Below are 55,273 nucleotides of genomic sequence, written 5' to 3' on the forward strand. Positions count from 1 at the left end.
AGAGCGATAGACTCGCATAAGCGGAACAGTCGTCCGCAACTATACGGAACTGTGTTCCGTTTGTCACGCGAGAGGGAACTGACGATGAGCACATCGGCACAGGACAGCGCGGCACCCAGACGCAAGCGCGCGGATGCTGTGCGCAATACGGAGTCGGTGCTCGAGGCTGCCAAGACCGCGTTCGCCGAATCGGGTGTCGATGCACCGATGCGCGACATCGCTGCTCGTGCGGGTGTCGGCGTCGGCACGATCTACCGAAATTACCCCAAGCGCTCTGACCTGATCATCGCCGTGTTCCGTCGCGAGGTCGACGCGACAGCAGCCGAGGCGGAGCGACTCGCCGGGGAGTATCCGCCACCGGAGGCGCTGCGTCTGTGGATCGCGAGGTTCGCGAACTTCGTCGCCACCAAGCGCGGTTTCGCGAGCGCGCTGCATTCCGGCGACCCCGCATACCAACCGCTGCCAGGCTATTTCGTCGGGACGCTCGCTCCGAAGGTGCAAGGCATCCTGGATGCCGGTGCTGAAGAGGGCAGCATCCGCTCCGATGTGCTGGCGGGCGATCTCATCAACGCGCTCAGTCGGCTCGCTTCGGATTCTCCTGGCAGCGCCGGAGATCGAACAACGCGGATGACCGATGTGCTGCTCGACGGGCTGCTCGTGCAACGCTGACACCGCTGCCAAGAGCGTGTCGTCTCCTCGTCACGACCGCAGCGTCATCTCCCTCAACTGCCTGTTGCGCAGCGGGAACGCCATCATGAGCATGAGCGCGCCTCCGAAGAGGACGAACGGCACCCACGTCGCGGTCACGGATGCGAGGGCGCCGAAGCCCGCCATCGCCAGCGGCATGAGCACGTCGTCACCAAGCCTCGTGATCGAGCTCATCCGTCCGAGGTACGCAGTGTCGATCGTCGCCGCGAACGTGGCGCTGAGCAGCACAGAGGCGAAGCCGGCAGTCAGACCGATGACGAAGCACCCGATCGCGGCCGCCCACGCGGGACCCACACCGATCAGGATGATTCCTGCGCCCTGCACGACAAGCGCCCAGAATCCGCCGCGCGCCTCGTGGAGCGGACGCCATCTGGCCACCGAGATCGCGCCGAGCGCCGCACCGAGGCCGATCAGCGCCTCGAAGAGTCCCACAGCCTGCGCGCCCCAGCCTTCGTCGTGCGCGCGCAGCGCGATTCCGATGCCCGTCGCGGGCCCGACGGCGAGATTCAGTCCGGACAGGGCGATCACCAGCGTGCGCGTGGTCGGTGCGTCGCGCAGATGCGCGAAGCCGTGCTGGATGCCACGCAGTATGGACTCGCGTGCGGAGCGAGCCAGGGCGAAGCGGGGTCGCAGGAAGATCGCGATGAAGGCGATCACCAGCGTGAATGTCAGCGCGTTCAGTGACGCGCTCCCGCTCAGCCCCGCGTAGGCGACGAGGAACCCGCCGATCGCGGAGCCGCCCATGGTTCCGAGTCGGGTCGCGGTCTGCATGACCGCGCTGTACGACGGCAGGTCCGTCGTGCGCACCAGCTGCCGACCGATGGTGGCTGCCGAAGGCTCGTAGAATGCGTCGCAGACACCGAACGCGATGGCTGCGAGCAGCAGCACGAGCACCGACGGCGGATGAGCGAGCACCCACAGTGCCACGAACACCAGGAGCCCGACCCTCAGCGCGTTGAACAGGATCATGATCGTGCGTGCGTCCGCACGATCGGCCAGCGCCCCGCCGAACAGCAGGATGACGGCGCGGGGTATCGTTCCTGCTGCGACGATGACGCCTGCGATCGCCGGAGACGTGGTCTGCACCGCCGTCCATGCGAGCGCGATCGTCCAGATCGCATCACCGGCATCCGACAGCGCTTTGACGGCGATCCAGGCGTGGACGGTGAAGTCACGTGAGAAACGTGGTGGTTCTCGAAGCTGTTTGGGCTCTGCGATGCTCATGGCGTCGTCGGGAACCCGTGTGCGAAGACGAAGACCGGACGGCGTGCTGCACCGTCGTCGGTGTCGATACCCGCCCGCCAGGCATCGACTGTCGTGCGAAGAGCCTCCGAGAGCGTCGCGAGTTCCTCCGCCGTCGCCCAGGTGAACGTGTCGATGCTGAATGCGGCGCGTGACCACTCCGGAGCTCGCCGCTGTGGCTTGCTGCTGTGCCACCCTTTCAGCCGTTGCAGCTGCGTGGAGATGTTCGTGCGCTCGGCCTCGCGCGCCAGCAGGGCGTCCGAGGGCGAGTCCCCGAAGTCATCGACGGACCAGGTGAAGCCACGACGCGCCGGCTTCCACCAGCTCGTTCGCTTGTCCTCGTTCGGGTCGTCGGCGCGCTCCACGATGCCTGCGCGCTCCAGCATCCGCAGATGATGACTGATGCTGCCGACCTGCTGGTCCAAGGCGCGAGCCAGGGTGGTCACCTGGCTCGCGCCGTAGAGGCCGAGGTAGTCGACGATCCGTCGGCGTACGGGGTGGTGCACAGCGGTGATGGCCTGGATCTCTTCCATGCCACCAACGCTATGAGCGGTCAGCGATCTTCACAAGAGTTCTTGTATACCCCGGAAAATCAGGGAGTTTGGCGTTCCTTACGACCGCGGCGCTGACGCCGGATCAACCAGATCACGAGTACGACGGAGCCAGCGACGACAAGCCAGGGGAGGAGGAAGCCGATAGTGATCACGAGAGCGTTCAGCGAGACGATCAGGCCGTTCCATCCCGCGAGGAGCCCATCCCCGAAACCGTCCGGCTCGGGCGTGGTCGCCGATGCCTCGGGGGTGAGCTGCACTTGCAGCGACGACATGGCGACCTGATCCTCGAGCGCGGCGAGCTGCTGCTCGTAGGACTCGAGCTGGGCCTGCCGATCCGTCAACGCGATCTCCGCTTCGATCAGCTCGGACACACTGCCCGACTGCGACATCAGCTCCGTGAGCCGGGCGACCGACGCGCGCGTCGCCTCCACTCGGGCACGCAGGTCGATCGCTGTCGATGTGACGTCCTGCTTGGACAGCGACGACGAGTCGACCACTCCGATGTCAGCGAGATCATCGATGACGCCGGTGAGATCGGCGGAAGGCACACGGATGCTGATCCAGCCGTAGCCGGCTTCTGGTTGGTCCGGCAGGCTCATGTCGGCGGCCATCGGCTCTGCGGAGACATCTGTGCTCTCGACATAACCGCCACGCGCCTCTGCGAGTGCGGCGATTTCGTCGACGGCACCGGCGATATCGCCGACGCGCACTGTGGCCTGGGCACTCGCGATGATCTCGCGGTCGGCGCTGTCGACGTCGGCACCCACCACCGAAGAGGATGCGTCGTCGACGCTCTCCGGCACCGCCATGTCGCCGCCGGTCCGGTCAGCGAGGCCCACGACGCTGCCACCACCATCGACGGTGGAGACGCCGACGGTGTTGAGCAGGGGAGGAGTGATGAGTATGCCGGCGACGAAGGCTGCGGCGATCCCGACGCCCGTCAGCCATCCGCGCCGCCGGCTCTTCCTCTGAACCGGATGCTGCTCGGGCGAACGCTCGCGCGCGATGTCCTCGAACACGGCATGTTCGATGCGCTCGATGCTCGTCTGGGACAGTTCGGGCAGCGCTGCCGCAGAACCCGTGGATGTCTGGTCGTTCATGCGTCTCTCGCTTCTTCCTCGACAGCGCCCCGCAACTGCGTGCGCACCCGTGAGAGACGGTTCCGAACGACGCCATGGCTGATTCCGAGTTCGTCAGCCGCGGCCTGGTAGGCGTAGCCCTCCGTGGCACACAATCGGAAGACCTCCCGATCCAGCGCACTGAGCGCGCCGATCTCGGCCGTGATCCGCTCCGCCAGCGCTGCGGAGATGACCTGCTCCTCGACGCTGACGGTGTCGGCGAGGTCATCGTCTGCGGCTTCCGTCGTATGCGCCTGCTCGCGACGCCGCTGGCGAAGACGGTTCGCCGCCTGGAAGCGGCAGATCGTCGCCAGCCACGGCAGAGCCGATGCTCCGACGAGCTGCAGTCCAGGCAGTTTGCGCCAGGCGACGACGAACGTCTCCTGCGTCACGTCTTCGGCGTCGGCTGCTGACCCAAGGATGCCGTGGGCGATCCAGTACACAGGGCGAACATGCACACGGTAGAGCGCGCGGAACGCGCCCTCATCACCGGACGCGGCGCGCGCCACCCAGTCCTGGTCCTCGGACCGCTCTTGGTCTTCGACAAGCTCAGACATCCTGCTCCGTTCGGTGTCTCTCACCAGAGAAGTGTCAGGAGATGCCCCATCGTCTCAGATCGATGTCGAATCTGCTCAGCGACGACTCACCTCGACTGTTTCGCCCTGCCTCGGAAGCTCCGGTAACATCGGTTCAGCGAGAGGGAGTATCCCGAGTTCACGCGATCGTCATCACGAGCACCGACAATGCTGCTCCGGGCGCGTGACGCACTCAGTGCGGGGAGAGACTTTCGATCTATTCCCGACCTCTCTCGAAAGGTGCTGAGCGCCCTTGAACATCCCTGTCTGGTTCGAGATCACCGCCCTGGTGGTGCTCGTCCTCATCCTCATCGGCGACCTGCTGCTCGTCCGGTTGCGTCCCCACATCCCGTCGACGAAGGAATCCAGCCTCTGGGTGGCGTTCTACGTCGGCCTCGCGCTGATCTTCGCCGTACTGCTGTACTTCGTCGCCGGCGGCCAGTTCGCGGGCGAGTTCCTCACCGGTTGGGCGCTCGAATACAGCCTGTCGATCGACAACCTCTTCGTTTTCGTGCTGATCATGGCGCAGTTCTCCGTCCCGCGTCGCCTGCAGCAGCAGGTGCTCATGGTGGGCATCATCATTGCGCTCGTCCTGCGCGGGCTGTTCATCCTCGCCGGGGTCGCGATCATCGAGAACTTCTCGCCGATCTTCTACATCTTCGGCGCGTTCCTGATCTGGACCGCGGTCCGTCAGGCCATGCCAGAGGGTGATCACGAGGGCGAAGCGAAACGAGAGAACTTCATCGTTCGCCTCCTGCGTCGTCGGATCGACATAAGCGAGGAGTACGACGAGGGCAAGCTCCGCACCGTCGTCGAGGGCAGGCGCATGTGGACGCCGATGATCATCGTCTTCGTCGCGATCGGCGTGACCGACCTCATGTTCGCGATCGACTCGATCCCCGCGATCTTCAGCATCACCCACAACAGCTTCCTGGTCTTCACCGCGAACATCTTCGCGCTGATGGGCCTGCGCCAGCTGTACTTCCTGCTCGGCGATCTGTTGGACCGCCTCCGCTACCTCCACTACGGCATCGCCGTCATCCTCGGCTTCATCGGCGTGAAGCTGATCCTGCACGCCATGCATGTCAATGAACTGCCCTTCATCAACGGCGGACAGCACATCGAGTGGGCACCGGACATCCCGATCTGGCTGTCATTGACGGTCATCGTGGCGTCGATGGGCGTCGCGACGATCGCGAGCCTCGTCGCCTCCTCGAACGAGAGGCGTCGCGCACCGGAGGAACTGCATCCGGAGCCTCCCACGCACTGATCGCCCTCGACACGACCACCCGCCGCTGCGGTGTAAACTGACCGGCATGCGGCGGGTGTTCCTTCTCCTTAGTGGCCGCGACGAGACCTCGAACTAGGCCTTCCTCGTCGCGGAGTCCAGTGTGGCCGACCACCGACTTCTGGAGATAAAGACATGACCTCAGCTGCCCCCACTGGCTCTTCGAGTCCTCGCACGCTCGCCGAGAAGGTCTGGGATGACCATCTCGTCGTGAAGGGCGAGAACGGCGAACCGGATCTCATCTACATCGACCTGCACCTCGTGCACGAGGTGACGAGTCCGCAAGCGTTCGACGGACTGCGTGCAGAGGGTCGGCCGCTGCGCAGAGTCGATCTGACGATCGCGACCGAAGACCACAACACTCCGACGCTTGACATCGACAAACCGATCGCCGACCTCACCAGCCGCACACAGATCGAGACGCTGCGTCGCAACGCCGCGGATTTCGGCGTGCGCATCCACTCTCTGGGCGACGCGGAACAGGGCATCGTGCACGTGGTCGGGCCGCAGCTGGGTCTGACCATGCCCGGTATCACCGTCGTCTGCGGCGACTCGCACACCTCGACGCACGGCGCCTTCGGCGCTATGGCGTTCGGTATCGGCACCAGTGAGGTCGAGCACGTCATGGCGACACAGACGCTGCCGCTCAAGCCGTTCAAGACGATGGCGATCACGGTCGAGGGCGAGATCAAGCCCGGCGTGAGCGCGAAGGACATCATCCTCGCCGTGATCTCGAAGATCGGAACAGGCGGCGGTCAGGGCTACGTGCTCGAGTTCCGCGGCAGCGCCATCCGCGCCCTCTCGATGGAGGGACGCATGACGATCTGCAACATGTCGATCGAGGCAGGTGCTCGTGCAGGCATGGTCGCGCCGGATGAGATCACCTTCGAGTACCTGAAGGGACGTGCGCACGCGCCGGAAGGACAGGACTGGGACGATGCCGTCGACTACTGGCGCACGCTCCCCACCGACGACGGAGCCGTCTTTGACGCCGAGGTGCTGATCGATGCGAACCAGCTTGAGCCGTTCGTGACCTGGGGCACCAACCCGGGGCAGGGGAGCTCGCTCTCGTCGTCTGTGCCTGACCCGGCCGACATCTCAGATCCCAACGAGCGCGTCGCCGCCGAGCGTGCGCTGGAGTACATGGATCTCACGCCGGGCACCCCGCTGAAGGACGTGCCGGTGGATGCCGTGTTCATGGGGTCCTGCACGAACAGCCGCATAGAAGACCTGCGCGCGTTCGCATCCGTCATCAAGGGTCGCAAGAAGGCCGACGGCGTCCGCGTCATGGTGGTTCCAGGCTCCGCACGGGTGCGTCTGGAGGCCGAGGCGGAGGGCATCGACCAGATCGTCAAGGACTTCGGTGCGGAGTGGCGCTTCGCCGGCTGCTCGATGTGCCTCGGCATGAATCCGGATCAGCTGGCACCGGGGGAGCGCTGCGCATCCACGTCGAACCGCAACTTCGAAGGGCGCCAGGGCAAGGGCGGCCGAACCCACCTCGTCTCACCGCTCGTCGCGGCGGCGACCGCGGTGCGCGGCACGCTGTCGAGCCCGAGCGACCTGGAATCCGCACGTGAGCTGGTAGGAGCCTGATCATGGAGAAATTCATCACACACACCGGCATCGCCGCTCCGCTGAAGCGATCGAATGTCGACACGGACCAGATCATCCCTGCCGTGTTCCTGAAACGCGTCACGAAGACCGGATTCGAGGACGCACTGTTCCACGCGTGGCGTCAGGACCCGGATTTCGTCCTGAACCAGCCGGCTTTCCAAGGCGCGTCCGTGCTGGTCACAGGGCCTGACTTCGGCACTGGATCCAGCCGTGAGCACGCCGTCTGGGCGCTCCGCGACTTCGGTTTCAAGGTCGTCCTGAGCACGCGTTTCGGTGACATCTTCCGCGGCAACTCCGGCAAGCAGGGCCTGCTGGCAGCGACCATCTCCGAGGCTGATCTCGACAGTATCTGGGCAGAGATCGATGTGAATCCCGGTGCTGAGATCACCGTCGATCTCGAGGCGCGCACCGCCACTATCGGCGATCTCCGAGCCGCCATCGAGATCGACGATTACACTAGATGGCGGCTCCTCGAAGGGCTCGATGACATCGGGCTCACACTGCGCAACGAGGACAAGATCGCGCAGTTCGAGGCCCGCCGCGAGTCGTGGCGGCCACGTACGCTCCCTGTCCGCTGACACCGAGCGCAACGTGAGCCTGGGGCATCCGCTCCAGCGGCTGACGCCGCGTCCATGACCATGAAGTGAGGCTCCTCGAATGACGACAACCGTGCGCGCTGACCTTCCGGAGGGAGTTCCCGCTTTGACCGGAGACGTGCTGGCTATCCGAGGCGGAAGGCCGCTGCGCGGCCGCGTCGATGTGAAGGGCGCGAAGAACCTCGCCACCAAGGCGATGGTCGCATCGCTCCTCGGCGAGGACGCCAGCATGCTGCGCGACGTGCCGGGCATCAGCGATGTCGCCGTCGTGCGCTCGCTGCTCGAAGTGCACGGCGTTCGCGTCAGTGAGGGAGACGAGGCCGGCTCGCTGGTCTTCGACCCGAGCGACGTCGAGTCCGCGCACATGGAGGAGATCGACGCGCACGCAGGCGCCTCTCGCATCCCGATCCTGTTCTGCGGTCCGCTGCTGCATCGTCTCGGTCAGGCGTTCATCCCCGATCTCGGTGGCTGCCGCATCGGCGACCGCCCGATCGATTTCCATCTCGATGCCCTCCGCAAGTTCGGCGCGATCGTGGAGAAGCTGCCCAGCGGCATCCGGCTTTCGACCCAGGGCGGGCGCCTGCACGGCGCGAACATCCACCTGCCGTACCCGAGCGTGGGTGCCACCGAGCAGGTTCTCCTGACCGCTGTGCGCGCCGAAGGCACCACAGAACTGCGCAACGCAGCCATCGAGCCCGAGATCATGGATCTCATCGCCGTGCTGCAGAAGATGGGCGCGATCATCTCGTACGAGCCCAACCGCGTGATCCTCATCGAGGGCGTGGAGAAGCTGCGCGGGTACGACCACCGTTCGATCTTCGATCGCAACGAGGCCGCATCCTGGGCGTCTGCCGCGCTCGCGACCGACGGCGAGATCTTCGTCGGCGGAGCCAAGCAGCAGGAGATGCTCACGTTCCTCAACGTCTTCCGCAAGGCCGGCGGCTGGTTCGATGTGAAGGAAGACGGCATCCTGTTCCGTCGCGGCAGCGAACTGCAGCCGGTGGTCGTGGAGACCGACGTGCACCCCGGATTCATGACGGACTGGCAGCAGCCGCTGGTCGTCGCCCTGACGCAGGCGAAGGGCCGTTCCGTCGTGCACGAGACGGTCTACGAGAACCGGATGGGCTTCACCGACGCGCTCGTGAAGATGGGCGCCGACATCGTGGTGCACCCGCACGGTCTGCAGGACGGTCCGCGCCGCGTGCCGCGTCGTGAACTGGAACAGGCCGCGGTCATCACCGGGTCGACTCCGCTGCACGCTGCTGACATCGTGGTTCCGGATCTGCGCGGCGGCTACAGCCACGTGATCGCAGCGCTCACGGCAGAGGGTGAGTCGAAGGTCTCCGGCGTCGACATCCTCAGCCGTGGGTACGAGAAGTTCCTTGCGAAGCTCGACGCTCTCGGCGCCGACTTCGACGTCGTACGGTGACAGCCATGGGCTCCCGGTCACCCGAGAAGTCCCGCCCGAGTCCGTTCTGGCCGCTCGCGGCGATCGTCGTGCCTGCAGTCGGCTACCTGGCGAAGATCGAGATCCGCAACAAGGAGAAACTCCCGGCTAAGGGCGCGTTCGTGCTCGCCCCCAACCACTATTCGGAGTTCGATCCGCTCATCGTGGCTGCAGCAGTGTGGCGGCTCGGCCGCGCGCCGCGGTTCATGGCGAAGGAGAGCCTGTTCCGCGTCCCTGTTCTGGGCTGGCTGATGCACAAAACCGGGATGGTGCCGGTCACGCGGGCGACCTCGGCGGCTGCAGCGAAGCAGACCATCGAGCAGTCGCAGGCACTCGTGAAGAACGAGCGCGGCGTGATCGTCTACCCGGAAGGCACGCTCACGCGCGATCCCGATCTGTGGCCCATGCGCGGAAAGTCCGGCGCGGTGCGTCTCGCGCTGGCCGGTGACATCCCCCTCATTCCGATGGCGCAGTGGGGGACGCAGCATGTCATGGGCAGATACCAGAAGGGGTTAAGTCTCTGGCCACCGCGCAAGCGTGTGCAGGTGCTCATCGGCGATCCTGTCGACGTCTCCGACTTGAGCGGTCGCGCAGGGGAGCAGGCAGCGCTGAACGAGGCCACCAATCGGTTGATGAACGCGATCACGGCCCTGCTCGAGGAGCTGCGTGGCGAGAAGGCGCCTGCGACACGCTGGAATCCCACCGAGCACGGTCAGAGGGAGACAGGACGCCTTGACTCGTAAGAATCCCGCGCCGACGGGACCGCGGGTCACCGTGGTCGGATCCGGAAGCTGGGGAACCACCTTCGGCAAGATCCTCGCTGATGGCGGCGCGCAGGTGACGATGTGGGCGCGCAGGCCGGAGCAGGCGCTCGAGATCGCAGAGGGAAAGCGCAACTCGAAGTATCTTCCCGGCATCAACCTGCCACGCACGATCGCTGCGACACACGACCTCTCGACCGCGCTCGACGGCGCTGACCAGGTCTATCTGTCGGTTCCGAGCCAGTCGCTGCGAGAGAACCTCAAGGCGCTGCGTCCGTTGCTGTCCGATCGCGAGCTGCCCATCATCTCCCTGATGAAGGGCGTCGAACGATCCAGCGGCTTGCGCATGAGCCAGGTGATCGAACAGGAGCTCCAGTGCGACCCGATGCACATCGCGGTGGCGTCAGGTCCGAACCTCGCGCTCGAGATCGCGCGGGAGCAGCCCACGGCTGCGGTGATCGCCTCTCGCAGCCAGGAGACGGCAGAGACGGTCGCCCGCGCGGCCCGCAACTCCTACTTCCGAACGTTCGTGAACACCGATGTGATCGGTACCGAGTTCGGTGGGGTGCTGAAGAACCTGATCGCAGTCGCGATCGGCATCGTCGACGGCGTCGGCTACGGCGAGAACACGAAGGCCTCGATCATCACGCGCGGTCTGGTCGAGATGACCGACTTCGCGGTGGCGAACGGTGCGCAGTCGGAGACGCTGCAGGGCCTTGCGGGACTCGGCGACCTCATCGCCACCTGCCAGTCGCCCCTCAGCCGCAACAACACGGCGGGGCGGCTGCTGGGTCAGGGTTACAGCTACCAGGACGTCGTGAAGCAGATGAACCAGACCGCGGAAGGACTGGCGTCGGTGGCGCCGATCCTGCAGCTGGCCCGAGAATCCGATGTGCACATGCCCATCGTCGAGCAGGTGAAGATGGTGCTGGACGGAACGATGAATCCGCGTGACATCGCCCCCCACCTGACGACGGACGACGACACTCCCCAGGAGGAGAGAACCAATCATGGACAAGCAGACGGTGGTGGTGCTCTTCGGCGGGCGTTCCAGCGAGCATTCCATCAGTTCCGCGACGGCGGGCGGAGTGCTGCACGCGATTGATCGCGAGCGCTACGAGGTGATCCCGGTCGGGATCACTCGTGAGGGTGCCTTCGTCCTCGAAGAGGATCGTCCTGACAAATTCGCACTGGATGCCGCGCGCCTTCCCGAGGTCGCCGACAACGGCACGCGAGTTCTGTGGCCCGAACCCGGCGGTGACCGCACGTTGCGGGTGACTCAGCCGAGCGGAGACGTCATCAGTCACGGCGAGATCGACGTCGTGCTGCCGCTGCTGCACGGGCTGCACGGAGAAGACGGAGCGATCCAGGGCTTCTTCGATGTTCTCGATGTGCCATACGCCGGATGCGGGATCCTCGACTCCGCGGTGTGCCTGGACAAGCACTTCACGAAGCTCGCGCTCTCCGCCGCCGGTATCGCGGTGTCACCAGGCATCACGGTCCGCCGGTCGCAATGGGACAGCGACACCGATCGACTTCGCGCGGACATCGCAGCTCTGGGCTCCGTCGTGTTCGTCAAGCCCGCCAGTGCCGGTTCGAGCGTCGGAGTCTCTCGCGTCGTCGACGGTGAAGGGCTGGATGAGGCGATGCGCATCGCCTTCGCCGAGGACGAGAAGGTGCTCATCGAGTCGAAGATCGACGGTCGCGAGATCGAGGTCGGTGTGCTCGCCGGTCGCGACGGCGGGCCGGCACGCGCGTCGCTTCCCGGCGAGGTCGTGCTCACATCCCGCAGCTTCTATGATTTCGAGGGCAAGTACCTCGGCGGAGACGGCGTCGACATCGTCTGTCCGGCAGATGTCGACGATGAACTGATCGAACGACTGCGCGAGGCCGCGCTTCGCGCATTCGAAGCGGTTGACGGCAAGGGCCTGGCGAGGGTCGACTTCTTCGTCACGCCTGACGGCTCGCTCGTCATCAACGAGCTGAACACGATGCCAGGATTCACGCCGATCTCGATGTTCCCGAAGTGCTGGGTCGCATCCGGCCTGAGCTACAGCGACCTCATCACCGAGCTCGTCGAAATCGGTCTGCAGCGCTGAGGCTCAGCCCAGTTCCAACAGCTCCTGCGCGTCCTCGTCGAGTTCATCCGGTGCGGTGCATTTGCCGTCTGCGGGAATCGCGGTGATCGCCCCGACCAACGTTCGGGTGCTGATCACATCGTTGGAGCTGACCGCCCCTGTGTCGATGTACAGCTGCACCGCCGGGTCACGACCGTAGGTCGTCAGCCGCAGGAACGGTGTGTCGGATGCATCGACGAGCCAGTCGACGCCTTCGAGCGTCACGCACTGCAGCTCGCTCGTCGGAGCGGGCACGGCGACACCGCAGCGAAGAATGATCGCTGAGGGTCCGCCCGGGTCGCCCCACGCGCCGGTCGCCTGCGCGTCGGTCCATCGGCGATCCTTGTCCGCGATGTTCGCGACGTTCTGCAGTCCGACGGAGACCTCCGCGCACAACGGGTTGTCGGCGTCCTCAGCGGGCTCAAGGTGCACGGTGTTCGAGCATCCGCCGAGCAGGGCCGTTCCGAGCAGGATGACGGCGGTGAGGGCAAGACGACGCGACATGATTCCAGGCTACCTTTGACACCATGCCCTCCCGTTCAGCCGACGACGACCCGCGCCTGGCAGATGTGTCGGAAGGCACGATCCTGCAGGCGATCCTCGCCCGTACCGCTCCCGCCTCGCACACGATCCTCGGACCTGGTGACGACGCGGCGGTCATCGCCACGCCGTCGGGCTCGGTCGTCGCGACGACCGACACACTCGTGCACGGGCCCGACTTCAGGCTCGCATGGTCGACCGGATACGACCTCGGGTGGAAGTCCGCGGCGGTGAACCTGGCCGACATCGCGGCGATGGGCGCGCGCCCGACCGCGCTGCTCGTGGCGCTGGCGGTGCCGCGCGATCTGCGGCTGTCGTTCGTCGAGCAGCTCGCCGACGGTTTCCGCGACGCCTGCGACGCTCTGGCACCCGGATGCGCGGTGGTCGGGGGAGACCTGACGGTGTCCGACGTGCTGACGATCGCCGTCACGGCACTCGGCGATCTTGAGGGTCGGAATGCCGTCACCAGGGCTGGTGCGCGCCCCGGCGACGTCGTCGCCGTCGCCGGTGAACTCGGACATGCCGCGCGCGGACTCGCCGTCCTGTTCGGCCGCTTCAGAGGCGGTGACACACCGGTTCCGATCGACGCCGCTCTTCTGGAGACCGGCGAACGGGCGGCGCTGGCGGCGCAGCTGCGACCTTCACCGCCGATCGGACTGGGCGTGATGGCTTCTGTCGCCGGTGCGACGGCGATGATGGACATCTCCGACGGTCTTGCCCTGGACGCCGGGCGTCTCGCGAAGGCATCCGATGTCACATTGGAGCTGTCGCGTGGATCCCTCGGTGAGAATCCGGAGCGCGCTCTTGCCGGCGGCGAGGATCACGCGCTGCTCGCCACATTCCCCGCCGATGTCCTCCCGCCCGGCTTCCGGATCATCGGCACCGTGATCGAGCGTGGTCCGGAGGGAGTTCTCTGCGACGGCGTTCCGGTGTCGTCAGACGGCTGGGACCCTTATCGCGACTGGGATTCGACAGCCGGCTGAGCCCACCAGATCGCGGTGTCGCCGTAGGACTTCTCACGGAACACCTCGAGTCCGGCAGCGGCGACATCGGGCGGCGTCGACCTGCGGGCGCGTTCGATCACGACCACGGCGTCGTCGGACAGCAGCGGTGCGAGCGCGATCAGATCAGCGTCCATCGACCGGTCTTCGAGATCATATGGCGGATCGGTGAAGACGAGGTCATACGGGACCGTCGCGCGTCTGAGGAAGGCGAGTACGGCGCTCTCATGCACGCGGGCGGGGGCGTCGTCCAACGTCCGTGCGACCGTTGCGATGTTGCGGCGCATTACTACGGCGGCGGAGCGGGAACGCTCGACGAGGTCGACGCTCGCGGCTCCCCGGCTCAGAGCTTCGAGTCCGAGCGCACCCGATCCGGCGTACAGATCGAGGACGCGGGCGTCGGCGATGGCATCCAGCGATTCCAACGCCCCGAAGAGCGACTCCCGCACGCGGTCACTCGTCGGACGGGTGCCGCTGCCCGGCACGTCAAGGCGCAACCCGCGTGCACTCCCGGCGATGATCCTCGTCACCCGAACAGCCTATGGCTGTCTGCGGCGTTCTCTAGACTTCAGGCATGGTCTTCTCCCTCGACACGAGTCTCGCCGAGGCGATCGGCCCGGCTTCGGCGAAGAAGGTCGAGCGAGCGTTCGGCATGAAGACGGTCGGAGAGATGCTCGGGCACTATCCGCGCCGTTACGCGGATCCCGCCGAGCTCACACCGATCCGCGATCTTCCCGTCGGTGAGACGGTGACCATCGTCGCCGAAGTTCTGTCCTCGTCTGCCCGTGAGATGCGCAATCGCAACGGAGCGATGACCGACGTGATCATCGGAGACGAGCACGGTCGCGTGTCGCTGACCTTCTTCGCGAAGAACCTCCAGCAGGCGCGCTGGCGGGCGAACGAGATGCGCCCCGGCCGGCGAGGTGTGTTCTCCGGCAAGGTCGGCATGTACAACGACACGACCCAGTTCGCTCATCCGCAGGTCGAGCTCTTCGACGATGAGGAGAGCGCACAGGCCCGTGCCGACGACCGTGCGCACCGGCCGATCCCGATCTACCCGGCGACCTCGGCCGTCTCCAGCCAGCAGTTCCGCGAACTGGTCGAAAAGGTCCTGCCGGACGTCGGCGACGTGCCGGATCCGCTGCCCGATGAGATCCGGGTGCGTGAGGGTCTGCTCGACGCGCGAACGGCACTGGTGCATTTGCACCGTCCGCAGGCGCGCAACGATGTGGATCCAGCGGTTCGCACGCTTCGCATGCACGAGGCACTCGTGCTGCAGACCGCGCTGCTGCAGCAGCGCGCCGCCGTGCGTGCGCTGAACGCCACACCCCGCCAGACGAAGCCGGGCGGACTTCTCGAGCGCTTCGACGCGACCTTGCCGTACACCCTCACCGTCGACCAGCAGACGGTCGGACATCAGATCGCGGCAGACCTCACCGGCGCATGGCCGATGAACCGGCTGGTGCAGGGCGAGGTCGGCTCCGGAAAGACCCTCGTCGCTCTGCGCGCCATGCTGCAGGTCGCAGAATCAGGTGGGCAGGCCGCACTGATCGCGCCGACCGAGGTGCTCGCATCCCAGCATCTGCGATCGATCACGAAGATGCTCGGGCCCGATCTCGCGCCCCTGCTCATGCCCACGCTCCTCACCGGGCAGATGTCCGCTCCCGCGCGTCGTAAGGCCGCGCTGAGGGTGGCGGCCGGTCAGGCGCTCATCGTCGTCGGCACGCATGCTCTGCTGGGCGAGAAGACGACCTTCGCCGACCTCGGCCTCGTCGTCGTCGACGAGCAGCATCGCTTCGGCGTCGAGCAGCGGGAGGCGCTGCGCGCGAAGGGCTCGAGCCCGCACGCGCTCGTGCTCACTGCTACTCCCATCCCCCGCACGGTGGCGATGACGGTCTTCGGCGATCTGGACACGTCAGTCATTCGCACCATGCCTGCCGGTCGAGCGGGGATCGAGTCGTTCGTCGCGCCGCTGGCGGAGCATCCGGACTGGTTCCGCCGCGTGTGGGAGCGTGTGGCGGAGGAGATCGCGCAGAAGCGTCAGGTGTTCGCCGTGTGCGCGGCGATCGACACGACGAAGAAGGCTGCCGGTGAGGAAGACCAGACCGCACTCGTCCCCAGCGAGGAGGGCGCGTCCGGTCCGCGTTGGGGCGTCGTGCAGCTGGATGCTGCTCTGGAGACGCATCCGACCGTCGGCAAGCTCCGTCGGGCTGTTCTGCATGGGAAGATGCCGTCAGAGACGAAGGATGCCGTGATGCAGGCCTTCGCGCGCGGAGAGATCGACCTGCTGATCGCGACGACGGTGATCGAGGTCGGCGTCGATGTGCCGAACGCGTCCACGATGATCGTGCTCGATGCCGACCGTTTCGGCGTCTCGCAGCTACACCAGCTGCGAGGGCGAGTCGGCCGCGGTGATGTGCCTGGACTGTGCCTGCTCGTCACAGAGGCGGAAGCGGGCTCCCTGGCACGTGATCGCGTCGAGGCCGTGGCAGCGACTCTCGACGGTTTCGCCCTCGCGGAGGTCGATCTGGAGCTGCGCGGCGAAGGCGACGTGCTCGGGTCGACGCAGTCAGGTGTGCGGTCGTCCTTGAAACTGCTGCGGGTGGTGAAGGACTCGAAGCTGATCGCACGGGCGCGCGAGCTTGCGGAGGGCATCCTCGAAGCCGACCCGCAGCTCGAGGCGCATCGAGGTCTCCGAGAGGTCATCGCCCGTCGCGTCACAGAGGACGACAGGGCCGCCCTCGCGAAGAACTGACATAGCGGTGTGTCATAGGCTGGTGGCATGAGCAGCCGGATCGCCGTCGTCCCTGGTTCATTCGACCCGCCGACCCTCGGCCATCTGGATGTGATCCGTCGGGCCGCGAAGCTGTACGACGAACTGCATGTTCTCGTGGTGCACAATCCGGGCAAAGAGGCGATGCTCCCGATCGCTCAGCGACTCTCGCTGCTGGAGCAGTCCATCGCCGAGGACGGCATCAGCGGCAACGTCGTCATCGGATCATGGAGCATGGGACTTCTGGTCGACTACGCTCGCGACGTCGGCGCTGGCGTGCTCGTGAAGGGCATCCGCTCGCAGATAGATGTGGCTTACGAGTCGCCGATGGCAATCGTGAACCGCCACCTCGCCGACATCGAGACGGTGTTCCTGCTGCCGGATCCCTCGCACGCGATGGTCTCGAGTTCGCTCGTGCGCCAGGTCGCAGGTCTGGGCGGCGATATCGCGCCATTCGTACCTCGCGCCGTCGCGGCCTTCCTCGATACCGGCGCACGCGGTCTATGACGTGCGGCCCCGTTCTCAGCATCCGCGGGTAGCATGAAAGCGTGAAGACCCGACTCAACGGCCCATTCGTGGTGCCCGTACGCGATATCGTCCGACATCCCGGCGAGATGCGGGAGCACCAGTTCTCCGTCACCCTGAAAGAGCAGTGGGGTGAGGGCATCGTCTCGTACGAAGCCGGCTCCGATATCGACGTGGACGTGCGCCTCGAGTCCGTCCACGAGGGCATTCTCACCTCGGGAACGGTGGATGCCGAGTACAAGGGCGTCTGCGGAAGATGCCTGAAAGACATCACCGAGCCTGTCGAAGTCGAGTTCCAGGAGCTTTTCGCGTATCCTGGTGATGAAGAAACTGACTTCGAGGTTCAAGACGACCACGTGGATCTTGAAACTCTTGTCAGGGAAGCGGCCGTACTGGCACTTCCATTTCAGCCGGTGTGTCAGCCGGATTGCCCGGGGCTCGACCCGATCACGGGCGAACGGATGGCCAGAAGCACCGGGGCGGAGAATGACGCTCCCATCGATCCTCGGTGGAGTGCGCTCCAACAGATCACAGACCAGGGGAGTGCGGCAGAGAGCCGTGGTCCCGAGAACACAGAAGAGAGTTAGCCATGGCTGGTAACCCCCCGAAGCGCAAGGTATCCCGTTCCAACACCCGCTCGCGCCGCGCGCAGTGGAAGGCAGCGCCCATCGCGCTCGTCAAGACCGTTGAGAACGGCAAGACCGTCTACAGCCGCCCCCACCAGGCGAAGGTCGTCACCGACTCGCAGGGGACCGAGCTGTTCATGGAGTACAAGGGCCGCAAGGTCGCCGACGTCTGAACCACGGTCTCGCGATCGTGACAGAGGTCCCAGGGGGGACGGCACCTCTCGCCGAGAAGCTCAGGGTCGACATCGACCCTGAGCTGCTCGCTTTGGCGCTGACTCACCGTTCGTACGCGTACGAGCACGGGGCCATTCCGCACAACGAGCGACTCGAGTTCCTCGGTGACTCAGTGCTCGGGCAGGCGGTGACCGTCATGCTGTTCACGACGCACCCCGGTCTAGACGAGGGGCAGCTCGCGAAACGACGAGCGAGCGTGGTCTCCACCGTCGCCCTTGCAGAGGTCGCCCGCGGCATCGGTCTCGGTGAGCACCTGCTGCTCGGCCGCGGCGAAGAGCAGACCGGTGGGCGTGACAAGGATTCGATCCTTGCCGACACCATGGAAGCTGTCTTCGGTGCGACCTATCTGTCGGCCGGACCGGAGGCGGCGACCGAACTCGTGCTACGGCTCACCGAGCCACTGCTCGCCGACCCTGAGCGCTACGGCGCCGCGATGGATCCGAAGACGAGTCTTCAGGAGCTCGCCGCCCGTCTGGGCTCCACACCTCCGATCTATACCGTGACGTCGAGCGGGCCGGATCACGATCGTCGATTCACCGCGACGGTCGAGGTCGGCGAGGTGCGCATGACCGGCGACGGCACGAGCAAGAAGACCGCCGAGATGGCGGCGGCGCTCAGCGCCTGGCGCTTCCTCAGCGAGAGTGCCTGAACTTCCCGAGGTCGAGGTCGTGCGTGCCGGCCTCGCACCGGCTGTCATCGGCGCGACGATCGTCAGCGCGTCGGTGTTCGACGAACGAGCACTCACTCGGCATGCTGCAGGCGCCGCCGACTTCGTCGGAAGGCTTGAGGGCTCGTCGGTGCTGGGTGCCGCGCGGCGCGGGAAATTCCTGTGGCTTCCGCTCAGCGGGGGCACGGCGGCGTTGACCGCGCACCTGGGGATGAGCGGGCAGCTTCTGCTGCGTGCTCCGGATGCTCCGGCCGAGCGGCACGAGCGCATCCGCCTCGGCATCCAGCATCCGCGCCATGGAGAGCTTGCCGTCGTGTTCGCCGATCAGCGCACCTTCGGCTCGCTCGCCGTCGACGCTCTCGTCGCCGACGGTGACGAGCTGATCCCCTCGCAGGTGAGTCACATCGCCAGAGATCCGCTCGATCCTGCGTTCGACGACACCTCGTTCATCGCCGCCGTGCGTCGTCGAACCAGCGCGATCAAGCGCATTCTGCTGGACCAGACGCTCCTCAGCGGCGTCGGCAACATCTACGCGGACGAGGCGCTGTGGGCAGCGCGCATTCATCCGGAGTCCTTGGGACGTGCACTGTCAGCGCAGGCTGTGCGACGCCTGCTCTCCGAGGTACGGCTGGTGTTGGAGAAGGCTCTGGCCGAAGGCGGTACGAGTTTCGACGCGCAGTACGTCAACGTCAACGGTCAGGCCGGATACTTCGCCCACTCCCTCAATGCCTATGGCCGCGTAGGGCAGCCATGCCCGCGTTGCGGGGGAGCGATCGTGCGCGAGGCCTTCATGAACCGTTCGAGTCACTACTGCCCGAGATGCCAGCGTGCGGCGCGATAGTCTGCCCGGATGAAGTGGATCCTCTACGACATCGGCGGCGTCATCGAGATCGTCGATGACCATTCCTGGCCGACGGAGCTGCGGGTCACGTGGTCCGATCGATTCGGGTTGAAGCCCGAAGAGTATGACGCGCGACTGCTCGCGGCTGATCTGCCGGACACCACCGTGAACGCGGGAGTCGAGGAACAGCACTGGCAGGGCATGGCCGATGCGCTGCACCTCTCCGAGGCGGAGGTCGCGTCGATGCGTGCGGAGTTGTGGGACGCGTACTGCGGTGAGGAGAACACCGAACTGCTCGATCATGCGCGCTCCCTGCATGGCCGCGTCGGCCTGGCGATCCTCTCCAACTCCGGCGACGGGGCCAGGGAGGAGGAGGAGCGGCGCTTCGGGCTCTCCGCCGTGTTCGATCCGATCTGCTACAGCCACGAGCAGGGTGTGCTCAAGCCGGACGCCCGTGCGTTCGAACAGGCCCTCGCTCGGATGAACACGACTGCAGACCAGGTGCTGTTCATCGACGACAACCCGCCGAACGTGCACGCGGCGCAGGCGCTCGGCATCCGCGCCCTCCTGCACTCCGACAACACGACGACCATCGATGCGATCGAGCGATTTCTCGTGGAGTGAGTGCCGCCGCGTGTCTTCAGGCGGGCTGAAACGCCTTGCCGAGCAGCGGCCGCGTCACGCGGACGCCCAGCCAGACGAGCGCTATTCCCAGCGCGACGACCGCGGCGATGGTCACGAGCGACAACGGTGCGACGACCACGGCGATGCCGACCAGCGGGAACACCAGCACCGCAGCGCACACAGCCGAGCCGAGGGCGGTGAACAGCAGAGGTGACATGATGGCGCGTGTGCGAGCGGCATCGACTGTCCCGAACGGAACCCCGAGAAAGTGCAGACTGCGATGCAGATCGCGCTGGTCCAGAATGCCGGCCGCCTGGTTCACCCCGACCGAGACGGCGACGATCAGGAACGAGGCGACGAGCGTGATGATCAGGCCGGTGCGGATGTCTGCGGCGAGTGTCAGATTCTCCGCCGATTCCGATGCGCTCACGGTGTTCATCAGTGCGACACCTGTACCGGCGAAGACGGCCATGAAGCTCGCCATCGAGATGCCGCTCACTTGACGCCATGCGGCCTTGGGCGAGTCGAGCACCAATCGCGCGGAGAGCAGCCGGGCCGGCATCTCCGCTCGGCGAAGTCCGCGCGTCGCGTGCACCTTCAACGCCCATGGACCGATGAGATTCAGCACCGCCAGTGCCAGGGCGAACATTCCGGCGAGCACCGCGATGGTCACGACGAGCCCCGCCGTGCCAGGGAAGACCTGCACGAACACGAACGCGCCGATGATGATCACCGCGGCGAGCACAGCGCGCACCCAATGCACGCGCGGCACAGCAGAGCGCGTGCGCACGCCCAGCGGAGAGATGACGACCTGCCGAAGGCCGACGGCGGCGCTGATGCCGGCGAGCAGGATGACACCGCCGACGACCGCGAGGAGGCTGACCGGCGGGAGCAGGATCGCTGCTGCCCCGAGCATCTCACCTCGGAACGGAATGAGGCCGATCAACGGAACCACGGCGAGATACCCGAGAACGCCGACCAGAGATCCAGCGGCAGCGACACCCGTCGACTCGAGCACCGTCGCGCCGGTGACGCCGGCAGGGGAGACCCCCAGCAGGCGAAGCGTCGACAGCCGTTCGTCACGTCTGCGGGCCGAGAGCCGCGCGGCCGCGCCGCCCAGCGTCGCCAACGGCACGACCAGCAGCACCAGGGCGATGGCAGCGAGCGCCTGATAGAGCCCGGCATCCGGATCAGTCCAGCTCCAGAACTTCTGCGCGCCGCCGACGACGGTGAGCACAAGTGTCGTCACCAGCGCGAACGCGATCGCAGGCAACGCCAGCGCGGCTCCCTGTCCTGGCGTCGGTCGCAGCAGGAGCGCGAGAACCCTGGCGTTCACGCGGACACCGCCGTGCTGACGATCTGACCATCGCGCACGTGCACGGTGCGTGAGCAGCGTGCGGCCACTTCGCCGTCGTGGGTGACGACGAGCAGGGTCCGTCCCTGACCTGTGGTCGACCACAGCAGGGCGTCCATCACGTCGTCGGAGGTCTGAGAGTCCAGCGCTCCGGTGGGTTCGTCGGCGAAGACCAGCTCTGCGCCGGTGACCTGAGCGCGCGCGATGGCGACGCGTTGCGCCTGGCCTCCGGACAGTTCCCCGATACGGCGCTCTTCCATCCCCGCGAGACCGAGCGAGGCCATCCAGCCCGCTGCGTGCTCGAGCGCGACTCGCCGGGACGTGCCGTTGATCATGAGGGCGAGGGCGATGTTCTCGATCGCGGTGAGCTCTGGTATCAGCAGTCCCTGCTGGAAGACGAACCCGAAGGATTCCCGACGAAGCCGTGACCGCTCGCGTTCATTCTTGGTGGTGATGTCGACCGGTGCGCCCGTCGCGGGAGCGAAGATCACGGTGCCGGTGTCAGGCGCCGTGATGCCGGCCAGCACGTGCAGGAGCGTCGTCTTGCCTGACCCTGACGCGCCCATGATGGCGACGGATTCACCGCGTCCGACGACGAGGTCGACGCCGGCCAGCGCGGTGGTGGCGCCGAACGTCTTGGTCAGCGACTGAGCATGGAGGACAGGAGTGTTCATACCCCCCAGCCTCGTCGCCGGCATCCGCCGTGTCGTCGGTCTGCAGACGGAACCCGGCCGGTCGAAGATACACCGCGAGGATGACCTTCAACCGATCAGTCCGTGCGTCAGTCGAGCTTCTTCTGCCATGCACCCGCGTATGAGGCGGGTACGAATCCGATGGCCTCGTTGATGTCGAGCATCGGACGATTCTCCTCGGCGTTGAAGGTCGAGATCTTCGGCGAGTCCGGAGCGATGTCGCGCCAGCGCAGCAGGTTCGCGCACTTCACGATCGTGCCGAGCCGCTTCCCTCGATGCTCCTTCACGACAAGCGTGCCGAACTGGTGAGTGACGCCGGCGCGGTCGGCACCGATCACCAGCTCGTTGAACGCCACCAGCCTCCCGGTGGGAACGTGTTCGACCGCTGCGACCGAGAGCAGTTGTCCGCCGGCGGCGAGGTTCTGATCGTGGCGGACGACGCGATCCGCGTCCCAGGCCTCCTCGTCGATGTCGAGGTCGCCGCTGGGCACGTCTGTCGCCATCCGTGAGATCACATCGGCGTACCCGGCGCGCAGGGGCTCGGGCGTCGGGAGAGTCCATGACACGATGCGGTAGTCGTCGCCGGCGAATGCGGTGGCAGCCTTCAGTTTCTCCTCTGCCAGCGTCAGTGGTCCATTCAGCGGCAGGATGCTGTTGCGCTCCACCTGCTCGAGCACGTACCCGTTTGCGCTCAGGAGATCGCTGAGTGCAGTCGCCGCGACGCGACCCCAGCCGGTCGTGGGGGTCAGCATCCGCTCATCCGAGGTGGCCGGATGCAGCGTCCAAGTCAGCACGCTCGCGCGGCCGAGCTCGCGGGCGGTGCGCTCGACACGATCCAACAGCGCCTGCTCCACTCCGCTTCCCCAGTGCGGCGGTATCACGATCACGCCCATCTCCGCCGACGTGGCCTGCGTATCGTTGGCGGTCGACAGGTAGGCGGCGCCGACGATCTCGCCGTCTCGGCGTGCGATGAATCCGCGGTGGCTCCGATCGGTCTGATCTCTCCACGACGGCAACTGTTCCTCGGCGGTCTCCACGAGGTCGTCGATGCCGGCATCCAGTTCCGCCTGCCGGTTGCCGATCGCCACCATCGCGTGGAACTCGGCCGCTTCGGGTGCGTCAAGGCGCTCGGGTACCACGAGGTCGGTGATGATGATCTCGCTCATGTCAGCTCCTTCTTCCAGGCGCCCTCGTAGGCGATCGGCGCGAATCCGATCGCCTCGTTGATGTCAAGCATGGGTCGATTCTCTTCTGCGTTGTAGGTGATGACTGTCGGCGAATCCGGATGCTGTTCGTGCCAGGTGAGCAGACCTGCCGACTTCACCAGCATTCCGAGCCGATGGCCCCGGTGCGATGCCAGCACCAGAGTGTCTTCCTGATGCGTGGCGGCTGTGGGATCGCCACCGATGGCGAGCTCGTTGTATGCGCACAGCTCGCCCGTGGCGATGTGCTGCGCTGCGGTCACGAGCACAGTCGTTCCGCGTTGGATGTATCGCTCGTCGTGGCGTGCGACGCGACCAGCGTCCCACTTCTCCGCAGGCATCCCGAGTTCGGCGTCAGGTACGTCGGTCGACATGTGCTCTTTCATCCAGGCGTAGCCTGCTACGTGTTCGTCCGGTGTCGGCAGCTTCCATTGGACGACGCGATAGCCGCTCGCCTGGTCTGCGGCGCTCGCCCGCAGATTACGGATTCGCTGCACTAGCGGATCCGACCAGGTGAGGGTGCTCACTCGTTCCACCTGCTCCAGCGTGTACCCGTGGCGGAGCAGAAAGCGCGCGGCGTGATCTTTCGGGATCTCGCCGAAACCGGTGGGAGAGGCCAGCGGGGCGTCTTCTGAAGCTGGGTGCTCGACCCACGTCAGCAGCCGGCGCACTCCGGCAGCATATGCAGCCATTTCGAGATGGGGCAGCGTCGCGGCGCCGATGCCTCGTCCCCAGAACGATCGGAGCAGGCTGACGACCAGGATCGCAGTCTTCCCCTCGTCGTCGCCCAAGATACTCAGTGGTGCGACGCCGACCATCTCGTCGTCGACAGTGATGGCCCATTGCAGTTTGGTCGTGTCTGCGCTCGAGCGCAGCACCGGGAGGAGCTCGCGGGGAGTCATTTGGTCGTCGTCGCGACCTGTGACATCCCGGATCGATCGGTTACGCACATCTGCGTACTCCAGGAAGCGAGGCGATGCCGCGGCATCCGCCCGTGCGGGAAGCACGAGCGGATGCAGCGTCACGGTTTCTGTCAGTCGAATGTTCATGATCGATCTCCTCGTCTACGCGTCGATCAGAACAGGTGGCGCTGCACCTGGTAGGCGAGGATCGCCAGGGATTCACGCTCGGTGGCGCTCTTCGTCTCGAACATTCGCATGACTTCTTCATGCGTCAGCGCGCGGGCCGGAGCCTTGCGCGGACGCTGGGTCCTCAGCAGCAGCCAGAGGCCGATGCGAAGGGAGAGACGGTCGGTGACCGCCAGTTCGGTCCGGTCCGTGGGAACGGTGATCTCGAAGATCTCCTGTTCCTCGGGACATGGTGGATGGGCAGTGCTGCGAAGCAGCGTGTTGTTACTCACGAGAGTTCTCGTTTCCTGTCGATTACCTGCGGGGGTCCGCCGACGCCGATGCATCGGTGGCGCGTGGGGCGAGTGTCTCGGATGGGGAGACACTCGCCGGGGAGAGGCAACAGATCGACGACGTCGACCGATGCGGGACGGCGGTGAGAAACCGACGTGTCAGCGGCGGGAACCGGCGGAGAAGGCCCACGAAGGGCCGTAGTTCTCAGGCAGCGGTTCTACGACAGCGTGTTTCGGAGGGCGTCGAACGAAGAGGACGGCTGATCCGCGAAACGCGCCGCGCCGAGCGTGAAGCCGGCTGCGGTGTTGTGCGTAGTGATCATGAGCGTCCTCCTTTCGTGAGCGATCCGATTTGACAAGTTACTGGTTCGACAACGGGAACGTCAAGCATCAACCGTCTGCTCGGCGTGTCGCGATGTGCGCCGATCGACCGGTGCGCCGCGCGGGATGCCGGGTTCCTGCCGCGATTTCGGTACCGTTGAGGCGTGATTCTCCCTGGACGAGCGGTGCCCGCATGCATCTGAAGAGCCTGACGCTCAAAGGCTTCAAGTCATTCGCGCAGCCGACGAGCTTCGTCTTCGAACCCGGCGTGACGTGCATCGTCGGTCCGAACGGCTCCGGCAAGTCGAACGTCGTCGACGGCCTCGCCTGGGTGATGGGGGAGCAGGGGGCGAAGACACTGCGCGGCGGCAAGATGGAGGACGTCATCTTCGCCGGGACCTCGACGCGCGGGCCCCTGGGACGCGCCGAGGTGCAGTTGACGATCGACAACAGCGACGGCGCTCTGCCGATCGATTTCGCCGAGGTCACGATCAGCCGCACGCTGTTCCGCAACGGATCCAGCGAGTATGCGATCAACGGATCCAGCTGTCGTCTGCTCGATGTGCAGGAGCTGCTCAGTGACTCGGGCCTCGGCCGCGAGATGCACGTCATCGTCGGGCAGGGGCGCCTCGACACCGTGCTGCAGGCATCGCCAGAGGACCGCCGCGGATTCATCGAAGAGGCCGCGGGCATCCTGAAGCATCGTCGGCGCAAGGAGAAGACCCTTCGCAAGCTCGACGCCATGGAGACCAACCTCACACGCCTCAGCGATCTCGCCGGCGAGATCAGGCGCCAGCTCAAGCCGCTCGGCCGGCAGGCGGAGATCGCCCGTGAAGCGCAGACCATCGCCGCCGTCGTGCGAGACGCGAAAGCCCGGATCTTCGCCGACGATGTCGTGGCGTTGCGCACCGCACTGGCCGACCACACGCGCACCGAGCAGGAGCGCCACACGGAACGCCTGGTGCTCACCGATCAGGCCGGCACGGTGCGCGCCGGCATCGCGAAACTCGAAGCAGATCAGAATTCGGCTGGCGTCGACGAGGCTCGCCGCGTGACCTTCGGACTCGAGCAGGCGCAGGAGCGCATGCGCTCGCTCTACACGCTGGCGAACCAGCGCCTCGCCCTGCTCGGCTCCGAAGAGGACGACGCAGCCGTCACATCGGTGACGGTCACGCAGGCGACGATCGATGAGGCCAAGGACGAGATCACGCAGATCTCTGCCGGGCTCGGCGATGCTCAGGATGCTGCGGTGTCAGCGACCCGTGAAGTCGTGGATGCACGGGCGGAGCTCGACACGCTCGACGTGGACATCGCCGAGCAGAGCGCACTCGTATCACAGCACGACATGCGGCTGACGGCGCTACGGGGCACGGCAGAGGCAGCGGAGTCAGCCCTGGCCGCAGTCCGCGCCGCCGTGCTGCGCCAGGAGGCGGCGCTGGAGGCTGCGAACGAGCGGCGCCGCGAAGCCGCCGACGCACTCGAGCAGATCGATGACGCCGAGGCACCGGAAGGCACAGCCGCCGAGCATGCCGCGGCGTACGAGACCGCGCAGCGCGAAGCCACGACGGCTGAGAGCGACCTCGAAGAGCTGCGCGAGCGACTGCACTCCGTAGAGCGCGAGGCGGAGTCATTGACGGCGAAGGCGTCGGCGCTCAGCAGCGCTCTGTCGCTGTCCGGCGGAGCTGCCGAGGTCGTGCGCGCCGGAGGGCCGGGCGTACGGGGCCTCGTCGGGGATGCCGTGCAGGTCAGGGCCGGATACGAAGCCGCCATCGCCGCTGTGCTCGGGCCACTCGCTGAGGGGGTCCTCGTCGACGATGCGAGCGCGGCGTTCGAGCTCGCCGAGGAGTCCACTGCGCAGCAGCGCGGCGTGGTCGACTTCGTGCTCGCCGCCGCACCGCGGCCCACCGGTGCCCTTCCGTCGGTCGAGGGCGTGATACCCGCCACCGAGGTCGTCACCGCGCCGGATGGCGTATTGGGTGTGCTCTCACATGTGCTCATCGCGGATGATCTCTCCGCGGCGCGACGTGCGCGCGCCGTGCTGGATGCGCTGGATGACACGACCGTGACGATCGTCACGAGCGGTGGCGACGTCGTCACCGCTCAGACGCTGCGCACTGGTTCTGGAGGCGAGCGCTCTCGGCTCGAGCTCACCGCAGAGCGCGACGCCGCGCAGGAGCGACTCTCCGAGGTGCGTGTGATCGTGGATTCACTGCGCGAAGCGCGCGAAGATGCATCCGAGCGAGTGGATGTGACGCGTCGTGCGGCGAAAGAAGCATTGCTGGCGCTGCGCGAGCACGACGCAGCGCTGGCGACGCATGCCGAGCAGCTCAATCGGGTCACGGTGCGCCATGAGTCGGCCGTGGCAGAATGCGAGCGGCTTGAGGCCGGTGTCGCTCAGGCTCAGGCGGCCGTGGCCGACGCCGAGTCGGCAGCGAACGAGGCCGCGTCGGCACTGGAACAGGCCCAGGCGACGCCCCGACCCGTGCTCGACGCGTCGGCCAGGGACGGGCTGCTCGAAGCCCTCGAGTCCGCACGCGAGAGCGAGGTGCGCGCACGGCTGGAGATCGAGACGCTTCGAGAGCGCGTGCGCGCCGCCCAAGCGCGCGTTGCAAGCCTGGAACGCCAGCGCGAGCAGGAGCGAGATGCCGCAGCCGAGGCTGCCCGTCGAGCCGTGATTCGTCGAGCGCAGCGTGAAGCAGCGGCAGCCGTCGCGGCAGAGCTTCCGCGGATACTCGACTCCCTCGATCGCTCGGTCACGGAAGCTCGCGTCGGGCTGACCGAAGCGGAGAACGCCAGATCAGCGCAGAACGAGGAGCTCACCGCACTTCGAGTGCAGGAGAACTCGCTGCGGGAGCGCCTTGCCGGCCTCACGGAGAGCGTGCACGGACTCGAACTGCAGATCCACGAGAAGAAGCTGCACCTGACGAGCCTGCTCGAGCGCGTGGCGTCCGAATTGGCGCTCGACGAAGATATTCTCGTCGCGGAATATGGTCCGGATCAGCCCGTGCCGCGAGATCCACTGGCCGAGGCGGACCCCGATGCGATCGACGACATCGACCCCACTGCGATCCCCTACGACCGCCGCATGCAGGAGCGCCGACTTGCGGAGTCGGAGCGCAAGCTCGCACAGCTGGGCCGTGTGAACCCGCTCGCGCTCGAGGAGTTCGCCGCGCTCGAGCAGCGGCATGCGTTCCTCACGGAGCAACTGGCCGACCTCACCCAGACCAGGCAGGATCTGCTGACGATCATCGCCGATCTCGACGAGCGCATGCAGACGATCTTCGCCAGCGCGTTCGAAGACACTCAGCGTGCGTTCGGGGAGGTCTTCCCTCTTCTGTTCCCTGGCGGGGCCGGCAGCATCTCGCTCACCGATCCCGAGAACATGCTCACGACAGGCATCGAGGTGGCGGTCCGGCCGGTCGGCAAGAAGATCGAGCGGCTCTCGCTGCTCTCCGGCGGCGAGCGCTCCCTGGCCGCCGTCGCGCTCCTGGTGGCGATCTTCAAGGCCAGGCCGAGTCCGTTCTACATCCTCGACGAGGTGGAAGCGGCGCTCGACGACGCGAACCTCGGACGCCTGCTGACGGTGTTCGAACAGCTGCGCGAGAGCTCCCAGCTGCTGGTGATCACACACCAGAAGCGCACCATGGAGATCGCCGACGCCCTTTACGGCGTGTCGATGCGCCAGGACGGCGTATCGGCGGTCGTCGGTCAGCGCGTGGGCGACAGGGCCGCCGCAGCGAGCTGAGCCTGCGGCCGCGCACAACTGCGGACCCGCGGGGCGACATGCCGAGCACAGTCCGCATACGGCGGAGTGTCTCAGTCCAGATCCGAGGTTGTGCTCGGTGCCGTGATGGCGCGCGCGAACTGCTCGACGGCAGGCGCGAAGCCCGGTAGGTCCTGCGGGCGGTGAGTCGCGCCTTCGAGCACAATGTGCCGGGCACCGTGCCCGGTGAGAACACCGGCGATCGTCTCGTATTCGTCGTTCCACCCTCCAGTGACGACGAGAATCGTGATGCCGGTGGTCATGCCGATCCGAACACCGTGGCCCCACGGGACGTTGCTTGTCGCCCACTGCCGAGCAGCCGCGCGCTCCGCATCCCAGCTGTCTGCATCGAATGCTTCGCCGAACATGAGCGGCCGGAAGATCGCCCAGAACCCCTGCAGGTTCTCGTCTTCCGTCTGTGCGCGCGCTTCCGTCACGATCGCAATGTGCCGTTCGATCGCGGGCTCGCCACGGGCGATGTCGTACAAGGCGGGTTCGACGAGCACGAGCCCTGCGACATCGAGCCGGCCGGATGCTGCCGCGAGCACAGCCGGCACAGCGCCGATCGAGTGGGCATGGAGAAGGACGCGCGCACCCGGGTATGCGTTGATCAGCGTCTCGACCTGGTCCTGGATGTTCGAGCCGGGCTCGAAGCTCACGAAGCCTCCGGCCGCGGCATCCGAATCCGGCCAGGCATCGCGACCGCGCCGGCCGGCACCGTGGATGAACACGCGACGCAAGGCTGGGAGCTGCTGCATCCCGCGATGGTACCGGCACCGTAGGCTGGACGCATGGCGGAGAAGTCCTGGTCCCTCGGTCGCGCGCTGCGCGGCATGTTCGTCAAGCCCACGATCGATGAGACGACGTGGGAAGACCTTGAGACAGCGCTGATCACGGCCGACTTCGGTCCCGACATCTCCGAGCGGATCGTCGAAGAACTTCGCGAGAAGGTCGTGCGCTACCGCACCACCGATCCACAGGATCTGCAGCGCATGCTCCGCGAGACGCTCGAAGAGCACTTCGCGAAGTTCGACACGACCCTCAAGCTCACCGAGCGTCCTGCCGTCGTGCTCGTCGTCGGAGTGAACGGCGTCGGCAAGACGACGACCATCGGCAAGTTCACGAAGTTCCTGCGCGGATACCAGCGCAGTGTGGTCGTCGGCGCCGCCGACACGTTCCGTGCGGCCGCTGTCGATCAGCTGGCGACCTGGGCGCAGCGCGGGGGAGCGGCTGTCGTCCGCCCGCAGCAGGAGGGCCAGGATCCGGCTTCCGTCGCCTATCAGACCATCGAGTACGCCCAGCGCGAGGGCATCGAGATCGCGATCATAGACACTGCCGGACGCCTGCACACCAAAGGCGGGCTCATGGATGAGCTCTCGAAGATCCGCCGTGTGATCGAGAAGCAGGCGCCGATCAGCGAGGTGCTGCTGGTACTCGATGCGACCACGGGACAGAACGGCGTCATGCAGGCCGAGGCCTTCCTCGAGCACGCCGGGGTCACCGGACTCGTGCTCACCAAACTTGACGGCTCGGCGAAGGGCGGCTTCGTCCTCGCTGTGCAGGAGCGCACCGGCATCCCCGTCAAACTCCTCGGTCAAGGTGAGGGAATCGACGACCTCACCGGATTCACGCCACACGTCTTCGTGGCATCTCTTGTCGGTCAGTGATCGGACTGGTTTCATAGCGTTATGGCGATCGAACACGACTACTTCGGGCTCCTGTCCTCAGGGCCGGACGGATCGATCTTCTGGTCCGAGACGGTGGACCTGGGCGACCAGGCGGTGACAGTGGATCTCACCGCGCCTGATCAGGATGACGTCTCGCCCGACGCGCTCGACATCGCCGCTGCGCTGATCTCAGGACTCGAAGAAGTCGACGGTGCCGCACGACGCGGCATGCTCGCCGAAGTGGACGATCGCGCGAGCGAGGTGACCGAGTACATCCTGCAGCAGCAGGAGGCGTACGGCGATGAGCTCGAAGATGTGCTCGTCGACGTCAGCGCGGACCCGGCGGTCGACATCATCCGTTCGATGCGTCTCATGAGCATGACGATCCTCGCCGACGAGCACGGCGGATCGGAGCCGTTCGCGGTTCTCGAATATGCCCTCGACCCGGACAACACCGACGATGTGCTCCTGGTCAACCTCTCCTCAGACGGCTCGGTGCAGTCGGTCATGAGCGGCGACTAGCGTCAACCGCCGCTCATAACCGAGCGTCACACCGCTTGCGCGAAACCGAGATCGGCGCTGTCGGAGATGTGAGACAGGTGAGCGGGGATCTCGCGGCCCTTGGAGAGCATCGACTGCGCCCACAGCCGACCAGCGCGGTACGACGACCTCACGAGCGGCCCGGCCAGGACTCCGAGGAATCCGATGCGCTCGGCCTCCTCCTTGAACTCCACGAACTCCGCGGGCTTCACCCAGCGCGCGACCGGCAGGTGCCGGGGCGTGGGACGCAGGTACTGGGTGATCGTGATGATGTCGCAGCCGGCGTCGTGCAGATCCTGCAGCGCCTGCACGACCTCTTTCGGTTCTTCGCCCATGCCGAGGATCAGGTTCGACTTCGTGATGAGACCGGCATCGCGCGCCTGGGTGAGCACTCCGAGGGAACGCTCGTAACGGAATGCGGGCCGGATGCGCTTGAAGATGCGCGGGACCGTCTCGACATTGTGCGCGAACACCTCCGGGCGCGCATCGAAGATCTGGCCGAGATAGGCCGGGTCGCCGTTGTGGTCGTTGGCGAGCAGCTCCACGCCTGTGTTCGGATTCTCTGCGTGGATCCGACGGACCGTCTCGGCGTTGAGCCAGGCGCCGGTGTCGGGGAGGTCATCCCTGGCGACGCTGGTGACCGTGGCGTAGCGCAGTCCCATGCGGGTGACGCTCTCGGCGACGCGGCGTGGCTCGTCCGTGTCGTAGTCGGCAGGCTTGCCGGTGTCGATCTGGCAGAAGTCGCATCGCCTCGTGCACTGCGAGCCCCCGATGAGGAATGTCGCTTCTCGGTCTTCCCAGCACTCGAAGATGTTCGGACAGCCCGCCTCTTGACAGACGGTGTGCAGGCCTTCTTCCTTCACGAGCGAATGCAGTGCCGTGTACTCCGGCCCCATCTTCGCCTTGGTCTTGATCCAGTCCGGCTTGCGCTCGATCGGCGTCTCGGCGTTGCGGACCTCCAGCCGGAGGAGCTTGCGTCCTTCGGGGGCAGCGGCGCTCACGCGGGAACTCCTTCGTATTCGACGGCGAACGCTTCAGCGACCGCGTCAACGATGTCGGCGGGCGAGACATCACGCCCGACCGCTTCGCTGACCGTCGTGACGCCGGCATCCGAGATGCCGCACGGGATGATGCCGCGGAATCCGGAGAGCGTGTTGTCGCAGTTGATCGCGAAACCGTGCATCGTCACACCCTGCTGCACGCGCACGCCGATCGCTGCGACCTTGTCCTCGGAGAGAGGGCGGCGCACCCACACGCCGCTTCGCCCGTCGACCTGGTAACCGTCGACGCCGAGCGGGCGCAGGATGTCGATCAGCAGCAGCTCCAGTCGCCGCACGTGCGCGACGACGTCCATGGGCTCTGGCAGGCGCACGATCGGGTATCCGACGAGTTGGCCTGGTCCGTGCCAGGTGATCTTTCCGCCGCGATCGACGTCGACCACGGGCGTGCCGTCCTGCGGACGCTCCTGCGGCTCGGTGCGCTTGCCCGCGGTGTAGACGGCTTCGTGCTCGAGCAGGATCAGAGTGTCGGGACGCGTGCCGTCGACGACATCTCGATGGATGCCGCGCTGCAGTTCCCACCCATCGAGATATGGGACGTATGCCGGAGCGAGTCCGGCAGTGAGGATGTCGAGCATGGTCGCCTTTCACCTATTGTTGGATGCGGTCTAACAATACTCTTCCCGGTCGAGAACGCACGCGCGGTACGGTAAGTGGATGACCATCGAACCGCGCGCCGGACGCCCCCGCGCCTCGTCGCGCGAGGTGCTTGCCGAGGCGGCGTGCGAGTTGTTCCTGGAACAGGGATACGACGCGACCTCGGTGGCCGACATCACGCAACGGGCCGGCGTGAGTCGCTCGAGCTTCTTCAACTACTTCTCGTCGAAGAGCGATGTGCTCTGGTCAGGGTTGGACGCCAGGATCGATACCGCGATCGTCGCCCTGGGCGGACTGAGGGCGGATGCCGACGCCGCCGCTGTGCGGGGCATCCTGTCTGATGTGGTCAGCGACTTCGCGCCTGATCCGCTGGCTCTCGCGCTGCGCAACGCGACCGCCATGGGACTTGAGGAGGAACTGGTCCGCGACACTGGTCTGCGTCACGCCCGCCTCGCTGCGGGAATCGCGGATGCCGCGTGCCGCAGCGGGATCAGCGCGATCCGCGCCGACATCCTCGGTGCCGCTCACGCGGCCGCCGTGCTGTCCTCGCTGCGCGTGTGGGCAGAGCGAGGGGCCGGGCACGGCTCTCCGGAGGCGCTGTTCGAGGAGGCGTTGGCGAGCATCCACGATCTTCCGTGGCGTGCCTGACGCCTGGACAGCGTTCGCCGCATCCGCTCGCGTAGAATCGAAAGCACCATGGCTACCTTTGGCACGCTCTCCGATCGGCTCACCGAGACATTCCGCAACCTTCGCACGAAGGGAAAGCTCACCGCGGCCGACGTCGACGGCACCGTGCGCGAGATCCGTCGCGCGCTGCTGGACGCTGACGTCGCGCTCGTCGTCGTGAAGGAGTTCACCGCGAAGGTTCGCGAGCGCGCGCTCGGCGACGAGGTCAGCAAGGCTCTGAACCCCGCCCAGCAGGTCGTGCAGATCGTCAATGAGGAACTCGTGCAGATCCTCGGCGGAGAGCAGCGTCGTCTCGAGTTCGCGAAGACCCCGCCGACTGTCATCATGCTCGCGGGCCTCCAGGGCTCCGGTAAGACGACGTTCGCCGGGAAGCTGGCGAAGCAGCTGGAGAAGGACGGCCACACCCCGCTTCTCGTCGCTGCCGACCTCCAGCGCCCGAACGCCGTGAACCAGCTGCAGGTGGTCGCAGAGCAGGCCGGTGCCACCATCTACGCGCCCGAACCGGGCAACGGCGTCGGTGACCCCGTCAAGGTGTCTCGCGACGGCGTGGAGCACGCCCGCCGTCAGCAGCACGACGTGGTCATCATCGACACCGCCGGCCGGCTCGGCGTCGATGCCGACCTCATGAAGCAGGCGTCCGACATCCGCAAGGCCGTCAACCCCGACGAGGTCCTGTTCGTCATCGACGCGATGATCGGTCAGGATGCCGTCAACACGGCGAAGGCCTTCCAGGAGGGCGTCGACTTCACCGGCGTCGTGCTCTCCAAGCTCGACGGCGACGCGCGAGGCGGCGCTGCGCTGTCGGTGGCATCGGTCACCGGCCGTCCGATCATCTACGCCTCCACCGGTGAGGGTCTGGACGACCTCGAACCGTTCCACCCCGACCGCATGGCGAGCCGCATCCTCGACCTCGGTGACATCCTCACCCTCATCGAGCAGGCTCAGCAGGCTTTCGACGAGGAAGAAGCGCAGAAGGTCGCGGAGAAGTTCGCGACCGACCAGTTCACTCTTGAGGACTTCCTCGGCCAGCTTCAGCAGATGAAGAAGATGGGCTCGATGAAGAAGATGCTCGGGATGCTCCCGGGTATGGGCCAGATGAAGCAGCAGCTCGAAGACTTCGACGAGAAGGAGATCGATCGCACTGAGGCGATCATCCGGTCGATGACGCCGGGCGAGCGACAGAACCCCAAGGTCCTCAACGGCTCGCGCCGCATTCGCATCGCCAAGGGCTCCGGCATGACCGTCACCGACGTGAACCAGCTCGTGCAGCGCTTCGATCAGGCGGCGAAGATGATGAAGACCGTCGCGCGCGGGGGCACTCCGAACATCCCGGGCATGGGCTCGATGCCTGGCATGGGGCGTCCCGGCGCTTCGTCCAAGCGCGGCAAGAAGGGCAAGGCCAAGGGGCCATCGCGGTCGGGGAACCCGGCCAAGCGCGCTGCCGAGAACGCCGGTCTGCCGACCGGTCCCTCGACGGGCTCGGGATTCGGCCTCGGTGGTCAGAAGGCGCCGACCGAAGCGGATCTGGCCGAGATCCAGAAACTGTTCGGCAAGGGCTGAGCTCAGGCTTCGACTCGCCGGCGCTCGCTCAACCCATCTCGTCTCGCTGGCGCTCGCTCAACGACCCACGGGAACGGCGGCGGCCGCGAGATCGACGCCGTGGGCCTCGCACAGCTGTGTCGAAGTGTCGTCGATCTCGGACGCGGTCCGCGCGGCATCCCAGCCCAGAAGCGGCGCCAGGGCGCCGGCGATCGCCTGCACGGCCGTCGCGTCCGCATCTCCGGTGAAGGCGAGGCTCGTCCGTCGGAAGATGACGTCAGAGACATGGCAGACCTGCTCGCGCTCGACCATCCAGGCGAGCTCGCGGGTTGACAACGCATCCCCGACGACCGGCTCGTCATCGCCATCGGCGAGGAAGTCCGCGACATCTGACGCGCGCGTTCCGTAGCGGACGAAGAGCGTGCGACCGCGATCGGTGTCGCCGACGTTCTGGCGCAGCCACTCGATGCGGCGACGTGGCGTACGCGGATAGCCGCTTCCGCCGCCGATGCGCACGCCGACCGTGCTGGCCACCCGCTGGCGCCCGAGTTCCTCCAGCACATGATCGGCGAGGTTCTCGCCCAGAGCGCGGAACGTCGTCCACTTGCCGCCGACGAGGCTGAACACGGCGGGGGAGCCGGCGTCCTTGCGCCGTTCGATCCGGTAGTCGCGCGAGACGAAGCCGGGAGCGGTGTCGTCGTGGTGCGGCAACGGACGGATGCCGGAGTAGCGGTACACGATCTGTGACCGATCGACGGAGATCGTCGGGAAAACATGACCGATCAGGTCGAAGAAGTAGTCGACCTCTTCGTCCGTGCAGCGCGCGGGCTCACGCGGGTCGGCCTCAAGATCGGTGGTGCCGACGAGTACGCGGCCCTTGAGCGGATAGATGAGCACGATGCGGCCATCCGAATGCTCGAAGAAGATCTCACGCCCACCCGTGGCTTCGAGCAGCTCGGGGTGGTCGAGCACGATGTGTGAACCCTTGGTGCCGCCCATGAACGCCGTGTCGGTGCCCAGCGCCTCGTTCGTGAGATCCGTCCAGGGTCCGGATGCGTTGACGACGACATCGGCGCTGATGTGGAATTCGACTCCGGTCTCGCGATCATAAAGCCGCACGCCATCGTCATCGAGCCCGACGGCCTCGACATAGTTGAGCGCGCGTGCCCCAGAGTGCGCGGACTCACCATCGCGGAGCACGTCCAGCGCGAGCCGCTCAGGATCGTGCACCGACGCGTCGTAGTAGGTCGCGGTGTACTTGATGTTCGCATCCAGCTTCGGAAGCTGCGCGAGCGACTTCTTGCGGCCGAGGAAGCGATGACGGGGGACGCTGCCGCCGTCACGGGAGAACGTGTCGTACAGCGTGAGGCCGAGCTTGATCAGGAACGCGCCGCGTTCCTGCGGCTTTCCCTGCCGATGGGTGAGGAAGCGCAGCGGTGCGGTGAGGATTCCCGAGAAGGTGGAGTAGATCGGGATCGTCGTCTCGAGCGGCTTGACGTAGTGGGGCGCGATCTTCAGCAGGCCGTTGCGCTCCTGCACGGATTCCTTCACCAGACGGAACTCGCCGTTCTCGAGGTAGCGGATGCCGCCGTGGATCATGTGACTGGATGCCGCAGTCGCACCAGAGGCGAAGTCGGCTCGGTCGATCAGCAGCACGTCCACTCCTTGCATCGCGAGGTCTCGGAACGTCGAGATCCCGTTGATCCCCGCGCCGATCACGACGACCGAAGTGCGTCCGCTCTCGCGCGCTGCGCGCACGCCTTCTCGTTCCATGACGGTGCTGTTGCGCTCACTCATCGTCTCTCCTCGTTCGGCCTTCAAGGTATAGCCTGTGCTCGACAGCACACCTGCGCAAGCGGAGTGCACGAACGTGCGAGGAATCATGATGACGGCGACGACGCTGAGCGATCCGAGGGCAGCCACCGCACTGAGAGCTGCGCAGATGTACTACCTCCAGGACATGACGATGGATGCGATCGCGCGAGAGCTGCGTACGTCGCGGTCTTCCGTGTCCAGGCTCCTGAGCCACGCGAGAGAGACCGGTCTCGTCGAGATTCAGATTCATCAACCGCAGGGGCAGGGGCTGCGACTCGAAGAGGCGATCCGCTCCCGCTTCGGCATCGCCGCGCACGTCGTCCCGACCTCGGAGAATCTCTCGGATGTCGAACGGTTCGAGCGCGTCTGCATGAGCGCCGCACGTCTGCTGCCGCTCTACTTCGACTCGAACATGACCCTCGGCATCGCCTGGGGATCGACACTGGACGGCATCAGCAGACACCTTCCGAAGAAGGAGACGCACAATTCGACCGTGCTGCAGCTCAACGGTGCCGGCAACACGTTCACGAGCGGCGTCGACTACGCCAGTGAGATCCTGCACCGCTTCGGACAGGCCTTCGGCGCCAGCATCCAGCAGTTCCCCGTGCCGACATTCTTCGATGATCCGCGCACCAAGGACGCGATGTGGCGCGAGCGCAGTACGCGTCGGGTACTCGACCTGCAAGCGCGCGCTGATGTGATCCTGTTCGGTCTCGGCTCTCCGTTCGCCGAGGTCCCCAGCCGCGTCTACATCGGCGGATACCTCGACCGCGAAGACTATCGCAGCCTCAGGCAGGACAAGGTCGTCGGTGACATCGCCACCGTGTTCTACCGTCAGGACGGCAGCTGGAAGGACATCGAACTGAACAAGAGGGCCACAGGTCCCGCGTTCTCGGTGCTCGGCAGGGCCTCCCGGCGGATCTGCGCGGTCGCCGGGGCGCAGAAGCTGCCGAGCCTGCGAGGCGCGATCGCCACCAGGCTCATCACGGACCTGGTTCTCGATGAGTACCTCGCCGAGATGCTCATCGATTCATGACGATCACGCACTGCACATTCGTGCAGGGCGACTGAGACATCCGGCCGCGTTCTTCTAGGCTGGGTTGCCAAGCGGACAACGCCGTCACCGGCTGGAGAGAACACCTATGCACATCGTCGCCATCGATCAGGGCACAACGAGCACACGAGCGATCGTCTTCAACGACCGCGGAGCCATAGTCGCCACCGGCCAGCGTGAGCACGAGCAGATATTCCCGCAGGCGGGTTGGGTCGAGCACGATGCGAGTGAGATCTGGCAGAACACGCAGGCCGTGATCGATGTGGCAGTCCAGAACGCCGGTGTCACAGCATCCGAAGTGGCGGCGATCGGGATCACCAACCAGCGTGAGACGGTCGTGGTGTGGGATCGCGCGACAGGGGAGCCCGTCCACAACGCGATCGTCTGGCAGGACACCCGCACGCAGCCGTTCATCGACGCGCTGGCGGCAGACGGCGGCGTCCGCCGTTTCGCCGAGATCACCGGGCTGCCGCTCGCCACGTACTTCTCGGCCTCCAAGATCGCCTGGATCCTCGACAACGTCGACGGTGCCCGCGAGCGTGCCGAGAAGGGCGATCTCCTGTTCGGCACGACCGACACATGGGTCCTCTGGAACCTCACCGGAGGCATCGACGGCGGAGTGCACGCCACGGACGTGACCAACGCCAGTCGCACACTGCTGATGGACCTGCGCACGCTTGATTGGGATGACACGCTGCTCGAGGCCTTCGGGGTGCCGCGCGCGATGCTCCCGACCATCTGCTCCTCGTCCGAGGTGTACGGCGAGGTCGTCGGCACTGCGCTGGACGGCATCCCGATCGCGGGAATCCTCGGAGACCAGCAGGCGGCGACGTTCGGGCAGGTGGCGTTCGGGGCCGGAGAGTCGAAGAACACATACGGCACCGGCAACTTCCTCATCGTGAACACCGGGGAGGAGATCGTCGAAAGCGAGAACGGGTTGATCACGACCGTCGCGTACCGGCTCGGAGATGATGCTCCTCGGTATGCGCTGGAGGGCTCGATCGCCGTGACCGGGTCGCTCGTGCAGTGGTTGCGCGACAATCTCGGGATCATCAAGGACGCCCCTGAGGTGGAAGAGCTTGCGCTCACGGTGGAGGACAACGGCGGCGTCTACATCGTTCCGGCGTTCTCCGGGTTGTTCGCGCCGTACTGGCGCCCGGACGCGCGTGGCGCGATCCTCGGACTGACTCGCTTCGCGAACAAGGGGCACATCGCCCGCGCTGCTCTCGAGGCGGTCGCCTTCCAGACACGTGAGGTTCTGGATGCCGTCATCGCCGACACGAAGGTGCCGCTGGAAGAGCTGCGGGTCGATGGCGGGATGGTCGGCAACTCGGCGCTGATGCAGTTCCAGGCGGATGTGCTGGGCGTTCCCGTCATCCGCCCGGCCATCATCGAGACGACTGCACTCGGCGCGGCGTACGCGGCGGGACTCGCGGTCGGAGTCTGGGCCGACCTCGATGAGCTTCGAACGCTGTGGAGCGAGGATGAGCGGTGGGAGCCGAGCATCGAAGCAGACGAACGTGAACGCCTCATGGCCCGGTGGCACAAGGCCGTCACCCGTACATTCGACTGGGTCGACGAGGACTGAGACGTCAGATCACGGGTGCACCGGGACCGGAGCGGAACTCCCGTATGAGGTGTTGAACGACCGCGCCGAGGTCGGCGCCAGCCGCATCCGCCACCGCCAGCTGGCGCTCGTAGCTCGCGCCGCCGTCGAGGATCGTACTGATTCCGGCGAACTCGCTCTCGCACCCCAAGTCCACAGCGATCGGCGCGAGTGCGGTCACTGTCTCCACGAGATGCTCGCGAACCAATCGCTGCGTGCCTTCGGCGTCGACGATCACGCGGGCGTCCAGCCCGTAGCGCGCTGCCCTCCACTTGTTCTCGCGGTGGAACCATGGAGGCAAAGTCGGCAGAGTCTCCCCGGCATCCAGCAACCGGGACAGATGCTCGACGAGCACCTGCACGAGGGCGGCGACGGAGGCGAGCTCTGAAAGCGTCGACAGTCCGTCGCAGGCGCGCACCTCGATCGTTCCCCACCGGGGAGCAGGGCGGATGTCCCAGCGCACCTCCGTGGCGTCGGCCATTACACCGGTGCGGACCATGTCGTCGAGATAGCGCTCGAATTCCGTCCAGGAGTGCAGCGCCCAGGGCAGCCCCGCTGTCGGCAGCTGCTGGAACACCAAAGCCCGATTCGACGCATAGCCGGTGCGTTCGCCCGCCCAGAACGGGCTCGACGCCGCGAGCGACTGCAGATGAGGAAGGTATGCGGTCAGCGTGTTGATGATGGGGAAGACCTTGTCGCGATCCTCGACACCGATGTGGACATGGATGCCCCAGATCATCATGTTGCGGCCCCACCATTGCGTGCGCTCGATCAGGTGGTGATAGCGCGTCTTGTCCGTGACTTGCTGGTCGAACCACTGTGCGAAGGGATGACTGCCGGCGGAGAGCAGCTCGATGCCGGCCGGATCTGTGGCCGCACGCACCGCCGTGATCGCGTTCGCGATGTCGCCGATCGCATGAGCCACCGATTCGCCGATGCCGCTGGTGACCTCGATCGTGTTCGTGAGGAGTTCTCCCGTAACAGTGTGGCGCTCAGGTGCGCTCTCATCCTCGAGCGCGGCCAGCAGCTCGGGGGCGCGTCCGACGAGGTCTCCTGTCGCCGGATCGGCGAGCATGATCTCCCATTCGAGTCCCACTGTGGATCGAGGGGAATCAGTGAATTCTTGCGTCACGTGCACAGTCTGACACGCAGGTTCCACGACACGGATGACCGTGTGTCGCCTCGTTTCGCGACTCGCCTCCGAATCTGGCAGAATAGAGGGTCGGACGACGTTCTCGACCCTCTATCCAGAACGAGTCCACTCATTTGAGCTTCCGCCGGGTGTGCACCCCACTCTCCAGGCGACCAGTTCGTTTCCTTCCACACAATTCAGGAGAATCGTGGCTGTCAAGATTCGTCTCAAGCGCATGGGCAAGATCCGCGCGCCTTACTACCGCATCGTCGTCGCCGACTCGCGCACCAAGCGCGACGGTCGAGTGATCGAGGAGATCGGCAAGTACCACCCCACCGAGCAGCCCTCGTTCATCGAGGTCGACTCGGAGCGCGCACAGTACTGGCTGTCCGTCGGCGCACAGCCGTCCGAGCAGGTCACCGCCATCCTCAAGCTCACGGGCGACTGGGGCAAGTTCAAGGGTGACAAGGACGCAGTCTCGACCGTTCAGGTCAAGGCTCCGAAGGTGCCTTTCGAGATCGACGCTGCCAAGAAGTCTGTCGTCAAGCCGAAGGCGGAGAAGAAGGAGGCTCCCGCTGAGGAGGCTCCCGCCGCTGCCGACGCGGAGGCCGCTGAGGCTCCCGCCGCAGACGCCGAGTAATCGCCGTGCTCGCCGCCGCGCTCGAACACATCGTCAAGGGGATCGTCGATCACCCTGAAGATGTCCAGATCAACGCCTCCACGTCGCCGCGAGGCGACCTGCTCGAGGTGCGCGTGCACCCCGACGATCGGGGGCGCGTGATCGGGCGCGGCGGCCGCACCGCAAAGGCACTGCGCACGCTCATCACCGCCCTGGCGGACGGGCGTCGCGTTCGCGTCGACGTCGCGGACGACTGACGTGGTGTCGAAAGACCGAAACCAGGGCAAGAACCAGCTGCGCGTCGGGCGCCTCGTCAAGGCCCATGGCCTCAAGGGCGCTCTCAAGCTGGAGCTGTACACAGACAACCCCGAACGCCGGTTCGTGACGGGTGCCGAGTTCACGTTGCAGGTGCCTGAGGCATCTCCGTGGCATGGCAAGAGCGTCACGGTCCGTGAGTATCGGGTCATGAACGGCAACCCCGTCGTCTTCTTCGAAGACATCGAGGACCGCGAGGCAGCCGAAGGCCTTGTGCGCGCGATCCTGTGGATCGATCAGGACGCTGACGAGGCAGAGGACGACGCCTGGTACGACCACCAGCTCGTCGGACTCGACGTGGTCCGCGATGAGACGGTCATCGGGAAGGTGGCTCGAGTCGAGCACATGCCGGCGCAGGACCTCCTGATCGTTCGTCCTTCCGATTCAGGCGCCGAGCGCGAGGTCATGGTCCCGTTCGTGAAGGCGATCGTGCCATCCGTCGATGTCGCCGCCGGTCGCGTCGTGATCACACCACCCGCCGGTCTGTTCGAAGAGCTTCCGGATGCCGGTGCCGATGCCGCGGATATCGACGAGTCGAAGCCGGCCGCCGAGGGCGACGCAGCCGCCGATTGATCGATCGCTACCATCAACGCATGCGCATCGACGTCGTCTCCATCTTCCCGTCGTACTTCGACGGGCTGACGCTGTCGCTGCTTGGCAAGGCGCGCGAGACCGGCATCCTCGATCTGCGCATCCACGACCTGCGTGACTGGACCAGCGATCGGCACCGCACTGTCGATGACACCCCGTACGGCGGGGGAGCGGGCATGGTCATGAAGCCCGAACCCTGGGCACTCGCGCTCGACGAGCTCGCTGCGGGCTCTGTCCGTCCGACGATCATCTTCCCGTCTCCTGCGGGCGAAGTATTCCACCAGACGACGGCGCGAGAACTCTCAGAGCGGACGCACCTGATCATCGGTTGCGGACGATACGAAGGCATCGATGAGCGCGTCTTCGAGTACGCAGCGTCCCTCGGCGACGTGCGCCTAGTCAGCCTCGGCGACTATGTGCTCAACGGGGGAGAAGTGGCCGCGATGGCGATGATCGAGGCGATCGGACGCCTGATCCCCGGGGTCGTCGGGAATCCGGACAGCCTGGTCGAGGAGTCGCACGAGGATGGCCTGCTGGAGTATCCGTCCTACACGAAGCCTTCCCAATGGCGCGAACGTGCAGTGCCCGACGTACTGCTCAGCGGTAATCACGCAGCGATCGCAGCGTGGCGCCGTGAGCAGCAGCTGGCGCGCACCGAGAGTCGGCGTCCAGACCTGCTGAGCGACTGACGCTCGCATCTGCCGTTCGGTCGATCGCGCTGGCGCGCCGGCCTCAGACGCGGGCTTCGACGTCGTCGAGCAGCTCATCTTCGGCGTCCGCATCGTGATCGCGTCGACGACGCTGCATCACGGGTGCTGGGCGGCCCTCCACCTCTTCGCGATGCTTCTGGATCTCTGTGCGGATCATGTAGCCGATGAAGATGAAACCCATCAGAGCGAAAAGGATCCACTGGATCGCGTACGACAGGTGGGGGCCAGGATCCTCGGTGGGGGAGTCGAACGTGCCGAGCAGCGTCTCTGGCGCAGGGTCTTCGCTCACGAGCAGACCGTACGCACTGGTGATGACATCGCCCTGCGCCGCGGCGGCGATGCTGGGGAGATGGATCGTCGGCACCTGGCCCTCGGGGGCGCTGCGACCTGATGTCGGCAGCGGCTCGCCCGGGCGCAGTCGCACGATCACGTCGACCATGCCCGATGGTGCATCTGGAACGACGTCAGGGGTCGCCTCTTCACCCGGTGGCACCCAGCCGCGGTTGACGATGAACACGCGGCCGTCGACGTCTTGGAAGGGGACGAGCACCTCGAACGCGCTTGTTCCGCCGTGCGGGCGGTTGCGCACGAGGACCTCTTCATCAGAGAGGTACTCGCCGTGCAGCAGCACGGGATGCCACTCGTCGTCGGGATCGAGAGCACCATCGGCGGCGATCGCATCGGCGAGAGATATCGGCGTCGCGTCGTAGTTGCGCTCGACGAGCGAGAGCTGTTCAGCCCGACTCTCGTTGCGGTCGAACTGCCAGTTGGCGAGGAACGCGCATGCCACGGCGAACGCGATCGCGATGAGCACGTACATGCCCCAGCGCACGAGACGATTGTTCATGCGGGCAGCCCTTCGCGAACCGTCACCGGGAAGTCACGCGCCGCGAGATAGTCGTGCAGGAACTCGACGTGCTCGTCGCAGGCCAGCCAGATCTTCTCGCGATCAGCGGAGTGGATGCGAGGATTGCGCCAGACGACCTGCTGGGTGGCTCGGGTGCGGCAACCGGCGCGCGAGCATTCGAACTCGGTCACGCTTCGCCGTCTCCATCTTTCTTCTGTGCATCGCGCTCATCGTCGCCCTGGCCGTCGTCAGGCTTCGCCTGCGCCTCGGCTGCGTTCGGCTCGCTGCGATTCTCGTGGATCGTGATGGTGGTCTCATCGGACGGCTCATCGGCCGTGGTGCCCTGCGTGGTCGCCGCAGTCAGCTGCTGCGTGGGCGACTCGGCGCCCGGTGTCGTCGTCGGGCTCACCGCATTGGCGAACACGACCGCGATGTACGGCAGCACAGCCGTGGCGATCGCGAACACCCAGGTGTACCAGCCGTAGGGCGTCACGAAGATCGTGAGCCCGAAACACACCATCCGGATGACCATGGTGAGCACATAACGGCGCACGCGACCAGTTGCCTCATCCTGCGGAGCCTGCGGCAGGGAGGTCACGGCTGGGGCATGACGAGAGCGATTCACAGTAGTTCAAGCCTACGCCGCGTGCGACGTGTCGGAACGCCGCTTCGTGTCCTGATCGCGGGTCAGGAGAGGAGCAGCGGAAGGAAGCCGATTGACCCGATGAAGAGGAGCGAGAAGATCGACACGATGACGATGAGCGCGAGGATCGCGACGCCGACGTAGCCGAGGATGAGCCCCGCGATCGCCATGCCGCGGCCGCCGATCGCGGAACCCGGCTGCGTCTGCTTCAGAGCCATGTGTCCGGTGATGATCGCCGCCATTGACGCGAGCAGCGGGAAGACGGCGAAGCTCAGGACGATGCCCGCGATGCCGGTGATGAGAGCAGCCACGGCCAGTCCGCTGGTCGGCAGGGGCGCGGCATAAGGCTGTCCGACCGAGTACGGCTGCGTCGTCGGGTACGGGTGGCCCGATGCGTGTGGCTGAGCCGGCGGATATGCCTGGGTCGATGCGTACGGCTGGGCCGGCGGGTATGCCGCCGGAGGCTGATATGACGGTGCTCCCGGATACGCCGGCGTGCTCTGGGCAGGGGCACCGGGGTACGGATGCGGGCCGCCATCGACGGGCGTCGCGGGGACAGCCGGTCCAGTCGCTGGTGTGGTGCTGTCGTCGCTCATGGCGTTGCCTTCCGTCGTCCCCAGAGTTCCAGTCGGCCGTCCCGGTGTCAATCCGGGCGGACCTCAACGGATGCCGACGCACCGATAGGATGGCTCGGGCCCGACCGAGCACCAGTGGGAATGAGAGATCATGAGTTCAGAACGTGTCGTCCTCGTCACCGGAGGAAACCGCGGCATCGGCCGGTCCATCGCCGAACGCTTCATAAGCGACGGCTATCGCGTCGCTGTCACGGCGCGCAGCGGTGAGGGTCCCGAAGGCGCGCTCACCGTGCGCGCGGATGTGACGGATGCGGCATCCATCGACGCTGCTTTCACCGAAGTCGAGTCGAAACTCGGTCCGGTGGAGATCGTCGTGGCGAACGCCGGTATCACCAAGGACACGCTCCTCATGCGCATGAGCGAGGACGACTTCGACAGCGTGGTCGCGACGAACCTCGGTGGAGCGTTCCGGGTCGTCAAACGTGCGTCGAAGGGCATGCTGCGGGCACGCTTCGGACGCGTCATCCTCATCTCCAGCGTCGTGGGGCTGTACGGATCGGCCGGACAGGTGAACTACTCCGCCTCGAAGAGCGGCCTGGTCGGGTTCGCCCGGTCGTTGACCCGCGAACTCGGCGCGCGCGGCATCACCGCGAACGTCGTCGCTCCGGGATTCATCGAGACCGACATGACTGCTGAGCTCCCCGAAGACACCCAGAAGCAGTACAAGGCCAACATTCCGGCAGGTCGCTTCGCCACGCCCGACGAAGTCGCCGGAGTCGTCACCTGGCTCGCGGGAGACGATGCGGCGTACATCTCAGGTGCTGTCATCCCTGTCGACGGCGGCCTGGGAATGGGCCACTGATCCGCTGCGCGGAACGGTCAGAGCGCCGACGCCGCGTCGATCAGCTCGGCGAGACGTGCGGGCTGGGTGAACTGCGGCCAATGCCCCGAGTCGATCTTCGTGACCGTGACGTCATGGATCGCGCGGTATTCGTCGGCGTACGGCCCCCATTGGTCGAGCTGCGCCTCGAGCTCGCCCTGATCGAGAGAACCCATCAGCATGGTGACCGGCACGCGGTGACGGTCACCGGACAGCACGACGGGATCGGTCGGGACTCGTGCGGGTACCGATGCTGTCAGCGGCAGTGTGCGCGCTCGCGTCTCGGCGTCGATGTCGTGCACGTCCTCTTCGGGGAAGTGCTCCCAGCCGGGGAACGGGATGACGCCGTCCACGACGGGGAACTCCGAGATCGCCGAACCGGGCGGCGGCGGCACGGTGTCGACGAGGATGACGCGCGCCACGCGGTCGGGCCGCACATCTGCCGCGCCCCAAACGACATTGCCGCCGCCGCTGTGGCCGACGAGCACGACGGACCCGGTGCTCGCATCGATCTGTGCGACAACCGCCTCGATCCAATCGCTGATTCCGATATCGGCCGACCTGACGGCAGCTTCGCCGACGCCAGGAAGCGTGAGCGGACGGGCACGATGCCCGGCGGCCTCGAGAGCACGCGTGACGTCGTCCCACGAGGATGCGTCGAGCCAGAGACCCGGTACGAGAATGATGTCCATACAGCGACGCTACGCGCGGGCTCCGACAACCGCTAGAAGATGGAGCGGGATCAACAACCTGTCAGGCGGCGTGAGGTCACGGAAGCAGCGCGATGACTGCGCTGAGATCCTGAGGCCCGATTATCAGGCTTGCGGCCTCTCGTACAGCCGGCTTGGCGTTGAACGCCAGGCCGAGACCGGCGACCGACATCATCTGCAGATCGTTCGCTCCGTCCCCGATCGCGATGGTGGCATCCAGGGGCACATCGAGCTCGGCGGCCCATTCCGTGAGCGCATGAGCCTTTGCCGCAGCATCCACGATCTCGCCGTCGACGAAACCGCTCAGCAGACCGTCTGCGACGTCGAGACGGTTGGCGCGCCATCTGTCGACGCCCAAAGCGGGCGCGATGTGGTCGAGGACCTCGTGGAATCCGCCGGACACGACGGCGACCACACCGCCTCTCTCGTGCACGGCCGCAGTCAGCTCGCGGACGCCGGGCGTCGGTTCGATGCGCGCCTGCACCCGGGCGAAAGCGGCGGTCGGAACGCCCTTCAGCTCCTTGACCCGGGACCGAAGGCTCGCTGCGAAGTCGACGTCGCCGCGCATGGCGGCCTCGGTGGCGCGCTGCACCTCGTCGCGGCGGCCGGCCTCGTCGGCGAGGAGCTCGATCACCTCATTGCGGATCAGAGTGGAATCGGCATCGAGGACGACGAGGAAACGCGCAGAGGTCACACGGTCGAGCGTAGCGCGCTCATCACCGTTCGATCTGCACGCCCTTGCCGACGACCGTGATCCCCGAATCCGTCACGGTGAAGCCGCGCTCGAGGTCTCTTTCCCGATCGACCCCCACGGTGGCGCCGTCGAGCAGGACGACGTTCTTGTCGAGCACGGCACGATGGATCCGAGCCCCCTGTCCGACGTGGACGTGGTCGAAGAGCACCGAATCGGTGATCGTCGAACCTCCGCCGGCGAGTGTCCCAGGACCGACGACGCTGCGTTCCAGATGCGTTCCCGAGAGCACGGATCCCAGTGACACGATCGAGTCGATCGCGTTGCCGATCCGTCCGACGGCGTCGCGCACGAACTTCGCCGGAGGGGCGTTCACGCTCTGCGTGCGGATGGGCCACAGCGTGTTGTAGAGGTTGAACACAGGCAGCGTGGAGATGAGGTCCATGTGCGCGTCGAAGAACGAATCGATCGTCCCGACGTCCCGCCAGTAGGCGCGATCGCGGGGCGATGAGCCGGGTACGTCGTTCTGCTTCATATCGTAATAGCCGGCCTCGCCGCGCTCGACGAAGTAGGGGATGATGTCCCCTCCCATGTCATGCGCCGAGGTCGGCACTTCGCCGTCGGACTCGACCGCTTCGACCAGCGCATCCGTGTCGAAGATGTAGTTGCCCATCGAGGCGAGCACCTCGTGGGGCGAATCAGCGAGGCCTTCGATGTCGGTCGGCTTCTCCAGGAATGCGCGGATGCGGCCCGAACCGTCGGGATCCGCATCGATCACACCGAACTGGTTCGCCATCGCGAGCGGCTGGCGGATGCCGGCAACGGTGGCCTTCGCTCCTGAGGCGATGTGCGCCTTGACCATCTGGCGGAAGTCCATCCGGTAGACGTGATCGGCGCCGATGACCACCACGATGTCTGGTTTCTCGTCGTTGATCAGGTTGAGGCTCTGCAGAATCGCATCCGCCGAGCCCGAGAACCAGCGCTTGCCCAGCCGCTGTTGCGCAGGCACCGACGTGACGTATGAGTCGAGCAGAGCCGACATCCGCCAGGTCTGCGAGATGTGCCGATCGAGGCTGTGCGACTTGTACTGCGTCAGCACGACGACCTGTCGCAGCCCCGAGTTTATGAGGTTCGAGATCGCGAAATCGATCAGCCGATACTGGCCGCCGAACGGCACCGCCGGTTTCGCACGGTCGGCCGTCAGGGGCATGAGTCGCTTGCCTTCGCCGCCGGCGAGGATGATGCCGAAAACCTTCTTGGGGACCGCCATGGCTCCACCATAGATCCCGAACGCGTCGCTGTACTAGCGTTCAGACATGCGCGTCGACATGATCACGAAGGAGTACCCGCCGGAGATCTATGGCGGGGCCGGTGTGCATGTCGCGGAACTCGTATCCGCGCTGCGTCGGTCGATCGAAGTGCAGGTGCGCGCGTTCGGTGCCGATCGCGGCGAGGCGGGGACGCGGTCGTATCGGACGCCGACGGAACTGGCCGGTGCGAACACGGCTGTGCAGACGCTCGGAACCGACTTGACGATGGTCGGCGACATCGCCGGAGCCGACCTGGTGCACAGCCACACCTGGTACGCGAACTTCGCAGGACACGTCGCCTCGCAGCTGCATGGCATCCCTCACGTGCTCACGGCGCACAGCCTGGAGCCGTTGCGCCCATGGAAGGCCGAGCAGCTCGGTGGTGGCTACGCGGTCTCCAGCGGAATCGAGAAGCTCGCGTATGAGAACGCCGCGGCGATCGTCGCCGTGTCCGGCGGGATGCGCGCCGACATCCTGCGCAGCTACCCCGGTGTGGACCCGGCGCGGGTGAGGGTGATCCACAACGGAATCGACGTCGAACAGTGGCGGCCGGTTCTGGATGCCGCGTTCCTCGCGAGCATCGGCATGGATCCGGCTCGTCCGTCCGTGGTCTTCGTCGGCCGGATAACCAGGCAGAAGGGCCTGCCGTATCTGCTGCGTGCCGCCGCAGAGCTTCCGTCGGAGGTGCAGCTGGTACTGTGCGCAGGCGCACCGGACACACCGGAGATCATGGCCGAGGTCCAAGAGGGCGTGCGCCTGCTGCAGGAGACACGTCGCGGTGTCATCTGGATCGAGCGGATGCTGCCGCGAGTCGAGCTCTCCGCGATCCTCACCGCAGCCACGACGTTCGTGTGCCCGTCGGTCTACGAACCGCTCGGAATCGTCAACCTTGAGGCGATGGCATGCGGCGCAGCCGTGGTCGGCACGGCGACGGGCGGTATCCCGGAGGTCGTCGATGACGGCGTCACCGGCCGGCTCGTGCCGATCGAGCAGGTGGCGGACGGGACGGGAACACCGGTCGATCCGGACCGCTACGTCGACGATCTCGCGCGCACACTGACCGAGGTCGCGATGGATCCGGAGCGCGCCGCATCGTATGGGGAGGCGGGACGTGAGCGCGCCGCCCGCGAGTTCAGCTGGGGTTCGATTGCCGACACCACGCGGGCACTCTACGCGGAGCTGACAGGTTGAGCCGATAGGCTTGAACCATGCCGAGTGCTCTTGATTTCACTGATGTCGTCGTGCGCCGTGACGGGCGCAACATCGTCGATCATGTGACCTGGCAGGTCGCAGACGATCAGCGATGGGTGGTGCTCGGACCCAACGGCGCGGGCAAGACGACCCTGCTGCAGCTCGGTGACACGCTGATGCACCCGAGCGGTGGCACTGTGACGATCCTCGGAGAGACGCTGGGGCGCACCGACGTGTTCGAACTGCGTCCACGGATCGGTTTCGCCTCGTCGGCGATGGCGAAGCGAATCCCGCGCGACGAGAGCGTGCTCAATGTCGTCCTGACCGCTGCCTACTCCGTGACGGGTCGCTGGAACGAGCAGTACGAGAACATCGACGAGCGCCGAGCGCTGCGCGTGCTGGGGGAGTGGAAGCTCGAACACCTCGCCGATCGGACGTTCGGAACGCTCAGCGACGGCGAACAGAAGCGCGTGCAGATAGCGCGGGCCGTCATGACAGATCCTGAGCTGCTGCTGCTCGACGAGCCGACGGCATCGCTCGACCTCGGCGCCCGCGAAGAGCTGCTGGGTCTGCTCAGCGGCTACGCATCCTCGCCGACGACCCCTGCCATGGTCATGGTCACCCACCACGTCGAAGAGATCCCGGTCGGGTTCACGCACGTGCTGCTGATTCGCGACGGCGGCATCGTCGCGGCCGGTCCCATCGCCGACGCTCTGACGGCGGATGCGCTGACCGAAGCCTTCGGGATGCCGATCTCGCTCAGCGCTGCCGACGGCAGGTACGCCGCGCGCGCCACTGGATGAGATCCCGTCTGCTAGACTCGACCCTTGGTGCATCTGCACCCTTTTGACTTCTTCTCTGTACGCACCCGCAAGCCAAGGAATACGCATGAAGACTGACATCCACCCCGACTACCAGGCGGTCGTGTTCCGCGACCTCGGCTCGGGCGAGACCTTCCTCACCCGCTCGACCGTCTCGAGCGACAAGAAGATGGAGATCGACGGCGTCGAGTACCCCGTCATCGACGTCGAGATCTCTTCGTCCTCGCACCCGTTCTACACGGGCAAGCAGCGCATCATGGACTCGGCCGGTCGTGTCGAGAAGTTCAACCAGCGCTTCAAGGGCTTCGGCGGCAGCAAGTAACTTCTGCCCGCAGAGAAAAGGCCCCGCTTCGGCGGGGCCTTTTCTCGTGCAACCTTCGTCAGAAGGGCGCTGCGTCCGACGGCCGTACCGGCCAGGTGCCGTCGAGTGTGTCTTCGGCATCGAGCCGGCCGATCCGGATGAAGTACTCGGTGAGGCTCTCGGCCTGTGTGCGTGCCCACCCGATCTGCTGCGTGTGCAGTTCATGCGCTGAAGCGGCCAACGGAAAGCTGCGGGCGATCGCCTGAGCGACACGACCGGCGGCGATGGCATCTGCCGCAGCCTCGTGCGCGCCATCGAGCCGCACCGCATAATGCTCCGCGACGACCTCGAGCGTGCGCTTGCCCTTGCGATAGCGATCGACGGCCTTGTCGATCACATGCGGGTCGATGACCGGCCCTGGCGACTCGAGCGGCGGGATGCCGTGCCGCAGGCACTCGTGCGTGAGCAGCGAGAAGTCGTAGGACGCGTTGTAGGCGACCACCGGCATGCCCTGCGTGAACAGTGCTCGCAGAGACTCAGTGACCTCGGCGACGACCTCTCGCGCGATGCGACCTTCGCTCCGCGCCTTCTCAGTGCTGATACCGTGCACGGCCGCCGCACCATCCGGTATGGGAATGCCGGGATCGGCGAGCCAGGAACGTGCGGCGATCTCTCGGCCCTTGGCATCGAGCACGCCGACGTGCGCGGTGACGATTCTGTCGGAGGTGACGTCCACGCCCGTCGTCTCAAGATCGAAGACGCCTATGCGGCTGAGCCAGGCTGGGAGTTCGAGATCGCTTGCCATGACCCCACGGTAGGGAGGGCCTCAGACAATGACCCGCAGACTCGCCCGTAGACTTTACTCATGCCCGTTCCCTCGCCCTATTCCGACCGGTTGAGCCGTCTGCCGGTCGAACGCCATGAGGTCGAGGTCGCGGGCGCGAAGACCGCGTACTGGGTGTACGGCCCTCACGACTCATCGACCACGGTGATCGCCGTGCACGGCTTCCGCGGCGAGCACCACGGACTGGAGCCCGTGCTGGCCTATCTCCCCGAAGTGCGCGTGATCGCTCCCGATCTGCCAGGATTCGGCGAGACACCACCGCTTCCGGGGCGTACGCACGATCTCGCCGCGTACGCAGACTGGTTGAAGGACTTCGCCACGGCCGTCGCCCCCGGCGCCGTCATCCTCGGGCACTCGTTCGGCTCGATCGTCACGTCTGCAGCGGTGGCCGACGGGCTGGAGACGCCCCGGCTCATCCTGATCAACCCGATCGGTGCCCCGGCGCTCGAGGGCCCCAAGGGCGTGATGACCCGTCTCGCCGTCTTGTACTACGACCTCGGAGCGGCGCTGCCCGCGCGGATCGGCACCGCGCTGCTGCGCAATCGACTGATCGTCCGTGTCATGAGCATCACGATGGCGAAGACGAAGGATCGGGCACTGCGCCGCTTCGTCCATGATCAGCACGACACCTACTTCTCCGACTTCGCCGATCGCGATGTGCTGCGCGATGCCTTCGTCGCAAGCGTCTCGCATGACGTCCGTGTCTTCGCTCCGCAGATAGACGTCCCCACGCTGCTGGTCGCCGCGCAGAAGGACGACATCACGCCGATCGCGGCGGAGCGACACCTTGCGACGCTCTTCTCGGACGCGTCCCTCGTCGAGATCGCCGACGTTGGTCACCTCATCCACTATGAGACCCCGGCAGAAGCGGCGGGAGCGATCCGTCGCTTCCTCAGGGTTCCCGTCGCGCGAGGCCGATGAGCCCTGCGACCCGGTAGGGGATCACCTCGCCCATCGCGAGTGACGTCTCCGTGCGGTCGACGCCTTCGATCGACAGGATCCTGGCATCCGTGTCGAACAGATGGCGGGCATCACGACAGGCAACGCGGGCCAGCAGGTCGATGGAACCGCTGAGGCCGTGCACCTGCAGCACCTCGGGTATGCGAGCGAGTTCTGCCGTGATGCGAGGAAGCTCGGTCTGCCGCAGCCCGATGCTGACGAAGGCCTGCAACGGAAAGCCGAGCACTTCGGGTGAGAACGAGCGTTCGTAGGAGAGGAACACGCCGGTCTGCTCGAGCCGCGCCATTCGCGCCTGGATCGTGTTGCGTGACAGGCCGAGTGTCTCGGCGAGCGCGACGATCGTCGTGCGGGGGTCTTCAGCGAGGACGGCGAGCAGATCGAGATCGACGCGATCGAGAGCGGGCATAGTGCCAAACCATAGCAGGCACTCCGCGCACGTCCTGGGCAACATGCTCAAGCAGGTTTCGAATGCTTGAGCGTGCTGATCAACGGACGTACCCTCGAAGCATCCGATTATGTTGTCGGTGCACGCGTGCAGCTCCTCACGAGGGAGACACACGACAGGAGGACGATGATGTCACCGCAGACCACCCCGATCGCAGACTCCACGCAGGATCTGGAACTGTCCGAGAGAATTCTCGCGCCGGACGGCACCCGCCAGAAGAACCCTGATCTCGACCCGTTCGTCGCCGACGTCGACGCCGCGCAGCTGCGCGCGCTGCTTCGCGACATGATCATCCTGCGCCGCATCGACGCCGAGGGCGTCGCCCTGCAGCGCCAGGGGCAGCTCGGCCTGTGGGCGCCCTGCAACGGCCAGGAAGCAGCGCAGATCGGCACCGCTCGCGCGATCGACCCGATCGACTTCGTCTTCCCGAGCTACCGCGAGACCGGCGTCATCTACGCGCGTGGCGCGCAGCCCGGCGACTTCGTGCGAGTGTGGCGAGGCGAAGAGGGCGCGCCGTTCAATCCGGCCGAGATGCGCGTCGCTCCGCTGCAGATCATCATCGGTGCGCAGACGCTGCACGCTGTCGGCTACGCCATGGGCATCAAGCACGAGAAAGCCCCCGAAGTCGCCGTCACCTACTTCGGTGACGGCGCCACGAGCCAGGGCGATGTGAACGAGGCGATGGTCTTCGCCGCGTCGTACCAGGCACCCGTCGTGTTCGTCTGCCAGAACAACCACTGGGCCATTTCCGAGCCGGTCGCCGTGCAGTCGCAGTACCCCATTGCGGGGCGTGCGCCGGGATTCGGCATCCCCAGCCTCCGCGTCGACGGCAACGACGTGCTCGCCTGCATGGCCGCGATGCGGTGGGCGCTCGCCCATGCGCGTGCAGGCAAGGGGCCCGCATTCATCGAAGCCGTCACCTACCGCATGGGTCCGCACACCACCTCCGATGACCCGACCCGCTATCGCGATCCCGCCGAGCTCGAGGCCTGGCGTGCACGTGACCCGATCGCTCGGCTCGAGGCGCACCTGCGCGCATCGGGCGAACTCGACGACGAGCACGTGGCGGCCGCGCAGGCGGATGCCGACACCATGGCGCGCGAGATGCGAGCGGCATGCCTCGGCATGGTGACTCGCGAGCCGCTCGCCGTGTTCGACAACGTGTACGCCGAGCCGCATTGCGGGATCGACCGGCAGCGTGACGAATACGCCGCATACGTGTCGTCGCTCGAGGAGGCCTGAGATGACGGAGATGACACTGGGCAAGGCCCTCAACGCCGGACTGCGCAAGGCGATGAGCGACGACGAGAAGGTCGTGCTCATGGGTGAGGACATCGGCAAGCTCGGTGGCGTGTTCCGCATCACCGACGGGCTCCTGGACGAGTTCGGCGCCACACGCGTGATCGACACGCCCCTCGCGGAGTCCGGGATCGTCGGCACCGCCGTCGGTCTCGCGTATCGCGGATATCGTCCCGTCGTGGAGATCCAGTTCGACGGATTCGTGTACCCGGCGTTCGATCAGATCGTCTCGCAGGTCGCCAAACTGCATTACCGCACTCAGGGGCGCGTGAAGATGCCCATCACCATCCGGATTCCCTGGGCAGGCGGAATCGGCGCTGCCGAACACCACTCGGAATCGCCGGAAGCGTACTTCGTGCACACGGCGGGGCTGCGCGTCGTCACCGTGTCGAATCCGCAGGATGCCTATCGCTGCCTGCAGCAGGCGATCGCCTCGGACGATCCGGTCGTCTTCTTCGAGCCGAAGCGCCTGTATCACCACAAGGGTGACGTCGACCTGAATGCGTCACTTGCCGATGCACCGCCGATGGGCGTCGCGCGTGTCCTTCGCGAGGGATCGGATGCCACGATCATCACGTACGGCGCCATGGTCTCGACCGCGCTGGATGCGGCGTCGGCTGCCGAAGACGACGGAGTGTCGCTGGAGGTCATCGACCTTCGTTCGATCTCTCCGGTGGATTACGACACCGTCGCGGCATCGGTGCGCCGCACCGGCCGCGTCGTCGTCGCGCACGAGGCCTCCCGCGAGGCAGGTGTCGCGGCAGAGGTTATCGCGAGCATCACGGAGCGCTGCTTCGAGTCTCTGGAGTCTCCGCCGCTGCGTGTCACCGGACACGATGTGCCGTACCCTCCTGCGAAGTTGGAGAAGTTCCACCTCCCTGATCTTGATCGGATACTCGACGCGGTCGACCGCGTTCTCGATCGGCCGAACAGCCTGACGGGAGCCGAATCATGATCGAGGAATTCCACCTGCCCGACCTCGGCGAGGGGCTCGCCGAGGCCGAGGTCGTGCAATGGCTGGTCGCGCCCGGCGACACGGTGACTTTGAACCAGACGCTGGCCGAAGTGGAGACGGCGAAAGCGGTGGTCGAGTTGCCGTCTCCGTTCGATGGCATCGTGTCGACGCTGCACGCCGAGGCCGGCGAGACGGTCGCCGTCGGTGCGCCGCTGATCGCTTTCGACGTGGCAGGCGCGGAAACGCCGGATGCCGCGGCTCCGGATGCCGCGACCTCGGACGCCGCGTCATCGGCAGGCGAGGAGAAGACGCCGCCCAACCTCGTCGG

At 66.1% G+C, this 55,273-nt stretch carries 60 protein-coding genes (1 of these 60 cut by a window edge); 35 read left to right on the top strand and 25 right to left on the bottom strand.

All coding sequences use genetic code 11. From position 1 onward, the window contains the following. The first annotated feature begins 84 nt into the window (after positions 1-84). On the top strand, positions 85-669 hold the full coding sequence (locus HDC95_RS03250; RefSeq protein WP_259061733.1) for a TetR/AcrR family transcriptional regulator: 585 nt from the start codon (positions 85-87) through the stop codon (positions 667-669). Positions 670-699: 30 nt separating this feature from the next. Here the strand turns inward: HDC95_RS03250 and HDC95_RS03255 are convergent, their stop codons facing one another. The 4 genes from HDC95_RS03255 to HDC95_RS03270 are packed head-to-tail and all read right to left on the bottom strand — an operon-like array spanning position 700 to position 4,179. After that, positions 700-1,932: an MFS transporter gene (locus HDC95_RS03255; protein ID WP_259061734.1), complete on the bottom strand. Its 1,233-nt coding sequence runs from the start codon at positions 1,930-1,932 to the stop codon at positions 700-702. Beyond that, the gene (locus HDC95_RS03260) at positions 1,929-2,483 is read right to left on the bottom strand and encodes a helix-turn-helix domain-containing protein (RefSeq protein ID WP_259061735.1); all 555 of its coding nucleotides are present in this window, start codon (positions 2,481-2,483) and stop codon (positions 1,929-1,931) included. The genes HDC95_RS03255 and HDC95_RS03260 overlap by 4 nt, the downstream gene beginning before the upstream one ends. A 59-nt stretch (positions 2,484-2,542) precedes the next feature. Continuing rightward, positions 2,543-3,604, bottom strand: coding sequence for a DUF4349 domain-containing protein (locus HDC95_RS03265; protein ID WP_259061736.1), 1,062 nt, complete (start codon positions 3,602-3,604; stop codon positions 2,543-2,545). Further along, positions 3,601-4,179, bottom strand: coding sequence for an RNA polymerase sigma factor (locus HDC95_RS03270; RefSeq protein ID WP_259061737.1), 579 nt, complete (start codon positions 4,177-4,179; stop codon positions 3,601-3,603). Before HDC95_RS03270 ends, HDC95_RS03265 begins: the two co-directional genes overlap by 4 nt. Positions 4,180-4,450: 271 nt before the next feature. Here HDC95_RS03270 and HDC95_RS03275 point away from each other — a divergent pair, with 271 nt between their 5' ends. The 7 genes from HDC95_RS03275 to HDC95_RS03305 all read left to right on the top strand — a co-directional run bounded on the left by HDC95_RS03275 (position 4,451) and on the right by HDC95_RS03305 (position 12,002). Continuing rightward, a complete protein-coding gene (locus HDC95_RS03275; RefSeq protein WP_259061738.1) occupies positions 4,451-5,467 on the top strand; it encodes a TerC family protein in 1,017 nt (338 codons plus the stop codon). A 153-nt stretch (positions 5,468-5,620) separates the two neighbouring features. Further along, complete coding sequence (gene leuC / locus HDC95_RS03280) at positions 5,621-7,078, top strand: 3-isopropylmalate dehydratase large subunit (RefSeq protein WP_259061739.1); 1,458 nt, start codon at positions 5,621-5,623, stop codon at positions 7,076-7,078. A gap of 2 nt (positions 7,079-7,080) precedes the next feature. Next, the gene (gene leuD, locus HDC95_RS03285; RefSeq protein ID WP_259061740.1) at positions 7,081-7,677 is read left to right on the top strand and encodes a 3-isopropylmalate dehydratase small subunit; all 597 of its coding nucleotides are present in this window, start codon (positions 7,081-7,083) and stop codon (positions 7,675-7,677) included. A gap of 79 nt (positions 7,678-7,756) precedes the next feature. Beyond that, positions 7,757-9,124, top strand: a complete 1,368-nt coding sequence (gene murA / locus HDC95_RS03290; RefSeq protein WP_259061741.1) for a UDP-N-acetylglucosamine 1-carboxyvinyltransferase — start codon at positions 7,757-7,759, stop codon at positions 9,122-9,124. A gap of 5 nt (positions 9,125-9,129) precedes the next feature. Next, positions 9,130-9,885, top strand: coding sequence for a 1-acyl-sn-glycerol-3-phosphate acyltransferase (locus HDC95_RS03295; protein WP_259061742.1), 756 nt, complete (start codon positions 9,130-9,132; stop codon positions 9,883-9,885). Next, positions 9,875-11,008 (top strand): NAD(P)H-dependent glycerol-3-phosphate dehydrogenase, encoded by a 1,134-nt coding sequence (locus HDC95_RS03300; protein ID WP_259061743.1) that lies wholly within the window; start codon positions 9,875-9,877, stop codon positions 11,006-11,008. The genes HDC95_RS03295 and HDC95_RS03300 overlap by 11 nt, the downstream gene beginning before the upstream one ends. After that, entirely contained in the window at positions 10,914-12,002 is a 1,089-nt protein-coding gene (locus tag HDC95_RS03305) for a D-alanine--D-alanine ligase family protein (RefSeq protein WP_259061744.1), read from the top strand. The genes HDC95_RS03300 and HDC95_RS03305 overlap by 95 nt, the downstream gene beginning before the upstream one ends. Positions 12,003-12,005: 3 nt before the next feature. Here the strand turns inward: HDC95_RS03305 and HDC95_RS03310 are convergent, their stop codons facing one another. Then, on the bottom strand, positions 12,006-12,524 hold the full coding sequence (locus tag HDC95_RS03310) for a DUF3515 domain-containing protein (protein WP_259061745.1): 519 nt from the start codon (positions 12,522-12,524) through the stop codon (positions 12,006-12,008). A 23-nt stretch (positions 12,525-12,547) separates the two neighbouring features. On the opposite strand from HDC95_RS03310, the gene thiL reads away from it, so the two are divergent. Then, positions 12,548-13,543 (top strand): thiamine-phosphate kinase, encoded by a 996-nt coding sequence (gene thiL, locus HDC95_RS03315; RefSeq protein ID WP_259061746.1) that lies wholly within the window; start codon positions 12,548-12,550, stop codon positions 13,541-13,543. Here the strand turns inward: thiL and rsmD are convergent. After that, entirely contained in the window at positions 13,513-14,091 is a 579-nt protein-coding gene (gene rsmD, locus HDC95_RS03320) for a 16S rRNA (guanine(966)-N(2))-methyltransferase RsmD (RefSeq protein ID WP_259061747.1), read from the bottom strand. The genes thiL and rsmD overlap by 31 nt on opposite strands. 44 nt (positions 14,092-14,135) lie before the next feature. Between rsmD and HDC95_RS03325 the strand changes: the two genes are divergently transcribed. The 7 genes from HDC95_RS03325 (at position 14,136) to HDC95_RS03355 (ending at position 19,851) form a co-directional block, all read left to right on the top strand. Then, on the top strand, positions 14,136-16,316 hold the full coding sequence (locus tag HDC95_RS03325) for an ATP-dependent DNA helicase RecG (RefSeq protein ID WP_259061748.1): 2,181 nt from the start codon (positions 14,136-14,138) through the stop codon (positions 16,314-16,316). 27 nt (positions 16,317-16,343) lie between these two features. Continuing rightward, the gene (gene coaD, locus HDC95_RS03330) at positions 16,344-16,841 is read left to right on the top strand and encodes a pantetheine-phosphate adenylyltransferase (RefSeq protein ID WP_259061749.1); all 498 of its coding nucleotides are present in this window, start codon (positions 16,344-16,346) and stop codon (positions 16,839-16,841) included. Between the two features lie 107 nt (positions 16,842-16,948). Then, complete coding sequence (locus tag HDC95_RS03335; RefSeq protein ID WP_259062206.1) at positions 16,949-17,446, top strand: DUF177 domain-containing protein; 498 nt, start codon at positions 16,949-16,951, stop codon at positions 17,444-17,446. A gap of 2 nt (positions 17,447-17,448) precedes the next feature. After that, complete coding sequence (gene rpmF, locus HDC95_RS03340) at positions 17,449-17,658, top strand: 50S ribosomal protein L32 (protein WP_033104540.1); 210 nt, start codon at positions 17,449-17,451, stop codon at positions 17,656-17,658. 17 nt (positions 17,659-17,675) lie between these two features. Continuing rightward, positions 17,676-18,368: a ribonuclease III gene (gene rnc / locus HDC95_RS03345; RefSeq protein ID WP_259061750.1), complete on the top strand. Its 693-nt coding sequence runs from the start codon at positions 17,676-17,678 to the stop codon at positions 18,366-18,368. Then, positions 18,361-19,227 carry a bifunctional DNA-formamidopyrimidine glycosylase/DNA-(apurinic or apyrimidinic site) lyase gene (gene mutM / locus HDC95_RS03350; protein ID WP_259061751.1) on the top strand — a complete coding sequence of 289 codons (867 nt, stop codon included), beginning with the start codon at positions 18,361-18,363 and terminating at the stop codon, positions 19,225-19,227. The genes rnc and mutM overlap by 8 nt, the downstream gene beginning before the upstream one ends. Before the next feature lie 9 nt (positions 19,228-19,236). After that, positions 19,237-19,851: an HAD family hydrolase gene (locus tag HDC95_RS03355; RefSeq protein WP_259061752.1), complete on the top strand. Its 615-nt coding sequence runs from the start codon at positions 19,237-19,239 to the stop codon at positions 19,849-19,851. Positions 19,852-19,867: 16 nt separating this feature from the next. Here HDC95_RS03355 and HDC95_RS03360 read toward each other — a convergent pair whose 3' ends face one another. The 5 genes from HDC95_RS03360 to HDC95_RS03380 all read right to left on the bottom strand — a co-directional run bounded on the left by HDC95_RS03360 (position 19,868) and on the right by HDC95_RS03380 (position 24,459). Next, positions 19,868-21,187, bottom strand: a complete 1,320-nt coding sequence (locus HDC95_RS03360) for a permease (RefSeq protein ID WP_259061753.1) — start codon at positions 21,185-21,187, stop codon at positions 19,868-19,870. Then, on the bottom strand, positions 21,184-21,879 hold the full coding sequence (locus HDC95_RS03365; protein WP_259061754.1) for an ABC transporter ATP-binding protein: 696 nt from the start codon (positions 21,877-21,879) through the stop codon (positions 21,184-21,186). The genes HDC95_RS03360 and HDC95_RS03365 overlap by 4 nt, the downstream gene beginning before the upstream one ends. 107 nt (positions 21,880-21,986) lie before the next feature. Further along, positions 21,987-23,063 carry a GNAT family N-acetyltransferase gene (locus tag HDC95_RS03370; RefSeq protein ID WP_259061755.1) on the bottom strand — a complete coding sequence of 359 codons (1,077 nt, stop codon included), beginning with the start codon at positions 23,061-23,063 and terminating at the stop codon, positions 21,987-21,989. Then, positions 23,060-24,148, bottom strand: coding sequence for a GNAT family N-acetyltransferase (locus HDC95_RS03375; protein ID WP_259061756.1), 1,089 nt, complete (start codon positions 24,146-24,148; stop codon positions 23,060-23,062). Before HDC95_RS03375 ends, HDC95_RS03370 begins: the two co-directional genes overlap by 4 nt. A gap of 26 nt (positions 24,149-24,174) precedes the next feature. Then, a complete protein-coding gene (locus HDC95_RS03380) occupies positions 24,175-24,459 on the bottom strand; it encodes a hypothetical protein (RefSeq protein ID WP_259061757.1) in 285 nt (94 codons plus the stop codon). A gap of 514 nt (positions 24,460-24,973) precedes the next feature. Between HDC95_RS03380 and smc the strand changes: the two genes are divergently transcribed. After that, entirely contained in the window at positions 24,974-28,525 is a 3,552-nt protein-coding gene (smc, locus tag HDC95_RS03385; protein WP_259061758.1) for a chromosome segregation protein SMC, read from the top strand. 71 nt (positions 28,526-28,596) lie between these two features. Here the strand turns inward: smc and HDC95_RS03390 are convergent, their stop codons facing one another. Beyond that, positions 28,597-29,301 carry an alpha/beta fold hydrolase gene (locus HDC95_RS03390; protein ID WP_259061759.1) on the bottom strand — a complete coding sequence of 235 codons (705 nt, stop codon included), beginning with the start codon at positions 29,299-29,301 and terminating at the stop codon, positions 28,597-28,599. 33 nt (positions 29,302-29,334) lie between these two features. On the opposite strand from HDC95_RS03390, the gene ftsY reads away from it, so the two are divergent. Next, positions 29,335-30,210, top strand: a complete 876-nt coding sequence (gene ftsY / locus HDC95_RS03395; protein ID WP_259061760.1) for a signal recognition particle-docking protein FtsY — start codon at positions 29,335-29,337, stop codon at positions 30,208-30,210. Positions 30,211-30,231: 21 nt separating this feature from the next. Next, the gene (locus tag HDC95_RS03400; protein ID WP_259061761.1) at positions 30,232-30,732 is read left to right on the top strand and encodes a DUF2004 domain-containing protein; all 501 of its coding nucleotides are present in this window, start codon (positions 30,232-30,234) and stop codon (positions 30,730-30,732) included. A gap of 26 nt (positions 30,733-30,758) precedes the next feature. On the opposite strand, the gene lipA is transcribed toward HDC95_RS03400, so the two are convergent. Beyond that, positions 30,759-31,751, bottom strand: coding sequence for a lipoyl synthase (gene lipA / locus HDC95_RS03405; protein WP_259061762.1), 993 nt, complete (start codon positions 31,749-31,751; stop codon positions 30,759-30,761). Then, positions 31,748-32,386, bottom strand: coding sequence for a lipoyl(octanoyl) transferase LipB (gene lipB, locus HDC95_RS03410; RefSeq protein ID WP_259061763.1), 639 nt, complete (start codon positions 32,384-32,386; stop codon positions 31,748-31,750). The genes lipA and lipB overlap by 4 nt, the downstream gene beginning before the upstream one ends. 79 nt (positions 32,387-32,465) lie before the next feature. Between lipB and HDC95_RS03415 the strand changes: the two genes are divergently transcribed. Both HDC95_RS03415 and ffh read left to right on the top strand, forming a co-directional pair. Further along, the gene (locus tag HDC95_RS03415) at positions 32,466-33,053 is read left to right on the top strand and encodes a TetR/AcrR family transcriptional regulator (RefSeq protein WP_259061764.1); all 588 of its coding nucleotides are present in this window, start codon (positions 32,466-32,468) and stop codon (positions 33,051-33,053) included. Between the two features lie 48 nt (positions 33,054-33,101). Then, a complete protein-coding gene (ffh, locus tag HDC95_RS03420; RefSeq protein WP_259061765.1) occupies positions 33,102-34,652 on the top strand; it encodes a signal recognition particle protein in 1,551 nt (516 codons plus the stop codon). A 57-nt stretch (positions 34,653-34,709) separates the two neighbouring features. On the opposite strand, the gene HDC95_RS03425 is transcribed toward ffh, so the two are convergent. Further along, positions 34,710-36,428, bottom strand: a complete 1,719-nt coding sequence (locus HDC95_RS03425) for a glycerol-3-phosphate dehydrogenase/oxidase (RefSeq protein ID WP_259061767.1) — start codon at positions 36,426-36,428, stop codon at positions 34,710-34,712. A gap of 85 nt (positions 36,429-36,513) precedes the next feature. On the opposite strand from HDC95_RS03425, the gene HDC95_RS03430 reads away from it, so the two are divergent. Both HDC95_RS03430 and glpK read left to right on the top strand, forming a co-directional pair. After that, entirely contained in the window at positions 36,514-37,482 is a 969-nt protein-coding gene (locus HDC95_RS03430) for a sugar-binding transcriptional regulator (protein ID WP_259062207.1), read from the top strand. A gap of 106 nt (positions 37,483-37,588) precedes the next feature. Next, positions 37,589-39,088, top strand: a complete 1,500-nt coding sequence (gene glpK, locus HDC95_RS03435; RefSeq protein WP_259061768.1) for a glycerol kinase GlpK — start codon at positions 37,589-37,591, stop codon at positions 39,086-39,088. Between the two features lie 4 nt (positions 39,089-39,092). Here the strand turns inward: glpK and HDC95_RS03440 are convergent, their stop codons facing one another. Beyond that, entirely contained in the window at positions 39,093-40,244 is a 1,152-nt protein-coding gene (locus HDC95_RS03440; protein ID WP_396652630.1) for a glutamate--cysteine ligase, read from the bottom strand. A 202-nt stretch (positions 40,245-40,446) separates the two neighbouring features. On the opposite strand from HDC95_RS03440, the gene rpsP reads away from it, so the two are divergent. From rpsP to trmD, 4 genes are read left to right on the top strand one after another with little or no spacing between them, the layout of a single operon-like run. Continuing rightward, entirely contained in the window at positions 40,447-40,878 is a 432-nt protein-coding gene (rpsP, locus tag HDC95_RS03445) for a 30S ribosomal protein S16 (protein WP_259061770.1), read from the top strand. Between the two features lie 5 nt (positions 40,879-40,883). After that, positions 40,884-41,114, top strand: a complete 231-nt coding sequence (locus HDC95_RS03450; RefSeq protein ID WP_033106992.1) for an RNA-binding protein — start codon at positions 40,884-40,886, stop codon at positions 41,112-41,114. Between the two features lies 1 nt (position 41,115). Further along, complete coding sequence (gene rimM / locus HDC95_RS03455; protein ID WP_259061771.1) at positions 41,116-41,745, top strand: ribosome maturation factor RimM; 630 nt, start codon at positions 41,116-41,118, stop codon at positions 41,743-41,745. 20 nt (positions 41,746-41,765) lie between these two features. Further along, a complete protein-coding gene (trmD, locus tag HDC95_RS03460; RefSeq protein WP_259061772.1) occupies positions 41,766-42,452 on the top strand; it encodes a tRNA (guanosine(37)-N1)-methyltransferase TrmD in 687 nt (228 codons plus the stop codon). A 43-nt stretch (positions 42,453-42,495) separates the two neighbouring features. Here the strand turns inward: trmD and HDC95_RS03465 are convergent, their stop codons facing one another. From HDC95_RS03465 to HDC95_RS03480, 4 genes are all read right to left on the bottom strand, one after another. After that, entirely contained in the window at positions 42,496-43,320 is an 825-nt protein-coding gene (locus tag HDC95_RS03465) for an SURF1 family protein (RefSeq protein WP_259061773.1), read from the bottom strand. Next, the gene (locus HDC95_RS03470) at positions 43,317-43,511 is read right to left on the bottom strand and encodes a hypothetical protein (protein ID WP_259061774.1); all 195 of its coding nucleotides are present in this window, start codon (positions 43,509-43,511) and stop codon (positions 43,317-43,319) included. Before HDC95_RS03470 ends, HDC95_RS03465 begins: the two co-directional genes overlap by 4 nt. Next, entirely contained in the window at positions 43,508-43,918 is a 411-nt protein-coding gene (locus HDC95_RS03475; RefSeq protein ID WP_259061775.1) for a DUF3099 domain-containing protein, read from the bottom strand. The genes HDC95_RS03470 and HDC95_RS03475 overlap by 4 nt, the downstream gene beginning before the upstream one ends. An 89-nt stretch (positions 43,919-44,007) precedes the next feature. Beyond that, complete coding sequence (locus tag HDC95_RS03480) at positions 44,008-44,559, bottom strand: DUF4190 domain-containing protein (RefSeq protein ID WP_259061776.1); 552 nt, start codon at positions 44,557-44,559, stop codon at positions 44,008-44,010. Between the two features lie 130 nt (positions 44,560-44,689). On the opposite strand from HDC95_RS03480, the gene HDC95_RS03485 reads away from it, so the two are divergent. Further along, positions 44,690-45,400 carry a beta-ketoacyl-ACP reductase gene (locus HDC95_RS03485; RefSeq protein WP_259061777.1) on the top strand — a complete coding sequence of 237 codons (711 nt, stop codon included), beginning with the start codon at positions 44,690-44,692 and terminating at the stop codon, positions 45,398-45,400. Between the two features lie 17 nt (positions 45,401-45,417). Here the strand turns inward: HDC95_RS03485 and HDC95_RS03490 are convergent, their stop codons facing one another. The 3 genes from HDC95_RS03490 to glgC form a co-directional block, all read right to left on the bottom strand. Further along, a complete protein-coding gene (locus tag HDC95_RS03490) occupies positions 45,418-46,110 on the bottom strand; it encodes an alpha/beta fold hydrolase (protein WP_259061778.1) in 693 nt (230 codons plus the stop codon). 76 nt (positions 46,111-46,186) lie between these two features. Next, entirely contained in the window at positions 46,187-46,822 is a 636-nt protein-coding gene (serB, locus tag HDC95_RS03495) for a phosphoserine phosphatase SerB (protein ID WP_259061779.1), read from the bottom strand. A gap of 22 nt (positions 46,823-46,844) precedes the next feature. Then, entirely contained in the window at positions 46,845-48,089 is a 1,245-nt protein-coding gene (glgC, locus tag HDC95_RS03500; RefSeq protein ID WP_259061780.1) for a glucose-1-phosphate adenylyltransferase, read from the bottom strand. Between the two features lie 46 nt (positions 48,090-48,135). Between glgC and glgA the strand changes: the two genes are divergently transcribed. The 3 genes from glgA (at position 48,136) to HDC95_RS03515 (ending at position 50,463) form a co-directional block, all read left to right on the top strand. Beyond that, entirely contained in the window at positions 48,136-49,320 is a 1,185-nt protein-coding gene (gene glgA / locus HDC95_RS03505; protein WP_259061781.1) for a glycogen synthase, read from the top strand. A 17-nt stretch (positions 49,321-49,337) separates the two neighbouring features. Continuing rightward, positions 49,338-50,123, top strand: a complete 786-nt coding sequence (locus HDC95_RS03510; RefSeq protein WP_259061782.1) for an ABC transporter ATP-binding protein — start codon at positions 49,338-49,340, stop codon at positions 50,121-50,123. 85 nt (positions 50,124-50,208) lie between these two features. After that, the gene (locus HDC95_RS03515) at positions 50,209-50,463 is read left to right on the top strand and encodes a type B 50S ribosomal protein L31 (RefSeq protein WP_259061783.1); all 255 of its coding nucleotides are present in this window, start codon (positions 50,209-50,211) and stop codon (positions 50,461-50,463) included. Between the two features lie 58 nt (positions 50,464-50,521). On the opposite strand, the gene HDC95_RS03520 is transcribed toward HDC95_RS03515, so the two are convergent. Next, a complete protein-coding gene (locus HDC95_RS03520; protein ID WP_259061784.1) occupies positions 50,522-51,247 on the bottom strand; it encodes an exonuclease domain-containing protein in 726 nt (241 codons plus the stop codon). A 60-nt stretch (positions 51,248-51,307) separates the two neighbouring features. Between HDC95_RS03520 and HDC95_RS03525 the strand changes: the two genes are divergently transcribed. Further along, on the top strand, positions 51,308-52,207 hold the full coding sequence (locus tag HDC95_RS03525) for an alpha/beta fold hydrolase (protein ID WP_259061785.1): 900 nt from the start codon (positions 51,308-51,310) through the stop codon (positions 52,205-52,207). On the opposite strand, the gene HDC95_RS03530 is transcribed toward HDC95_RS03525, so the two are convergent. After that, entirely contained in the window at positions 52,179-52,652 is a 474-nt protein-coding gene (locus HDC95_RS03530) for an Lrp/AsnC family transcriptional regulator (protein ID WP_259061786.1), read from the bottom strand. The two genes, HDC95_RS03525 and HDC95_RS03530, sit on opposite strands and share 29 nt — an antisense overlap. A 168-nt stretch (positions 52,653-52,820) precedes the next feature. Here HDC95_RS03530 and pdhA point away from each other — a divergent pair, with 168 nt between their 5' ends. The 3 genes in view from pdhA to HDC95_RS03545 are tightly spaced (at most 1 nt apart) and all read left to right on the top strand, a layout consistent with a single transcriptional unit that may run on beyond the window. Next, positions 52,821-53,933, top strand: coding sequence for a pyruvate dehydrogenase (acetyl-transferring) E1 component subunit alpha (pdhA, locus tag HDC95_RS03535; RefSeq protein ID WP_396652667.1), 1,113 nt, complete (start codon positions 52,821-52,823; stop codon positions 53,931-53,933). Position 53,934: 1 nt separating this feature from the next. Further along, positions 53,935-54,945, top strand: coding sequence for an alpha-ketoacid dehydrogenase subunit beta (locus HDC95_RS03540; RefSeq protein WP_259061788.1), 1,011 nt, complete (start codon positions 53,935-53,937; stop codon positions 54,943-54,945). Beyond that, positions 54,942-55,273 carry the 5' portion of a dihydrolipoamide acetyltransferase family protein gene (locus HDC95_RS03545; RefSeq protein ID WP_259061789.1) on the top strand. It continues 1,042 nt past the right edge of the window, so 332 of the gene's 1,374 nt are visible here — the first part of the coding sequence; it begins with the start codon at positions 54,942-54,944; the stop codon falls past the right edge of the window. The genes HDC95_RS03540 and HDC95_RS03545 overlap by 4 nt, the downstream gene beginning before the upstream one ends.

It is taken from the genome of Microbacterium sp. AK031 (genome assembly GCF_024807145.1).
GTDB lineage: Bacteria > Actinomycetota > Actinomycetes > Actinomycetales > Microbacteriaceae > Microbacterium.

What these genes read in the sequence shown, in the direction of transcription:
- HDC95_RS03250 (WP_259061733.1), top strand. Translation starts at nt 85, where the DNA reads ATGAGCACATCGGCACAGGACAGCGCGGCACCCAGACGCAAGCGCGCG.
- HDC95_RS03255 (WP_259061734.1), bottom strand. Translation starts at nt 1,932, where the DNA reads ATGAGCATCGCAGAGCCCAAACAGCTTCGAGAACCACCACGTTTCTCA.
- HDC95_RS03260 (WP_259061735.1), bottom strand. Translation starts at nt 2,483, where the DNA reads ATGGAAGAGATCCAGGCCATCACCGCTGTGCACCACCCCGTACGCCGA.
- HDC95_RS03265 (WP_259061736.1), bottom strand. Translation starts at nt 3,604, where the DNA reads ATGAACGACCAGACATCCACGGGTTCTGCGGCAGCGCTGCCCGAACTG.
- HDC95_RS03270 (WP_259061737.1), bottom strand. Translation starts at nt 4,179, where the DNA reads ATGTCTGAGCTTGTCGAAGACCAAGAGCGGTCCGAGGACCAGGACTGG.
- leuC (WP_259061739.1), top strand. Translation starts at nt 5,621, where the DNA reads ATGACCTCAGCTGCCCCCACTGGCTCTTCGAGTCCTCGCACGCTCGCC.
- leuD (WP_259061740.1), top strand. Translation starts at nt 7,081, where the DNA reads ATGGAGAAATTCATCACACACACCGGCATCGCCGCTCCGCTGAAGCGA.
- murA (WP_259061741.1), top strand. Translation starts at nt 7,757, where the DNA reads ATGACGACAACCGTGCGCGCTGACCTTCCGGAGGGAGTTCCCGCTTTG.
- HDC95_RS03295 (WP_259061742.1), top strand. Translation starts at nt 9,130, where the DNA reads ATGGGCTCCCGGTCACCCGAGAAGTCCCGCCCGAGTCCGTTCTGGCCG.
- HDC95_RS03305 (WP_259061744.1), top strand. Translation starts at nt 10,914, where the DNA reads ATGGACAAGCAGACGGTGGTGGTGCTCTTCGGCGGGCGTTCCAGCGAG.
- HDC95_RS03310 (WP_259061745.1), bottom strand. Translation starts at nt 12,524, where the DNA reads ATGTCGCGTCGTCTTGCCCTCACCGCCGTCATCCTGCTCGGAACGGCC.
- thiL (WP_259061746.1), top strand. Translation starts at nt 12,548, where the DNA reads ATGCCCTCCCGTTCAGCCGACGACGACCCGCGCCTGGCAGATGTGTCG.
- HDC95_RS03325 (WP_259061748.1), top strand. Translation starts at nt 14,136, where the DNA reads ATGGTCTTCTCCCTCGACACGAGTCTCGCCGAGGCGATCGGCCCGGCT.
- coaD (WP_259061749.1), top strand. Translation starts at nt 16,344, where the DNA reads ATGAGCAGCCGGATCGCCGTCGTCCCTGGTTCATTCGACCCGCCGACC.
- HDC95_RS03335 (WP_259062206.1), top strand. Translation starts at nt 16,949, where the DNA reads ATGCGGGAGCACCAGTTCTCCGTCACCCTGAAAGAGCAGTGGGGTGAG.
- rpmF (WP_033104540.1), top strand. Translation starts at nt 17,449, where the DNA reads ATGGCTGGTAACCCCCCGAAGCGCAAGGTATCCCGTTCCAACACCCGC.
- HDC95_RS03355 (WP_259061752.1), top strand. Translation starts at nt 19,237, where the DNA reads ATGAAGTGGATCCTCTACGACATCGGCGGCGTCATCGAGATCGTCGAT.
- HDC95_RS03365 (WP_259061754.1), bottom strand. Translation starts at nt 21,879, where the DNA reads ATGAACACTCCTGTCCTCCATGCTCAGTCGCTGACCAAGACGTTCGGC.
- HDC95_RS03370 (WP_259061755.1), bottom strand. Translation starts at nt 23,063, where the DNA reads ATGAGCGAGATCATCATCACCGACCTCGTGGTACCCGAGCGCCTTGAC.
- HDC95_RS03375 (WP_259061756.1), bottom strand. Translation starts at nt 24,148, where the DNA reads ATGAACATTCGACTGACAGAAACCGTGACGCTGCATCCGCTCGTGCTT.
- smc (WP_259061758.1), top strand. Translation starts at nt 24,974, where the DNA reads ATGCATCTGAAGAGCCTGACGCTCAAAGGCTTCAAGTCATTCGCGCAG.
- HDC95_RS03390 (WP_259061759.1), bottom strand. Translation starts at nt 29,301, where the DNA reads ATGCAGCAGCTCCCAGCCTTGCGTCGCGTGTTCATCCACGGTGCCGGC.
- ftsY (WP_259061760.1), top strand. Translation starts at nt 29,335, where the DNA reads ATGGCGGAGAAGTCCTGGTCCCTCGGTCGCGCGCTGCGCGGCATGTTC.
- HDC95_RS03400 (WP_259061761.1), top strand. Translation starts at nt 30,232, where the DNA reads ATGGCGATCGAACACGACTACTTCGGGCTCCTGTCCTCAGGGCCGGAC.
- lipB (WP_259061763.1), bottom strand. Translation starts at nt 32,386, where the DNA reads ATGCTCGACATCCTCACTGCCGGACTCGCTCCGGCATACGTCCCATAT.
- HDC95_RS03415 (WP_259061764.1), top strand. Translation starts at nt 32,466, where the DNA reads ATGACCATCGAACCGCGCGCCGGACGCCCCCGCGCCTCGTCGCGCGAG.
- ffh (WP_259061765.1), top strand. Translation starts at nt 33,102, where the DNA reads ATGGCTACCTTTGGCACGCTCTCCGATCGGCTCACCGAGACATTCCGC.
- HDC95_RS03425 (WP_259061767.1), bottom strand. Translation starts at nt 36,428, where the DNA reads ATGAGTGAGCGCAACAGCACCGTCATGGAACGAGAAGGCGTGCGCGCA.
- HDC95_RS03430 (WP_259062207.1), top strand. Translation starts at nt 36,514, where the DNA reads ATGATGACGGCGACGACGCTGAGCGATCCGAGGGCAGCCACCGCACTG.
- glpK (WP_259061768.1), top strand. Translation starts at nt 37,589, where the DNA reads ATGCACATCGTCGCCATCGATCAGGGCACAACGAGCACACGAGCGATC.
- trmD (WP_259061772.1), top strand. Translation starts at nt 41,766, where the DNA reads ATGCGCATCGACGTCGTCTCCATCTTCCCGTCGTACTTCGACGGGCTG.
- HDC95_RS03465 (WP_259061773.1), bottom strand. Translation starts at nt 43,320, where the DNA reads ATGAACAATCGTCTCGTGCGCTGGGGCATGTACGTGCTCATCGCGATC.
- HDC95_RS03480 (WP_259061776.1), bottom strand. Translation starts at nt 44,559, where the DNA reads ATGAGCGACGACAGCACCACACCAGCGACTGGACCGGCTGTCCCCGCG.
- HDC95_RS03485 (WP_259061777.1), top strand. Translation starts at nt 44,690, where the DNA reads ATGAGTTCAGAACGTGTCGTCCTCGTCACCGGAGGAAACCGCGGCATC.
- HDC95_RS03490 (WP_259061778.1), bottom strand. Translation starts at nt 46,110, where the DNA reads ATGGACATCATTCTCGTACCGGGTCTCTGGCTCGACGCATCCTCGTGG.
- glgC (WP_259061780.1), bottom strand. Translation starts at nt 48,089, where the DNA reads ATGGCGGTCCCCAAGAAGGTTTTCGGCATCATCCTCGCCGGCGGCGAA.
- glgA (WP_259061781.1), top strand. Translation starts at nt 48,136, where the DNA reads ATGCGCGTCGACATGATCACGAAGGAGTACCCGCCGGAGATCTATGGC.
- HDC95_RS03510 (WP_259061782.1), top strand. Translation starts at nt 49,338, where the DNA reads ATGCCGAGTGCTCTTGATTTCACTGATGTCGTCGTGCGCCGTGACGGG.
- HDC95_RS03515 (WP_259061783.1), top strand. Translation starts at nt 50,209, where the DNA reads ATGAAGACTGACATCCACCCCGACTACCAGGCGGTCGTGTTCCGCGAC.
- HDC95_RS03520 (WP_259061784.1), bottom strand. Translation starts at nt 51,247, where the DNA reads ATGGCAAGCGATCTCGAACTCCCAGCCTGGCTCAGCCGCATAGGCGTC.
- HDC95_RS03525 (WP_259061785.1), top strand. Translation starts at nt 51,308, where the DNA reads ATGCCCGTTCCCTCGCCCTATTCCGACCGGTTGAGCCGTCTGCCGGTC.
- HDC95_RS03530 (WP_259061786.1), bottom strand. Translation starts at nt 52,652, where the DNA reads ATGCCCGCTCTCGATCGCGTCGATCTCGATCTGCTCGCCGTCCTCGCT.
- pdhA (WP_396652667.1), top strand. Translation starts at nt 52,821, where the DNA reads ATGTCACCGCAGACCACCCCGATCGCAGACTCCACGCAGGATCTGGAA.
- HDC95_RS03540 (WP_259061788.1), top strand. Translation starts at nt 53,935, where the DNA reads ATGACGGAGATGACACTGGGCAAGGCCCTCAACGCCGGACTGCGCAAG.